Below are 57,450 nucleotides of genomic sequence, written 5' to 3'. Positions count from 1 at the left end.
CGACGAAAACAGATGGGTCAAGACGGGGGTAGAGTTCACCGACGGCGAACGCTTCCTCAGCACCGTTATCACCGATGGGAAATCTGACTGGTCGGTCTCCCAGCCTTTCAGGCAACTCGAGGATTTCTACATCCGTATTACTTTGAGTAATGGCGCGATGCGCATTCAGGCCTCGTCTGACGGAACGGTTTGGCCGTTGTTGCGGCTCGCTCCTTTCCCAGTCGTCTCGCGTTATCTCGTCGGCTTGACTGCCTGTACACCTGAGCGCGCCGGGCTGGAGGTTTGTTTTTCGGAGTTCTCAGTCGGCGAGGCTCTCACCACTGATCTTCACGATCTGTCAGGTTAATGGTGCAGGGACGCGATTGTCACGAATTGAATTCAGCCGATTGCTGCGGGCTGGGTCCATTTTTTGAAACCGGCGCTGTGACAGGCAACCGCGTGTCCCGGTCGCTGATCGGCTCCTCCACCGTCATGCCGGCCACATTACGTACAAAGAGGATCTTCTGACCGCGACGTACAGGTTCGATGCCGCCCTTCGAAAAGCCATAGGAAGCCCGATCATGGGCGTCCGGGCCTTCAATGGCGGAAAGAGCCAGCGCAAGGTCGCCAACCGACCGGGCAAGCGGACCGATGATCTCGAAGTCACCGAGAATGGGAGGCAGGCCGTTGACGCGTGCAACCCGTCCGGTTGATGACTTGAGGCCGACGAGATTGTTATAGGAGGCGGGGCGACGAATGGAACCACCACCATCGGTGCCGATCGCAACCGTTCCGATTCCTGCGGCAGTCGCAGCGGCCCCGCCGCCTGTCGAGGCCCCGGAGGTCAAGGCGGGATCGTATGGGTTGCGTGTCACCCCGAAAGCGAGCGTGTTGACATCGCCCCGTCCGAGCGTGAATTCCGAAACATTTGTCTTTCTGAGGATGACGGCACCCTGGGCGCGCAGGCGCTCCACTGGTGTCTCATCATTTCCGGCGATTTGGCCTTTGTAGAGATTACTGCCCCAGGCAAGCTGCAGGCCCTTGATCGGAATGTTGTCCTTGATGGTAATCGGCACTCCGTCAAAGTCGCCAAGCGGTTTTTTGACGGCAAAGCGCGCATCGCTTGCGAGCACCTTCCGTATCAAGCGCCGCGAAGAGATTGAGAACCGGATTAACATCAGCTGCGCGCTCCAGTACAGCTTCAATAACCTCACTCGGCTTAATTTTACCATCTCGATAGGCATTGCCGATTTCGCCTGCCGTATGCAGCCACAAAGGCTTTTCCGTTTCAAATGTCATGTTTGCTACCCTTGGATGATCAAATTCTGAGCGGATATTGAGTTTTTGCTCATTTTCCGTCCAATAGGATCGCAAGATACGGCTATAGGCGCTGGGCTGTACGCGAGACAGCGAGAGTGCGTTTGCTCAGATCGAATAGTCGAAAAATATGCGCTGCGCACCTGCGGACGTAGCATGCCGAAAGACTTCAGGTCACCGATTTCGGTAAATGGTTCGGAAGTTTCAGCCTTGAATTTTAAATTAGACGACCGATTGATTTAAATTGGTAGGAACGATGCTTTAAATCGGCCTCCAATTGGTCAAATCCGATTGTTTTGAAGGTCTTCGGCAACTCGAGGGGCGGTGGGTGATCGCTTTGTGCGGGGACTGGTTTTACATGATCATGATCGTGTAACGCCGTTGGGGAGAAGCCGCGCGTTGCGCCGCTTTCTATCCTTTGGACAATGTAGCTGCACAGAGCGTCTCACTCTCCGACAACCACTCCCTCGCGTCGTGGATCGGCGCTGCCGGCCAGACCTTTGGCGGTCATCTCGATAGCATGCAAGCCGGAATTCATCTCACCCGGTTTCACCTCGTAACCCAGCGCCTTCAGTGGCCCGACCAGATCTTCAGCGCTGGTGCCGGCCTCGATGTCGTAGGGGCCGAACCGGTTGATGAGATGCGGCTGGGCGACGATCGCCTCCACCGGCATACCCCAGTCGATATAGGCGATCAGCGCCTGTGCCACATAGCCGATGATCTGGCTGCCGCCCGGCGAACCGATGGCGAGCAGCGGCTTGCCATCCTTCATCACGATGGTCGGGGCCATGGAGGAGCGCGGCCGTTTGCCGGGCTCGACGCGGTTGGCGATCGGCAGACCGCCGTCATGGGTCTTGAAGGAAAAGTCCGTCAACTCGTTATTGAGCAGGAAGCCGTTCGTCATCAGACGCGAGCCGAAGCCGCTTTCGATCGTCGTCGTCATCGAGACCACGTTGCGGTCCTTGTCAACGATGACAAAATGGCTTGTAGAGGGCAACTCGAGCGCGGCATCCCGGCCGAAAAGCAGCGCATGATCCCATTCCGGCTCGCCGGCCTTGACGGCATCCCTGGCCAGCGCCTTGTCGCCGTCGAGCAGCTTTGCCCTCTCACCCAGATAGAACTTGTCCAACAGGCCCTTGATCGGCAGCGGCATGAAATCGGCGTCAGCGACGTAACGCTCGCGGTCGGCGAAGGCGAGACGCTGCGCATCACCGATAATGCGCCAACTGTCGACGTTTTTTGGCCCCAGGGCCCTGAGATCAAAATTCTCCGTCAGGCCGAGGATCTGGCTGATGGCGATGCCGCCCGACGATGGAGCTCCCATGCCGCAAACGTCAAGAGCACGATAGGTAAAGCACACCGGCTCGCGCTCGATGACGCGATAGCTGGAGAGATCGGTCAGCGAGAGCACGCCGGGATTGTCGGCCGCCTCGCGCACGGTCTTGACGATCGCCTCGGCAATCCGCCCTTTGTAAAAGGCATCGGCGCCGCCTTTGGCGATTGCCGCAAGCGTCTCGGCATAGGTCGGGTTCTTCAATGAAGCACCGGCCTGCAGGGCGATTCCGGAGGCGTCAAAGAAATAGGACCGGGGCTCCGTATATTTCTTCAACCGGTCACCCTCGGACACGATCAGGGAGGCAAGGCGCGGCGACACCTTAAAACCCTCGGTCGCCAGCGTTTCCGCCGGCTTCAGCAGGCTTGCCCATTCCGCCTTTCCATAGCGTTTGTGGGCTTCCTCCAGAAGTCGTACCGTTCCTGGCGTGCCAACGGAGCGACCGCCAACCACTGCGTCCATGAATTTCAGCGGCTGACCGTTGTCATCCAGGAAGAGCTTTGGGGTGGTTTCCATCGGTGCAGTCTCGCGACCGTCAAATGTTGTCAGCTTGCCGCTTACCGCGTGGTAATAGACCAGGAAGGCGCCGCCGCCGAGCCCGGAACTCTGTGGTTCAACGAGGCCGAGCACGGCCTGCACCGCCACCATCGCGTCGATGGCGTTACCGCCCCTGGCGATCACGTCACGCCCTGCCTCGGCCGCCAGCGGATTGGCCGCCGCCACCATGAAGCTCTTTGACTCGACACGCCTGGCAGTCGCAACATCAGTCGCTTTCTCGGGCGCCACCATGTCGGACACCTGCTGGGCGGAGACGATCGCGGTGGAAAGCATGAAGGCGAAAAAAGCCTCGCTGAGAAATCTCATTTTCATTAGCCTTATCCTCCAGAGAGGCACAACTGGTTAATATAAGCGCGGAGCGGAAGTACGAACCATGTTTTACGAAAGGTTATATTGTAGAGCCATAAATTGGTAGATAAATCCACCGGTACGAAGCGCTTCTGGAGTTGGTGTGGATCAGGGCCGGACCAGCAGCTTAGACCATCATTTCGTTCTGAGCCGGAACACGGCTCGCAGCCCCTTAAGGCAGTTACAGGACGGCGTTCACGACCCTGCGGAGGGCGTTAGCCAGCATTCGCTTTACGAATGGAAGAAGAAGTTTGCGGCGTCGAACTCCAAGGGCAACGACGAGGCCGAGGAGATCAGGCGACTGAAGAAGGAACTGGCTCGCGTCACCGAAGAGCGAGACATTCTAAAAAAGCGGCCACGTATTTCGCCAGGGATGCAAAGTGAAGTACGCGTTCATTGCCCTGCATCGCTTACAGTTTTCGGTGCGGACGATGTGTCGCCTTCTGCGGGTTCATCCCAGTGGATTTTACACGTGGCTGAAGAAGCCGCTGAGCGAGCGGGCCAACGCGGACAAGCGGCAGACCGATCTGCTCCTGAAGGCGTGGGAAGAAAGCGGAAAGGTTTACGGTTATCGCAAGCTGCACGACGACCTTCTCGATCAGGGCGAGATGTGCTGCCCGAACCGGGTTGCGCGTCTGACCCGTCTTGCCGGGATCAAGGCGCAGATTGGTTACAAACGCCGTCCCGGAATCTACGGCGGCAGGCCTGCCGTCTCGATCGACAACACGCTCGACCGGCAATTTAACGTAGCGGCTCCGGACAAAGCCTGGGTCACGGATATCACCTATATCCGGACCTGCGAAGGTTTTGCTTATCTGGCCATCGTCATCGACCTCTATTCCCGCCGGGTCATCGGCTGGGCACCGCAGAGCCGCCAAACCACCGATGTCGTTCTACAAGCTCTGCTTATGGTGGTGTGGCGACGCAAACCGAAGGACAAGGTGCTGATCCACTCGGATCAGGACTCGCAGTTCACCAGCATGGACTGGGCCTCGTTCCTCAGGCACCACAATCTGGTTCACTCGATGAGCCGACGCGACAACTGCCATGACAATGCGGTGGCCGAGAGCTTCTTCAATCTTTTGAAGCGCGAGAGGATACGTCGCAGGGTCTACCGTTGCTCTATCCTCCATTGAAGCAACATGGGTACAAGGTTCGATTTTCGCCAACGATGTCCTCATCGCTCAACTGGCCGGTCCCGATCGGACGATCGACACCGTGGACCTGGAAAACGTGCTTGTCGATATCTGGACCGACTGTAATAATTTCCTTCATGGACGGTTCTCACGATTGTGACCTTTGTTGCCGCCTTTGGCGCTGGACAAAGTTGAGAACGCCTTAAAGCTTTTTACGTCTGCTCCAGCAGGTGCGGTCGTTTGCTGTCGTCAATCACCGGGCTCGCTCCCAAAGCTCGAAATCCGCTGGGCTTTGTTGAAGTCGGACAGCAGTTTGGTGATGAACTCGTTGCGAAAGTGCCGGTTCCGGAGATACGTTTCCAAAATATGCGAAAGACCCGGGCGCGTCTGCTCAAGTGATTGAAGCGCCTTTTTTGCCAGTGATGCATCGTCGCGCTGACCGGCGATGGCCGCCAGAAGGCACCAGTAGAATGCGCTGTCGTTAACCTGCTGATCCCGCAGCACCTTCAATGCGTCATCAAAAGCACCGCGCTGGTAATAACTGGCCGCCAGAAACGTATAGTCGGACGGTTGCGGAACTGCCATCAGTTCGATTGTTGTTTTGATGATCGCTTCTGCCTGCCCATAGTCTCCGACCGCAAAGAGCCGGCTGGCAATCAAGACCCTTTCCCGTGCATTTTCAGGAAGCACCGCGAGTGCTTTTGCGGCCGACGCCTGAAAGCCCTTTTCGTCCTCGGCCTGGAATTCGATCATCGTTCTGGCGCGAAGCGTGAGCCAGGACGCAGGTGCAAGCCTCTGAGCGTTCTGGTATCCACGCCACGCTTCTTCGATCTTAAGCTGGCTGCCCTTGCGATCGCCACGGTCAGCGGCCGCAACGCTGTCCTCAATCCCTACAAGGGCCAGCAAGGCCCATGCCCCGGCATAATCGGGTTGCGTTCCGACGGTGTCAGCCAAACAATCTGACATCCATTGCCGATCAGCGTCGGACATCATCGTCAGCTTGTTGAGACTGTGAGTTACGCAGACATAACCAACTACCGGCTCGACCGGCAGGCTGCGCTGTTCGGCAGCGCGGATTGCGGCATTCTCGCCCACGAGTTCTTGCACGATGGTGTCAACGAACCGTTCCTCGCTCTTTTCCACAATTGTTGACGACCAGAGTACGATGCCGGTTCTGGCATCGACCAACTGCCAATGTACCGCCAGCCCCTGGGCTTCCGCCCCAACTTCGCTCGTAACGACGTAAACGCTGTGCAGGTTTGAAACACTGGCAGCATAACGGCGCGCCTCGGCAAAATCTTTTGTTCGCACAACGCCGTTTACATCATAATATGCCATGGCGCTTGACAGACGAACGGGAAGACCACGCGCGAAGAACACGGCACGCTCATCGTCGGTCAGCGCCGTCGCCTCCGGAATAAGGATGATGGGCGGCTCGCGGACGGCGGGGGTATGTGTATGTCCGGCGAGAAACAACCATCCCGCCAGCAGGATCAAGGCGACGAACAAGACTCCGGCAGTGCGGCGGTAAGCGGCGCGGACGACGTTCGACAACAAGCCGGGCATTTTGTTTCCACCTGGACCGGCAAGACCAACGGCAGGCTCCTCGTCATCAGGTGAAGCGTCGTCGCGCTCAAAGGCGCTGTCCGTGAAGGTCGGGACGTACCGTCCTTTTGGTAATGATATTATAATCGGATCGTTGCATCCTTCGCTCCGGTAGTATTTTTCCAGGGCCGCCCTCAACCTGTTTGCCGTTGTCCGTACGATTCCATCATGCGCGCTATCAAAATCACTGCTGCGGTTGAGCACTTCTATGCCAATCGAGTAAGATTTTATTTTATCCTCGCGCCCTTCGAGCGTCTCTATGACGACGTAGCTCAGGAACTTTCTCAGTCTTTCCGAGTTTTCAAATGTTTTCGACTTTAGAATACGAGCAAGTTGCGCGCGCGTTTGCTTATGGCGTTCCATGACATCCTCGTTATGCAGGATAATAAAGTATAAATTTTCGCGGCGTAATCACCGGAATCTATATGTTTTTGCTGTTGGAGATTTGCTTGCCGTCAAACGGTCGCGCAACACCTAAATCTCTCGCCGTATCTGTTTGTATCGTCTCGTATCCCGTTCTCCGAACCGTTTGTAACCTACTGCGAGCACCCGTTTCCTGATGAACTGAATTTTCAAATCACCCAGTCGTGCTTTTGTCAGCGCATGCACCAACATCAGGACTGGTTTGATTTCTGGCCGACGGCTTTGCTGCGGCCAATCAGCGGGGATATCGGGGGCGCGAATGTTTGAGCAGTTTGTCATGCCCGATGAGGCGTGCGTCGAAATAGTCGCGAGCGCCATTGCCGACCAACGCATTGGTTGTGTCGTTCAGACGGTCTGGTCCCTGAACCCAAGTGAAGACGTTCTATACGGTGAATGCCTCGCACGGATGATTGATCCCGACGGAGAAGTGATTGCGGCAGGCGCGTTCGTTTCCCGCCTTGAGGCTGGTGGCGGCGCGCCTATGCTTGACCGCCATATGCTCAAGCTGGTCCTGGATCGTCTCGAGGCGGACCCGATGGCGGTGCTCGGCTGCAACATGTCTGCAGACAACTTTACAGATGCAACTGTGTGGTGCGGCATTCTGGACCAGATCCAATGTCGCCCCTACCTCGCGCCGCGGCTGATCCTGGAGGTTACCGAGTCGAGCGCCATCACCGACTTATCCTTCAGTGCCCGAAAAATCGCCGACGTTCAGAAACTGGGTTGTCGTGTTGCGCTCGACGATTTTGGTGCAGGGTTTGCCTCGCCGCGGCTTGTCCAGCTTATCGATTTCGACATTGTGAAAATCGACAAGGCGTTCGTCCACGACATTCGTCCTTCGTCGGAAGGCTCCAACAGCTTACGCCACATTGTGGCATTTGCGTCGTGCTTTGCCCCTGCCGTGGTTGTGGAAGGCATTGAGTCCACGGCGCAAGTTGATGTCGCGCGGGCAGCTGGCGCAACGCACGTTCAGGGGCATCTTTTTGCCATGACACCCGCCCGCATCGTTGCCGCGCCTCGCAATGCAGAGGTTTCATGAGCCTTAACGAAAAATCTCCATCAGCATCCGGGATTGGTTCAGGCTGCGCACGGGTTCCCGAGGGCGAGAAAGCTGCGTCGGCGGCTTTGGTTCTTGCCGGTTGTTCAGCCATCTCTGGCGCAATCGTAGGGTTTCTTCTGGCGGGGAATATTTACGTCAGCGCCTTCTTGTTGATTTCGGTTCTGCTGGCCGGCTGGGTCGGCTGGTGGGCAAGGGGGCTCTATGACGAATCGTAATCCCCTGTTTGGTTCTTATGGTGTGCGCTCGGCGCTGCTGCTGTTTGGAAAACGCAACAACGGCGCCCAAACGTCGGTCGGTGGTGTTGCTGAAGCTGTTTTCGGAAGGCGTGCGCAGCAGCCGGATCGAGGCGCGTCCCTCCAGGAGGCGCGGCTTTCCTTTTTGTGTTCGGAGCTACTGGTCCTGTTTGAAGATAAAGCTTTTCCCAAAGATGCCCTGCCGTTTGCGCTGGAATTCGACCGGGAAGTGCCGCGCCTGCTGGTCGGGAACAGCGCTGTCGTCACAATCGACGGGGAAACGGGATACCTCGTGTTCAACGAGTTCGCTACGCATGCCGGCTTGATCGTCGTGACCGCAAGTGAGGAACGGTTGATCGATCATGTCGTGTGTCACCTTGCGGCATCCGGAAATGCTTCGGGGAAAGAGACAGCTAACAAGGCCGCCCAGATGCTGGTCGGGCGGACGCTCGCCGATGTGGAGCGCAGGCTGATTTTTCAGACACTGCGCTATTGCCACGGCAATCGTATACGCACTGCCGCCTTGCTCGGTATTTCGTTGCGGACAATCAGGAGCAAGCTTCGGGGGTACTGGCAGTCCGCCGAAGCGGAAGGAGAGCAGTCATGAACGCTGCTCTCCTTCCAATCATCGTCAGCGATCCGACCGCTTTGCTGTCTCCAAAAACCTCGGGTGCCTGGAGCGCGCTTGAAACGAGATACGCGTCTGAAATTTCATCGGACGAACTGGATTATCTGTTCGCACTGTTCGTGCTCGGACTGACAAGCCCTTTCTACGCAGACACGAGCCCGTTGGCACATCTTGACGCCTGTCGGACTCTGATGTCGCTGAAGCTTGATCGTGATCGGATCGAACGGGCGTTGCATTCCGTGCCAATCATCACTCGGAGCTGGGTCGAAAAGGCTTTTTCCTCGATTGAACAACTGGGCGTCAAAGATGGGCGAGCCCTGTTCGAACAGCAGCTAAGATCCAATCAATCATTCAATATAATCGAATTGTCGCCTGTTAAAAATTCTGGCGACGCAGGGGAGACATCATGACCGAATCTACCGTCGTTGTTGGTGCGATCAGTCCGAATTTTAGCTCGGGATTTGTCAATAGTTGGATGGCGTGCGGCGGCGACACCCGTTCGCTTCGGCGGCGCTTGATGGCTGTTCTACGTCTGTCCTCCATGTCGCTGGGTATGGGTCGCAAACGTATGGGCATCGGGATGCTGGGTGTCGGTGGCGCGCTGGCTGCAAGCCTTGGTTTCGCGGCGCCGGCGCTCGCAGATGTCTCGGTGACGCCGTCGGGTGCGTGTTCCCGACCGGGCTTTGGCGGATTTGGTGCCTGGACCTGCCAGGTACCGACTACCAGCGGCGCCTTCGCGACAGTGAGTGGGATTCCTGCTGACTTCTTCGGCGGCGTGGACCTGACGGCGCTGAACAACTGGACAGCCGCCAATCTCGGCACCGGCGCGATTGCGCTGGGTGACATGACGACAAAAGCGACCGGCGCGAACGCAGTGGCGGTCGGCAACGGTGCCAACGCAACTGCGACGAGAGCAACGGCGCTGGGCGTGAATAGTATGGCCTCTGTTGTTGACGGCGTGGCTCTCGGCTCCGGCTCTGTTGCCAACAGGGCAGCAGGCTTGGCCGGTTACAACCCGACCGGCGCGGCGACGCCTGCCGGGGCTACCTGGAACAGCACCCTGGCTCCAGTCAGTGTGGGCAACGGCACCACGGTCACCCGCCAGATCACCGGTGTGGCCGCGGGTACGCAGGCCACCGATGCGGTCAATGTCGCCCAGTTGCAGGCCGGACAGACGCATTACTTCAGCGTCAATCCGACCGGCATCGGCAGCATCGACCCCGGCAACTACAACAATGATGGCGCCACTGGAGGCTATGCCATTGCCATTGGCAGGGGGACGCAGGCTCAAGGTCAAGGCACCGTGTCCATTGGCTCAGGTACGGGCGCTGGTAGCACGGGTGACGGCAACACGAGCGTGGGTTTTCTCACTGGCTTTAGTGTCACAGGGGACAACAACTCTGCTTTCGGTACTTCGGCCGGAAACGCTGTGAGGGGCAGCCACAACACCGGCGTCGGCTGGGCTGGGGGCAATAGCGTTACCGGCAGCGAAAACACCGGCGTGGGGTATTCCGCCGGTAGCAACTCTACTGGCTCGAGAAACGTCTCCACCGGGTCGAATGCGGGCCGTTATGTGACCGGTGACAGAAATGCTGCCAGCGGCTACTTCGCGGGCCATACCGTCGTGGGCCGCGACAACACCGCCACCGGTGCAGATGCAGGTCGAGACGTGACCGGCGACTATAACGTCGCCAGCGGCGTCGGGGCGGGCCGCGTCGTCAGGGGCTTCAGTAACGCCGCCACGGGCTCAGGGGCCGGACGAGACGTCACAGGTGACGGGAACACGGCCATGGGCGCCGGGGCGGGCAATCTTGTATCTGGCACTTACAACATCGCCACGGGCATGGGCTCGGGTTACTCGGTGGTCGGCAATTACAACAATGCTTCCGGTTACTTCGCCGGCCTTGGCGTGACTGGCGATAACAACGTTGCCCTGGGCACTATGGCGGGCACGAACGGGTTCGGTGGCGCAACTCTGGCCATCAACAATGCCGTGGCCATCGGCACCTCTGCGCTGGCATCGAAGGACAATGCCATCGCCATCGGTAACACCGCACAGGCCACCGGCGTGGATTCCATCGCCATCGGCCGTGAGGCGATTGCCACCGGCTCGGTTGCCATGGGTGCGGTTGCCCGCGCCGGCAATGGCGGCTCGGCCTTCGGCGACGGTGCGATTGCGACCTATCTCGGCGGCGCGACTGTGGCTGGTACGGTCGCCGGCACGGCGGTCGGCAAGAACGCCATCGCCGACATTTCGGGCGGCACGGCTCTTGGCAGCGGTTCCTCTGTCACGGAGGCAAACGGCGTAGCACTCGGCTCCGGCTCGGTTGCCAACACGGTGGCTGGGATCGCGGGCTATGTCCCGACCGGCGCAGATGGCGCCGCGATCGCTGCCACAACCAGCACGCTGGCCGCAGTCTCGGTCGGTTCTGACGGCAACACCCGCCAGATCACCAATGTCGCGGCCGGTACGGCCGCCACAGATGCGGTAAATGTTGCACAGTTGGATTCTCTCTCTGACTATGTCGTGGACAACCAGACGCATTATTTCAGCGTTAACGACACAGGCGCTGTGCGTGGGCAGGTGGACGCCACCAACTACGCCAATGACGGTGCCACCGGCATCGACACGCTGGCGGCGGGACACAACGCCCAGGCGAACGGCGACGCCTCGACCGCACTGGGTACACGCACCAATGCCGTCGCCTGGGGCGCCACGGCGATCGGTACGGATGCTGGCGCATGGGATGTGGCCGCGACTGCTGTCGGCCGAGGTGCGCAGGCGCAGGGATTTGCATCAACCGCGATTGGCGAAGCCTCGGCCGTCTATGGCGAGTTGGGTACGGCTGTGGGTTCAGCAAGCTGGGCCTCCAATCACGCAACGGCGGTGGGCCAGTTCAGCCGGGCCGCTGGCTATCAATCGACTGCGGTAGGCCAGGGTTCTGTGGCCGCAAACACTCAGGACACGGCCCTGGGGCAACAAGCCAACGCCGCAGGCGGGGCATCGACTGCCGTGGGCCAGCTCAGCGAGGCCACGGCGGCGTATACAACTGCCTTAGGGCAGGACAGCCACGCGACAGCCAATTATGCCACCGCACTGGGTCAGTACAGCCAGGCCACCGCGGAATATTCGACTGCCGTAGGTGAGGGCTCGCTCGCCAACAACTACAACACCACTGCCGTGGGCCAGGCCGCCCAGGCCACTGGGGTATACTCCACCGCGGTAGGCCAGTTCAGCCAGTCCATCGGCGAGCGCTCGACCGCGGTCGGCATGGCCTCGCGCTCGGACGGCAACTTCTCCACGGCACTGGGCCAGGAAGCCCAGTCCACCGGAGAACTGTCGGTCGCCGTCGGCATGGGCACGGTGTCCAGCGGCCTCGCCAGCACGGCGGTAGGTCAGGTCGCCGAAGCATCGGGCGACCATTCCACGGCATTGGGCCAGAACAGCAAGGCCACCAACATCTGGACGACCGCCGTGGGTGAAGGCTCCATCGCATCGGGCGAGAACGCCACCGCCGTCGGCCAGCACGCGGAGGCCGCAGGCCTCTACAGTACGGCCATTGGGCAATACGCCATAGCGTCGGGCTCCTACGCGACCGCTTTCGGGCAGGCTGCCGAGGCGACGGGCGATAATTCGAGCGCCCTGGGGCAGTTCAGCAAGGCATTGAACGCCAATACACTGGCCGTCGGTCACTCATCGACCGCCAGTGCGGATGCCGCGACAGCCATCGGCCAGTTGGCGAGCGCGTCGGCACTCGGGGCCACGGCGCTGGGGCAGAACAGCCAGGCGACCGCCGAAGGCGGCGTAGCACTCGGTTCCGGCTCGGTTGCCAACACGGCGGCGGGGGCGGCGGGCTTTGTCCCCACCGGCGGAGACGCGGACGCGATCAACGCCACGCAAAGCACGCTCGGCGCGGTGTCTGTCGGCTCTGAAGGCAATACGCGGCAGATCACCAGCGTCGCGGCGGGTTCGGTCGATACCGACGCGGTCAATGTCAGCCAGCTCAAGGCGCTGGATGCGACCGTGGTCGCCAACAAGACCCATTACTATAGCGTCAACGACGGTGGCACTGCCGGCGGCAATTACAATAATGACGGCGCGACTGGCGTCTATTCGCTGGCCGCAGGCGTTAATGCGGAAGCAAGTGGTCAGCAAGGCGTGGCCCTCGGCTTCAATGCCAATGCCTCTGGTATTGGCTCTATTGCTATAGGCGGAGGCAGTGCATCGGGGCTGAATAGCATATCCCTTGGTGGTGGACTCGCAGATAGCGATTATTCCATTGCTGTTGGCGCGTTCAGCGAATCCAACGGTCCGGCTACCACAGCTTTGGGCTTTCAAGCCGGTCTTGGAAGTACCGGTAGCAGCAACGTCTTCACCGGGCTTGCAGCAGGCCGTCAATCAGACGGTAACAACAATGCTTTCATCGGTAGCTTTGCAGGGGGTGCCGTAACCGGGGATAACAACACTGCGATTGGATTATTCGCAGGCGCGGGCGCAACTGGTTCAAGCAATACCTATGTCGGCCAACTCGCCGGGTGGGGTGCCAACGGCTCACAAAATGTTGCGCTCGGAGTGAACGCCAACGCCTTCGTGACAGCCAATGATACTGTTGCGCTGGGTAGCAATTCCGCGGCGACGATGGATGGCTCGGTGGCGCTCGGCGCCGGCTCGGTGGCAAACACTGCGGCAGGGGCGGCAGGTTATATCCCACCCGGCGCGGATGGTACCGCCATCAATGCCACGACCAGCACGCTGGCGGCGCTTTCTATCGGGGATGCGGCGAATGGCCAGCTTCGCCAGATCACCGGCGTTGCGGCTGGTAGCGTTGATACCGACGCGGTCAACGTCAGCCAGCTGAAGGCGGTTGGCGGCAGCGTGACAGGTCTTCAGGAGCGTGCGGTGAAATACGATTGGACCGATGCGAATGGCAACGGCATCGTTGATCCCGGCGAAGTCGATTATACGAAGTCGACGCTCCAGGGCGCGGGCGGCACCGTCATCGCAAACCTCGCCGACGGCGCGGTCAATGCGTCCTCGACGGAGGCGGTCAACGGCTCGCAGCTCTATGGTGTCTCCAACAGCATCGCCAATCACCTGGGAGGCGGCGCTACGGTGAATGCCGACGGTTCCATCGCGGGCCCAACCTACAGCATGCAGGGCGGCAGCTACACGACGGTGTACGACACCTTCGAGGCGGTCGATCTGAATCTCACAGAGATCAACAATTCGCTGAACACTATCAACAACGGCGGTGGCATCAAATATTTCCACGCTAATTCGTCCGGCGCCGACAGCGTGGCGGGCGGAACAGACAGTGTGGCGATCGGCCCGTCGGCGGTTTCTAAAGGTGCAGGCAGCTTAGCCGCCGGCAATGGTGCCCTCGCTTCGGCCGGCGGTTCCATTGCAGTGGGCCAGGCGTCGGAAGCGTCCGGCCAGGGCAGCGTCGCACTGGGCGAGGGAGCAACAGCCTCCACCGACAACAGCGTTGCTCTGGGCGCTGGTTCGACAACGGCGGCGGCGGCCGGTACGGCCGGAACCACGATCAATGACAAGTACTATACCTTTGCGGGCGCCTCTCCGACAGGAACGGTTTCCGTCGGCTCCGTCGGCGAGGAGCGCACGATCACCAACGTTGCTGCTGGTCGCCTGAACGAGACCTCGACGGATGCGGTCAATGGTTCGCAACTGAATGCGACCAACCAGGCGATTGAGGATCTCGACACCGGTATCGGCGAGCTCGATAAATTCGCGGTCAAATACGACAATGATGGCACGACCAAGTCCAACACCGTTACGCTCCAGGGCGGGGATCCAAATGCGCCGGTCCTGATCTCCAACGTTGCCGCCGGCGTCAAGAATACCGACGCCGTCAACGTTGGGCAACTCAACGACGGTATCAAGACAGTCAACAACTACACGGACAACCGCGTGAACTATGCAATCGAGACGGCAAACACCTATACCGACCAGAAAGCTGCAACGACACTGAACCAGGCCAACAACTATACCGACTATAGATTCGGGCAGCTGAATCAGGAACTCGGTGAAGTCCGGTCGGAGGCGCGTCAGGCGGCGGCAATCGGTTTGGCGGCGGCTTCTCTGCGCTATGATGACCGGCCGGGTAAAGCAAGCGTTGCCCTTGGTGGGGGCTTCTGGCGTGGTCAAGGGGCACTTGCCTTCGGTGCAGGCTACACAAGCGAGGATGGTCGTGTGCGGAGCAACTTGTCGGGCACTGTAGCTGATGGCCATTGGGGCGTCGGCGCCGGCTTAAGCTTTACGCTCAATTGAGGCGGCTATGTTTAGGCAAGCCGTAACCACCGTCCAAATGATAGCGACTTGCCTGCTCCTGTCCGGCAGCCCGCCCGCTGTCGGGCAGGAGATATCGCCTGGGGGTCCCGGTTTCCACGTTAAGCCGTCCGAGGTGAACGTTCCAGAGGGTGTCCCTCTGGGCCAGTACCGCAGGACGACGACGCCTTTTGGAAACTGGACACTCGTCTGTGACGAGAACCGGCAGGCAAAGCAGATGATCTGCAATGTCAGTCAGGTGATTGTGGATCTTGCCGGCAACATGGTTTTCAGCTGGTCATTGGCCGCAACCAAGGATGGCAAGCCATTCATGGTTTTGCGCACGCCTCCTCGTGCCAGGAGTGACGGAAAGATTTCGTTGAAGTTTCCAGGGCGCGTTAGCCCGATAGAAATCGCGATGGACGGCTGCAATGAGGTCGTCTGCGTCGCCAAGGTTCCCGTTGGGCCTGTTCTTCGTGAACACATCGGCAAAGGATCCAGCCCCCAAATCTCTTATTCCGTCGCGTCCGGAAAGAACATCTCATTAACCGCGTCGCTGAAGGGGCTGGCAACCGCCCTGTCTGCGATAAATTAAATCGAGCACAAGATGACACAGCAATCCATCCACGACCGGATCATGTCCCGAAGCCCGGGACTTACTGACGGCCTTAATGCAGGGGCCGCGAATCCAGCGCCGGTTGCCCGAAAAAAATGGATGCGAGTGGCGCTCGCAACGGTCCTGGGAACCGCGGCAATAGTTTTCGGCGGGTTCATAGCGGTACACTTTCCCGTATTTGAAAACGTATTTGCGCAGGGCGCGAAGGCAGATAGGGTGGATACTGCCAAGGCTGAGCCATCTCTGCCTGCAACTCCGTTCCTGGAGCACGCCAAACAGGCTGGTATCAAGACCTGCGGAACGGTATTTCCGGTATTGGGCCAGCTGCTCGCAAACGGCGCGCAATACAATGTGCAAACGCAATGGCATAACAGTGAACCCGACAAGCATACCGTGCAGGCGCTCGTCGGCATGAACTATGCCACCACGGCCTATTCCGGTCCCGCTGCAGGTATCGTTTTCGCCTCGCCTGTTGGAGCGGCATGTGAAGGGGCCATGGTCAGGATCGCTCCCTTCCCGAAAAAATGCGCAGACGTGCCCCCGATCCTGCCAGCGGGAAGCGTGCAGGCCAACGCATTGGGGCAAATTCCTGTCTACAACCTTCCGGATAAGGGAGGGCAGGTGCTTCTGCTTCCTTCCGACCAATCCTGCATAATCGTTTCGGTCAATCAGGCGGCGGGTTGAGACCATGAGTCATTCCATTCTCATGTGCCGAAAAGGCACCGAGCAAGGTTCAATTCCCGACGCAACGACACAGTTCATCCTCAAGATGCGCATGGACGCCATCGGTGCGACAGGCGGTGCAGCGGCACCAGGTCCTCAGGCTGTGGCGTCAGGCAACATTCCAAATACGGGGCCGGATTCCCGATTGCCGTGGGTTTTCCATCGAGACGCTCCGAAAGCACTCTGTTTGTCCGCACAGCCTGTGTCGCAGACCTGGCAGAAGGAGCATCAACAATGATCATACGACGCATCGCCACCGCCGTGGGCCTCTTTACCCTCGCCGGTATCTCGACAGTCTTTGCCGCGGATCCGCCTGTCACCAACTCTGAAATCCCGGTGCCTCCCGTTACGCAATTCGAATCCGGTAGCGGGGACCAGAAGGGCATCTGGGCGGCGATCGCCTATTCGGAAGGCGATGCAAGGCATGGCTTCTTTTGGGGAGCAGACAAGCGACCGGAGGCCGAACAAACGGCACTGGAGCACTGCAAAAAGGCAGGCGGTGCTTCCTGCACGATCGTCGCGGTGTTTCGGAACCACCGGCACTGGAACGATGATGATGGCAGCGGATTTCCGTACAATCATTGTGGCGCTCTGGCTGTAAGCAAGAGGCAGGCTGGTGAGGCACGGGCATGGGGAGCAAAATCCGCCTCCACTCAAAAAGAGGCGGAGGAACTTTCGCTCTCCGCCTGTGAAGTTGGCGGCAGACAGTGCGAAATCCGCGAACGGGTTTGCACCTGACCCAACGCAGAGCCATATACCGCGAGTATTTATTGATGAAGAAGATCCAGGGAATTAATGGTCCTAGCCAGCCGCTCGAAGAGAGCCTGAAGTATCAGGCTGAGTGTCAGTTCGCGCTCGAACCATCCGCGACCAGGCTGATAGAAATGGCAACCGAAGCCGGCTGGGACCATCAACAGGTGGTTTATGCTTTGCTGAATATCGCCTCAACACATATTTTGGACAGGACGGTCCTTAAAGCCAAGTTCACCTATCAATGAGGCGGCGTGCTTCTTACGACTGGACTGGCGAAAGTCTCCGGCGCCGCTATCGCAGAGTTCGTGCCGCCAAGGCTGCTGCGCTTATAGCCTTTATCGGTCTTCTTAGCCTTCTTGCCTCGTCGGCGCGTTGATTACGCTGCAGCGGCAAACCAACCCGTCAAACAATGAAGCCACGGGACGCGATGCGGCGCTCGCCGGCTGGATAAACCAATAACAAACCTATTCATTTGGAGCGATTTTGAATGCGGGACCAACGTTGTAGCGTCGGCGTCGTGATGAGAACTAAAAACAGGGCGGTTCTGTTGCGAAGAGCGCTGGAAAGCGTGCAGCATCAGACACATGAAAACTGGCGGTTGATCGTAGTAAACGACGGCGGCGACACCGAAGACGTTGACTGGCTGGTAAGCGAAATTTTTGAGGGGGATGCCAGAGTTCAGATTATCCATCATCCCATCTCTCTGGGGATGGAGGCTGCCTCCAATGCAGGTATCGCGAAGCTCGACACGCAATATGCCGTCATACACGATGACGACGACAGCTGGTCTCCGGAATTCATGTCCTCCATGGTTGCCGCCATAACCCAGAAAGCCGCGATGTTTCCCTCGATCAAGGGGATCGCATGCCGTGTCAACAACGTTTACGAGACGGTTTACGGGAACGAAATTACAATCGATAGAGTCGAACCTTTCCGATCTTGGCACTCTGATGTCTTGGAAGAGGGTTTTCTGAGCGTACAGAAGATGCTCGTAAGAAATCAATTTCCACCGATCGCATTTATGTTTGGCCTGCCTGAGGCTAGATCTTTGGAACTGTTCGATGAGACCTTGCCGGTGCTTGGCGACTGGGATTTCCATGTGCGATTCATTCACAAGCACGACATTTGGGTTCTCCCGGAATATCTGAGTTTCTACCATCATCGAATGTCGGCCTCCGGCTCGCTCGGCAATACCGTACATGCTGGTCAAAGCCGCCATCGACTTTACAACCAGAAAATTCGTAATGATCTCATCCGCAAAGCGATGGGCGAAGACGGACATTCCAGATTCAGCCTGGCGATTCCAAGCGAGATTCAAGAGCTGTCACAGAACGAATTTAATCACATTCTGTGGAAGCTGGGGCAATTGGAATGGGCAATCAACAACAGGAAGCCTGAACGACCGAAGTGGCGCAGAGCTTTGTCGACCGATTTCAGGCGCGTTCGGAACTTTCTGTTGAGACGGGATAACTGAGTTATGATGAAATACAAGCTGGTAACGTTCGATATATTCGACACGTTGGTCCATCGTCGGTTGCGTGCCCCGGTTGACGTCTTTGAGGCTGTGCGCCTGTCTCTCGTGCAAAAAAAAGTTGCATTGCGCAAACACGACATTCTGGCGTCATTTACGCATGATCGTATTCGGGCTGAGGCCGAGGCCCGTGAAAACTTTGAAAAGGCGACAGGAGGAGAGGGGGAAGTCAATTTCGCGGAGATTTACGATCGCTACGAAGAGATCAGCGGATGCGGAAAAGACTTAAGATTACTACTTGAAGCTGCGGAACTGGGGCTCGAAAAGGCTTTCCTGTTTGCAAGCGCCGAGGGACTCGAAATGTTTCATCAAATGAAACTTTCCGCCGAACAGGTCGCATTCATTTCGGACATGTATCTGCCGAGTGATTGGCTGGGCGCGATGCTGGAAGAAAAAGGATTTGAAGGTGCGTCGCAGTTGCCGATTTTCGTTTCGGGGGAGTACCGGAAAAGCAAGCATCGCGGAACACTTTATCCGGAAGTCGCGCGGGCGCTTGCTGTAGCACCGTCCAGTAAGTGGTTGCATATTGGTGACAATCCGCACGCTGATATAGCAAAAGCGCGCGAATATTCGATAAGTACAAAATTTGCAGACTGGGCCAAGGTTGACAACCGTCGGATTGTCTCTGATGCTCCGCAGAGAGAGTACTTTGTCAGAAGCGTTGTTGATTTCGTTCAAACGCCGCAATCACGTCATTTCCTGCCAGATGATGAGTACGCCAGCCTCGGCTATACGGTGTTCGGCCCCCTGATCTTCGGCTTCATGATGTGGGTTCTTGCACGTACGAAAGAGGCGAACCTTAAACGGCTCGCTTTTATCGCACGTGATGGGTGGCTGCCTCATCAACTCTTCGAACTCCTGAAAGTGCAGGCGGGCTTGGGCAACGTCTCGAGTTCTTACGTCCATTTTTCGAGGCGGGTCGGTCTTCAGATTGGTCTGAAAGAGTGGGATATAGATCAATTATGGGCGGCCTTCGGCGGCAAGGTTGCGCGGCCTATTGAAGAATGTTTGGCCACGCTTGGATACGACGCAAATTCGATGGGGCCTCTCCTGGAGCGATTTGGCTTTGAGGTTGGCTCTCCTGTTGGCGAAGGCAGGCGCTCAGCTGCACACATGCTCGCCACAACCACTTTCAATCGGGGGCTGAGATCTTCCTCAGCGCAACGTGAAAAATTCAAGAAATACTTCGACGAGCATTTTTTTCCCGGCGAAAAAACCGGTTTGGTCGACATCGGCTGGAACGGTAACATTCAGCGGTATCTCATCAGCGCACTCGATAGCCGCTATATGAAGGACCAGTTCATCGGGCTTTATTTGGGGCTGCATTCGTCGGCCTGTCCAAACAGAGATCGAGGACTTGTTCTGGAGGGCTGGATGTCGGACTTCGGACGCGTTCCACACGTGCAGGAATACCTGCTATCCGGCGGCGTCGAGTTGCTGGAATTTGCTCTGACATCCGATCACGGCACCGCGCTTGGTTTCACCGAAAACAATGAAGGAAACGTCGTGCCTGTTCTTGAGGACCTTCTTCCTGATGAGGCGTCTTATCGGGAAAAAGCAATGAAGGTGCAAACGGGTATACGAAAATTTGTTAAAGATAACCGGTATCTTCTCGACTATTACGATCCAGCGCTCCTCAGCCACACGGCTTGGGTGGCTCCCTTTGAACAACTGGTCAACGCTCCTACACAGAACGAATTGCGTTTGTTGGCGGGTTTGACGCATTCGGACACGGCTGGGGTCACGTCTTCACGTTTGGTGCTCGCAGCGAGGCAGAATGACAAGACGCGAAAATCTAAACGCTTGATGGCGCTAGCGCGAGAAGAAGCGTTCTGGAAGGTTGCCTTCGACAGGCTTAATTCCTAGTCGCTGTTGAACGCGGTTCCGTTGCAAGTCGAGCGGCCTGCAATTTCAGTCCGTTTCCCAAATCGTGAAATGAAGGCGGCATGATCCTGTGCCCTGCCGCCACGCTCGCCTAGACGTCAGAGCAACTCCCAATCTGTTGCGGCAGAGCGTCCGCTGCTTTGGCCTTTGATCAAAGATGCAATGTCCGAGGCGGTGATTGCCTCTTTTTTTCGACAAGTGCGATACCACGGTAGAATTTGATCGCTGCGATACTCCGTGCAGCATTAATCGCTATATACTTCTCGCGAGGAGTTCCTACATGAAGAGCGAAATCGTTGTATTCATAGTCCGAAAATATGCTGTTTTGAACGTCGATCAACATCTTGAAGAAATTGACCGAGGTGGTCGGCGCATCGCGGTACTCATCGGTATGGCTCCAATACATGCACTCCAGGTCCTCCACGAAGTACATCCCTCCGTCTTTCAGACCTGTCGGAAATAGTGCATTGAAAGAAGCTATCTGATGAGATGCCATATGGCTCCCATCGTCGATGATCAGATCGAAAGGCCCAAAGTCGGCTGCGACCTTTTGTAAAAAGGCACCGTCATCTTGCGAACCGATCTCGACGAAAATATCGTTTGACGGAGAACTGTATACACGACAGGTTTCGTCGATATCCACGCCAACAATGGTTGCCCCATCCCCGAAATACTCTTTCCAAAGCTTCAGTGAGGCGCCTTTGTAGACACCTATTTCCAAGATTTTAGGTCGCTGACCACGAAAGCGAGAGAACTCACTGTCATAAATGTGAAAATAATCGAGCCACTTGTGCCCGCCGGGGATTTTTTTCCAGATGTTACCAGACACGGTATCTTCCAGCGCATTAATCGTGGGCGCACTTTGAGATGCCCATTCCTCCATCTCGCGCATCTCGGGAGCAAGATAGAGGAACGGTTCTGTGGCCCCTTCGTCCTCGCGGTTTTGATCGCCTAACAACATCAGCCTCCTGAAAAAAGCACTCACTGCGAGCTCTCCCCGTTAACGCGAGAGGCGTCACCTCTATAATCCTTCGTCGCTATTGTCAGCTTTGCGATACCGGCTATTGCTGGCGCCAACCGATGCACGCTTTGCCAATAGTTCATTCTCACTCGTTCCTCGTCTGCAATTGCCCATCGGTCGGCTGGGCGATCAAACGCGGTGATCGAAGCTTTTGGCATTGCTGGCGCTTTAGCGACCATTGGAGCTGCGTGCTGGTCATGTATGCGGTGCTTTCGGTGGTATGGAGAGCGGGCGCTTTTACAGGTCGTTCTTATCCGGTATCGCTATGGAGATGACTTTTCATGGCCCACCGTTTTTTACAGCAGTTGCCTGCGGAACTTTCGGACTGCGCGCCGCTTTTATGCCGGTCACAAACAGGGCGTCCGTTCGAGTTGAGCGATAAAAGTACCCATAACGCGCCCACGCTCTGTTAACAAGACATCCGGTATGCGTTCATGGCACCGAGCCATTTTGTTATCGTCATGTTGAGCGCCCAATCTTGACGGATCGTCGGACTCAATAGTGACAGCTGCAAAACGTCCAGCGCGACGGCGGAACACTTGAACTCGTACGTGTCAAGTTTGAGCTCTTTGCTGGTTGGAGACGCCTAAAGAAAATTTTCTCTCCACTCTGTCGCCGGAAAGGTTGCAGCAACTGGCGATCGCCGAGTTCGACAGGACACGGTCGATCTGGTATCTCTTGGTCCAGGCCATATCGATCACAGTGCCTTGCGACTCACCAGGATGCTCGAAAGTGAATTTGCGCGAATACGGCATTCAGCTGCAAATGAACTCTATGTAGATTCACCGATTACAGTCTTTGCGACCCATCTGTTGCGAAGCTATTCTCCTCTCGACCGACGGAAAATACCGCAAATGCAAGACGGGTTTTCTTCAAAGGCCCTTGCGCGGGTGGCCAGCTTCATTACGGCCACATGGCCAAGAAAATCAACCTGCTCGACATGGCCAAGATCGCTGGGTTTTCATCAAGCCACTTTACTAATGCCTTCCGTCAGAGCACAGGTCAGGCCCCCCGGGAATTATCCTGAGCCTCCGATTGCGCGAAGCTGAATGACTGGTAACAACCAGTAACACGCCGCTCAGCGAAGTGGCGGCAAACGGTCTTTTCTAGCCAGAGTCACCTGACCGCAGCTATGCGCCAGTCCTGGTCGATGACTCCGGGGCGAATTGAGGAAAGGTAGTTTGCAGGAATAAGTCGGCATTCGTGAGGCGTGTTGGAAGCACGCGGCCACGGCGCACCATTCAGGATGAACGTGATTTCCCGGCATTGATCAGTTCGGATCGGTCAGACCGGACCTCACCCGGTTAACGACTGTCCAGATCAGAAGGACGCACATCGTTGGCTGGAGATGCCATGTCCAGTCGGGCAGCGTGCCGAACATTGCCACAAGTGCGCCCAAGGCTCCAAAGAGTGCGGCACGGTCGCTCTTGCCCATTGGCCCCTCGTAGTTGCGGCCGTTGCCATGCGCGACGCCAAGAACGCCAGCAAACTCCGTCAGCGTCGCAAGGAAAATGATGGCCGCGATCCATGGCAGCGAGAACGGGGCAATCAATACGAAGGGTACATAAAGTGCCGCGTCCGACACGACGTCGGTGATTTCATTGAGATAGCCGCCAAGCGCGGATTGCTGACCATGTTCTCGCGCCAGCATACCATCCACGGCATTGAAGGCCATGCGCAGAAACATCCAGATCGGTACGAGTGCAAACAGCCATGGCTGGGGCTCGACGGTCAGCAAGGTGCCAATCGCCACCGAAACGAGTGCGGCAACCAGCGTCACCTGATTGGCGGTCAGCCCCATTGCCGCCAGCCGCCTGACCAGCGGGCGAAGAATGGATTGGAAAGACGATTTCAGTTTGTAGATCGACATGTCAGCTCGAATCCGGTTGATTGCATCCACGACTGCAGACGAAAGTTGAGGAAATCAGCTGCAAATCTGGGAACTCGTCTGTATAGCTTACTAAGCAGTCAATGGGAGTGAAAATGGCATGATCGAATCCGTGTATGCGAGCCATGACGGTGTGGAGCTCTTCTACCGCACCTGGCCCGCCCGCTCCGGCACGGCAAAGGGTGCGATCGTGCTTCTGCATCGCGGCCACGAGCACGGCGGCAGGGTCGCCCATATCGCCGAAGAACTTGGCCTCGACGATTTCACCTCTTATGCTTGGGATGCGCGTGGCCATGGTCGTTCTCCTGGCGAACGGGGCCATTCGCCATCGTTTGCGCACTCGGTGCGCGACCTCGATTACTTCGTCCGCCATATCTGCGAAACCGGCGGATTCGCTATGGATCAGGTCGCCGTGGTCGCCCAAAGCGTCGGCGCAGTTCTTGCCGCAACCTGGGTACATGATTACGCTCCCGGCATCCGCGCTCTTGTGCTGGCGTCTCCGGCGTTCGACGTAAAGCTTTACGTGCCTTTCGCCAGGCAAGGCATTGCCCTGTGGCAAAAGCTGAAAGGTACGTTCTTCGTCAATTCCTACGTCAAGGCACGTTTCTTGACACATGATCCCGAGCGCATCGCGTCTTTCGAGAGTGATCCGCTGATCACCCGGCCTATCGCGTCCAACATTCTTCTGGAGCTTTACCAGGCGGCTGACAGGGTTGTCACCGATGCTCGCGCGATCACCGCGCCGACGCAGCTGTTCATTTCCGGCAGCGATTTCGTCGTACGCCATATCCCGCAGCATCGCTTTTTTGAGAACCTCGGCAGCACGATCAAGGAACGCTATGTGTTGCCCGGTTTCTATCACGACACGTTGGGCGAACGGGATCGGGTTAATGCGTTGGAAAAGATCCGTTCGTTTATCACGGCACGCTTCGATGAAGCGCCCGTCGTTGCCGACCTTCGGCAGGCGCACCGTTCAGGCTACAGCCGCGATGAAGCCGACAGACTGGCGACCCCCTTGTCGATTGCTTCGCCACGCGGGCTCTACTGGGCTTTGACCCGGGCCTCGATCCGGTTCGGCAGTCTCTTTTCCCATGGCATCAGGACTGGTGTGCGCACGGGGTTCGATTCCGGCTCGACGCTCGACTATGTCTATGAGGACGCGGCACGAGGAATTGGTCCCGGTGGGCGTTTGATCGATCGCCAGTTTCTTGATGCGATCGGCTGGCGTGGCATCCGCCAACGCAAGGTGCATCTTGAGGAACTGCTGGGCAAGGCATTTTCGCGGCTGAAGGCCGAGAGCAAGCCGTTGCGTGTGCTCGACATCGCCGCCGGCCACGGACGCTACATTCTCGATGCGGTGGCGAAATCAGACATAAGGCCGCAGAGCATCCGGTTGCAGGATTACTCGCCGATCAATGTCGAGAAGGGCAGCGCACTCATCGCCGAGCGCGGCCTTAAGGACGTCGCGACCTTCCATCGCGCAGATGCCTTCGATACAGCCGGCTTGGCTGCGATCGAGCCGAAACCGACGCTTGCCGTGGTTTCCGGCCTCTACGAACTCTTCCCGGACAACGCCGCTATTGAAGCCTCGCTTCGCGGTCTCTCTTCGGCGCTGGAGCCGGGATCGCTGCTGCTTTATACCGGTCAGCCTTGGCACCCGCAGCTTGAGATGATCGCGCGGGCGCTAACCTCTCATCGCGGGGGTGAGGCCTGGATCATGCGCCGGCGTACCCAGCAGGAAATGGATCAGCTGGTGGCGGCCGCAGGTTTTCGTAAGATCGAACAGCGTATCGACAAGTGGGGTATTTTCACCGTATCGATGGCAGAGCGTATCTGAGGGCGGTATGGGCGAGGGGATAACATCGGTTCCGGCGGGCACGCGCGGCGCTGTCGTGCGAACAGCTGCGCTCTGGCTTCTTTTTCTCGCGCCATTTTTCTACCTTAGCTATGGCGCGGCGAACTGGTTTGCCTCGTTGCGAACAGATGTGCCGAACCTTGCATTCTCCTTCGAAAAGCACATTCCATTCATCGCCGGGACAATCGTTCCCTATTGGTCGATCAATGCACTTTATGCACTGTCCCTCTTTGTTAACGATACCCCCGACGAGGTGGGCCGTTTGGCTCGCCGCTACCTGACGGCCCAGATCGTGGCCATTGCTTGCTTCCTCGCATTTCCCTTGCAGGCGATTTTTGTACGGCCGGAAACCCATGGTCTTCCAGGCTTCATGTTCGATGTTCTCGGCGGCTTTGACAAACCGTTCAATCAGGCGCCTTCGCTGCACATCGCCCTCCTGGTGATCATCTGGGATCATTGGCGCGGCCGCCTGAAGGGCGCCGTGCGCGGGGTCTGGCATGCATGGTGCCTGCTGATCGGGCTTTCCGTGCTGACCACCTGGCAGCATCACGTCATCGACATTCCCAGCGGTGTGCTGCTCGGCCTGTTTGCGCTCTGGCTATTTCCGACCGGTAAAGCATCGCCGCTTTCTGACTTCTACCCTACGCAAGACCGAAAGGCGTGTCGGTTAGCGCTCGTCTACGGGATCGGGGCGGCGGCTTTCCTCTTGATCGCGGTTGTTTCGGTGCGCGGTAACGGGGCAGCCCTTTTGTGGTTATGGCCGAGTTTGGCACTTGCTCTGGTGTCGATTGGTTACGCTGGTGCGGGACCGCAGGTCTTTCAAAAGGAAGCTGACGGAACATCGAGCCTTGCGAGCCGCTGGCTGTTCTGGCCCTACCGGCTTGTCGCGCGGGTGAACCGCTTGTGGTGGACACGCAATCTTCCGGCCGCGGTCGACGTCGGCGGCGGGGTTTTTCTCGGGCGCACTCCGAACCGTGATGAGCTTTCAGCCTATGGGGAAATCGTCGACATGACGGCGGAATTTCCGGGGATTCGCTCTTCGGGCGTGATCTGGCGCGCGATCCCGTCGCTCGACCTGCTACCGCTCTCTCCGGCAAGCATTCGCGTGGGAGTGCTGGCGATTGACGAAGCGCGCAGCCGTGGCCCTGTGCTCGTTTGCTGCGCTCTCGGCTTTCAACGCAGCGCGGCCGTCATTGCATGCTGGCTCGTGCGTTCGGGCCGTGCGGCCAATGCTGCCGCTGCCGCCGAAAAACTCAAGGTACTTGGACGACCGGTTCACCTCAAGCCGGAAGCCCATGCGGCAATCGACGAGGCCGCGCGATGAACGACTGGAAAACAGAAACGGCGGGTATGGCCCGGCGACTGCAACGCCACGGCGTGGGTGGTGGTATGATCGCACTTGTTCTACTGGCCGGCGCACCATTGACGGCCGGTGCGGACGGATTCACCGCAGCACCCGGATGGTGGCTGCTGCTGGCCTTCTGCCTCGTTCCCCTTGCGCTGGCAATTCATCTTCAGTTTGACACTCTTCTCTTTCGCGTCGCTGCATCACATGACAGTGAAGAGGCGGGACTGGCGGCGATTGACGACCTGTTGGCACGCATGGGGCTTCGCGCAAGACCCGCTGTTCCGGCGTCCATATTGCAGCGTTTTTCAGGATGCTGCCGGCTCCTTCTCCTGCAATGGTTGGCTCTTTCCGCCGGCATCGTGCTTTACGGCATTCTCCTGCTGGACGCGTTGAGCGGTGGTCCATCATGAGGGAAAGGGCCTCTCTGCTGCAGATCGTATCCGGTTCTGTTCTTGCCGTGTTTGCCCGGGGTGTGACAGGGGTGCGTCCCATATGGGCCGGGTCGGCGCCGAATGGTCGCCAGCGTATCTACTATGCCAATCACGCAAGCCACGGCGATTTCATTCTTGTCTCAACATGCCTGATTCCAGCCGAGCGCAGCCGGACGGCGGCGGTCGCCGGGGCGGATTACTGGGGTTCGGGTCGCGTCCGCCAGTTCATCTCTTGCCGGCTGCTGCGAACAGTGCTGGTTGAGCGCAACTGGGTGGAGCGGGCCGCCGATCCGATGCAGGTCATGCTCAACGCGCTCGATGCGGGTCAATCGCTCATCTTCTTTCCAGAGGGAACGCGCAACATGACGGAGGAGCCGCTGCTGCGGTTTCGTTCCGGCCTTTACAATCTTGCAATTGCCCGGCCGGACGTCGAACTCGTTCCCTGTTGGATAGAGAACATGTCCCGCGTTTTGCCCAAGGGTGCCCTTTTGCCCGTACCGCTTCTGTGCCGGGTCGTCTTCGGCACGCCGGTGACGCTTAACCAAGGCGAGGACCGCAAGGACTTTCTCGACCGTGCCCGCCAGGCTCTTCTTGCACTTGCCCCCCGAAAGGATGGAAACAACCGATGAGTGACGATACCACGCGGCTTTTCTTCGGTCTGGTCGGCGTGCTCTTAACGGCTAGCGTCGTTGCGGGCGTGTTGTCCTGGCGCAGCCCGAAACCCGTGCCGTCGACGCTGAACAATCTCAATGCGCGCATCAAGGCATGGTGGATCATGGTGGCGGGCATCAGCTTCGCCTTCCTCATCGGTACAGGCGGTGTGCTGCTGCTTTTCGCCTTTGTTTCCTTCGCCGCTTTGCGGGAATACGTAACGTTGACCAATACGCGCCATGCGGATCGCTGGACGTTGCTCGGCATGTTTCTGGTCATCATCCCGGTGCAATATTACCTGATCTGGATTGACTGGTATGGGCTCTATTCAATTTTCATTCCAGTCTATTGCTTCCTGGCCATGCCGGCTCTGACGGCGATGCGCGGCGACACGTCCCGTTTCCTCGAACGTGTCAGTGAACAGCAATGGGGCATCATGCTTTCCGTGTACTGCATCAGTCACGTGCCGGCGCTCGTGACCCTGCCCATTCCCGGAAATGAAGGCCGCGGGCTGCTCCTGATCGCCTTCCTGATCGCTACGGTACAGGGCAGCGATGTGCTGCAATATACTTTCGGCAAGCTGTTCGGCCGTCACAAGGTCGCTCCCGGCGTCTCGCCGTCGAAGACCTGGGAAGGGCTGATCGGCGGTGTCTCCGGCGCGTCGCTGATGGGCGCAGGACTTTATTGGCTGACCCCTTTTTCGCCGTTGGAAGCGGGAGTTTTGTCCGCGCTTTCCTGCATCATGGGCTTTTTCGGCGGTCTTGTTGCCTCTGCTATCAAACGCGATCGGGGCGTCAAGGACTGGGGCCACATGATCGAAGGTCATGGCGGCATGCTGGATCGGGCGGACAGTCTGGTTTTTGCCGCGCCCGTATTTTTTCACATTGTCCGCTACGCGTGGACGTAGTTGGCTCAACGGTCGTCTGCAGATTATCAGCGGATGCGAATCAAAAGGACCGCTCATGAAACGTCGATTGCTCGCTATTGTCTTGGCCCTTTTCCCGTTTGCGGCCAAGGCCAACTGCTTACCGCCGTGGCAGACATTGTTTGCCTGCGATATAGCGGGTTCGAGCGCCCGTGCCGAGTTCTGCGAAATCGCAGATCCTGAAAGTCACAAGAGCCTCAAAAGCCATTATTATACATACGTGGTCGGAACGAAGCCCGCAGAACTCTATTTTGAAGCGGATGGCTACTATTTCTCAACCAAGGACACGGTCGCTGGCCATCCAACGGACCTCGCAATGGGCGTGGGTTTAGCAAACAAGAACTACGTTTATTCGTTCTTCGTAACGGAAGATAAGAAACTCGACGGAAAGATCCGTGAAGCCGAAATCCGCGTCTACGAATCCATAGACGCTTTCAGCAGCGACACGAAGGATAATGAGCAACTGCGGCTGCAATGCGATCCCGGCTCCATCGTTGCAAATCAGGACAACATTCGTCCCTGACAGAAGTGCGTCCGCTTATCCGGCAGATTCCGAATGAAGGCTGCTTGTCTGAAAATAATCCCATACGCCTGGTTTAATAGAATTTAGCCTTTAACCTGCAATTTTCACGGCCTTGTTGAATCCCGCCAGAATTTTGCTGACGAAGTCGCTACGAAAGTGCCGGTTGCGCAGATCAACCTCCAGGATATTTGAAAATCGCGGGCTGGTCTGCTCCAGTGAACGCAGCGCAGTTCTTGCTATCTGTGGATCGTTGATCTGGCCGGCGACCGCGGACAACAAGCACCAGTAGAATGTGCTATCAGGAACCGGTTGATCCCGCAGTAGCTTCAAAGCATCGTCATATGCCCCGCGCCAGTAAAAGCCGGCTGCTAGAAAGGTGTAATCGGACGGCTGTGGAACAGTCATAAGCGCAATTGTTTTCCTGAGTATGGTCTCTGCCTGTTCATAAACCCCAAACGCAAAGAGCTGATTTGCGATTGTCACGCGCTCCCGCCCGTTTTGGGGGAGCACCGCCAAGGCCTTGATTGCTGACGTCTCAAAGCCCGTTGTATCCTCAGCCTGAAATTCCAGCATCATTTTGGCGCGGAGTGTCAGCCAGGACGCAGGAGCCAATCTTTGAGAGTTCTGGTAGGATTTCCGGGCCTCTTCAAGAAGAAGTTGGCTCCTTACGCGATTGTTTTGAGCAGCTTCTGCAATGCTGTCTTCGATACGAACAAGGGCAAGCAACGCCCAGGCCCCAGCATAGTCTGGTTGTGCGCCCACCGTATCGGCCAAGCATTTGGACATCCATAGACGGTCCCTATCCGTCATCGTTGTGAGTTTATTGAGACTGTGTGTTACACAGACGTAGCCCGCCACCGGTTCTGTCGGCAAGTTGCGTTGCTCAGCAGACCGGATCGCTGCATTTTCCCCCACGAGTTCCTGCACCAGAATATCCAGGGACCGTCCATCACTTTGCCTTGCGATTCTAGAAGACCAGAGCACGACGCCGGTTCTGGCATCGACCAACTGCCAATGCAGCGCAAGACCTTCGGCATCTGCTCCAACTTCGCTCGCGACAACATATACACTACGCAGGCTGGTGATATCAGCCGCATAGCTATGGGCTTCAGCAAAGTCGCTGGCCCTGACAACGCTGTTCACGTCATAAAATGCCATGGCGCTCGACAGACGAACGGGGAAGCCGCGTGCGAACGTGATAGTACGCTCGTCGTCGGTCAGTGCTGTTGTCGCCTGAATGAGAATGATGGGAGGCTGGCGGGATGGAGGGGCGTGCCCAAAAAGCAGCAACCATCCCAGAAACAGGGCTAAAACGGCGAGTGAAATGCCTGCGGCGATATGGGCGAGAAAATGGCGAACCATCTTCTCCACGTTGCCGACCTCGACGCCCATTGAAGGTGCCGTTCTGAAAACTGGCTCGGCGTCGTGCGATTTGTTATCCGGGGCAGAAAGCTTGTCGATGAAAACCGGAAGGTATCGTCCTCTTGGCAAGGAGATGACAATCGGATCATCGCGACCTTCCGTTTGATAGTATTTTTCGAGTGCGGCCCTCAACCGGTTTGCCGTCGTGCGTACGATGCCGTCGTGAGTTGTATCAAAGTCACTGTTTCGATTAAGGACTTCTATTCCGATTGAGTAGGATTTTATTTTGTCTTCGCGTCCTTCAATTGTCTCTGTGACAACATAATTTAAGAATTTTCTTAGTCGCTCTGAATTTTCGAAAGTTTTAGATTGTAAAATCCTAGAGAGTTGCTCGCCTTCCTGTTTCCATCGCTTCATGGCGTCCTCGTTTTGCAAGGCAACAAAGCTATTTATGTTTTTGCGTCTGAATGTCGGATTGTTCATTATTCTGATTTCATTCAGTTGCGTACTGGCGTGCAGAGAAGCAGCAGGACCGGCAGGAACCATTGCGAACGGCGCTCTGGTCGATGTGCGGCAGGGGAAGCCAGCGTGGTGACGTCGCGGTCGTTTTTGCTGCGAAAACCGTGAGGTACATACAGAAATGACGTTCATCGAAAACGTGTCAGTCGCCTGGCCAGATATTTCTGAGAGGATCTGTGACGGCCGTAGAGTCCGTCAAGCGTCTGGTTTTCTCCAGTTGTGCTTTGTGCTGCAGCAGAGCCTGCGTCACTGGAGTCCAACAACATCCCAGAGGCCGACACGAACAAGAAACGCCTCATCTAATCCTTTCGCCGGACACGTCCAGTTTCCGGCCCATCAGCCCGGGATTCGGTTCCCAAAGATGGTGCTGCGAATTGATATCCAGCAACATGATGCACGGCTACCATCATCGATGAAACCGACACATGCTCGTCAAATAGCTTATTTCATTGGCCCACCGGCACAAAGCATTTCGAAAGTTTCAATACTGTACTGCGCCGATTGTAGTCGGTTTTCGATAAAGTAAGCAGTTTTGGACAATGTATCCCACTACAAACAATGTGGCGGAGGAGCTGGATTGTCCGAGACTGGATCCCTCCGATAGCAGGCGCCGAGCGATCTGCTCGGGCGACCAGCGTGCTTCCCGTTGATTGATGACCTGCTTACGCAAATTCGGGTGGCGCCGCAGCTTGCGCAGTCGTCGCCGTCACTCGCGATAGATAGTCGACCGGCGACGTCCGAGGGGCCATCTCGTTGATCGTGACTTTCTGCTTGAAAAGCCGATGAAGACGGAGCGGAAACAAGATCTGTCCGAAATCGTACGCTATGATCGACGGAGCGGAACCTTCATCGCGGACCCGCATGATGGTCTGGCAGCTTTTTGCAAATTTCCCGGCGACTGCAGGCGGTCATTGGCAATTCACCAGCAGGTTCCCGAAAGGCGGCGCCTCTCTAGAATAACATCTGTTTTTTTCGCTTGGCTCGCTCGTGCGGATTACGCGAATCCGGCGAGATTTCGAACAATCGGTGAGCGGAATTTGATCATTTTTTGATAAATGCGCGGTAGTTTTTAACGGCATCTGATATAAGGCGAAAATGTGGGGGCAGTTGATTAGTGAGATTTTTCGGCGCTCGATATGTAATCGGTGCGCTGCTTGATCGTTCTCAATAAGTCTCCAGTCGAGATAGAAACGGAACGAAAGGGTATCAACTGTGAACGGTTCTTCCAGTGGACTCCTGAGGGATGTTCCTGACGCCTGGGGTCCAAAAATCGAGACGCAGGCAGGCGCGGTTACGCATACACGAACGGGGCCCAATGAGATCGGGTTCTCTGCACCGTCTCATATGGCCCTTATCTTGCTGACGCCGCAGCCAGACCGCGTCCGTTCGCTTAATTCAGACCGCAAGTCGGTCTTCATGGCTCCAATCGGAACGGTCGAGATTATCCCTGTCAAGGCAGAGATGTTTGCACGCTGGAAAACCACGAAAGAGAACCTGCTGTTTGCGCTTGCGCCTGACAGGCTCTCAACGCTGGCCGGCCTTGAATTCGGGCGGGACGATTTCGAATTCAGGCCGACGACGACCGGATGCGTGGATCAAAAAGCTCTGATGCTGGCCAACCTCATCCGTGACGAGTTTCGAAGCGGCGAGCCGTCTAATCATCTCTATATTGATTCCCTGATCACGGTTTTCTCCACATATCTCTTGCGAAACTATTCGACATTGCAGGACGGTCCGTCCCCGCAGCGCCGGGGCGGTCTGCCGCCTAAAACCTGGCGTGATGTCGAAAACTACATTCGTTCCCATATCGGAGAACCGCTCTCGATTGAGCGGCTTGCCCGGATCGCCGATCTTTCGCCCAGCCATTTTCTTCGTGCATTCCGGCAGACGACCGGATCGCCACCTCACAAGTTCGTTTTGGTGACGCGGATCGAGACAGCGGAGCGGATGTTGTTGACCACCGACATGCCATTGGCGCTTATCGCCAGTCTAACCGGCTTTGCCAATCACAGCCACATGACCGCAGCGATGAAGCGGTACAGGGCTTTGACGCCGAGCGCCCTTCGCCATACCCGAATGGACGACTGAGGGAACCCAGAAAAATGATCCAGCTTCTCTTCCTGCTTCTCGGTCCCGCCGCCCTCAAGCCCGTGTGGCGTATTCTCACTGCGGCGGGTGTCATATGGATGCTGTTCGGTGTGGCTATCCTGTTCGATCTGAGTGATGGCAGGCTCTGGATCCTTCTGGATACGCTCGCCATCTTCCTTGCCATCGAAGGTCTGGTTGAGTTCCTGGCCGCCCTGTCATCCGGTATTCGCCGGCATTGGATCGACGCAGCCCGGGGTGTTGCCTTTCTGCTCGCCGCGTTCCTGGTGCTGAATGTTCCTTGGGACGGCAACATCGGAGCAGCGATCGTGTTCGGAACGGCTTTCCTGATAGACGGTCTTTTTCGGATTGGTTCCGCTTTAACGGTTCACAGTTCTCGCTGGCGGATAGGAATTGTGGCCGGCGGTATCGAAATACTGCTTGCAACGGCCATCCTTGCGTCCTGGCCTGTACCACATCTGCTGACTGTACCGTTCTGCTTCGCGCTTTTGCTGCTGACCTCCGGTTATGCGCTCGTCAGATTGGCCCTGCCGCTCCGGGATCTGCCGGAAGGGGGGTCGGTTATGGCGCTGCCCCTTTATGCCGCGCGCAACTGGCAGGGGGGAATGATACCTTCAGTGATCTCTCCGGTGGAGGACAGATGGAACTCGGAAGGGGAGGAGCTGAATGTCCTGGTCTGGACGGCGACGGGCTCCATCGCCGATCCGGACCGGCGGATCCTGATCGATCGCTATATTGCCGCCGTTGACAAGAACGGTGTCATTTCCACGGGGCATGCTGCCCTTGAACTGCGGCCGGATATCTATGTCAGCCATTATCCGGCAAATGATATCGACCACAACCCGGATGATTTTCGCGCGCTCCTGTCCGCGGGACCTGAAAACGACGTGGAGGGCCGCTTCAACGAGTCTCTGGAAAAAGAAGCATCAGCCTGGTGCATGCCTGACCAGAAGGTGACGTTCCACCGATTCAGGCCCGAGGCGGTGCGCCGCTTCTGGACACTTTATTCGCGTGACAAGACCTACAATCTGACGGCACGCAATTGTTCGACAACTGTCATCCAGGTTCTGGATACGGCCATAGAGGGTGCATCGTCCAAAGGAAGGCTCCTGCACGATCTGTTCGTACTGTTGTCCAATCCGCAATTCTGGCTGTTGAGGGTGGTGCGTGGTCGGGCGGAAGCGATGACGTGGACCCCGGGCCTGGTGCTCGACTATGCCCGTCTGTTGCATGAGATTGTCGAGAATGGCGAGCAGCGCTGGCGCAGGAAAATCCGAAACGCGCGGCATATGCGCAAGGTCTTTGAGTACAGGGAAGAACGGGCGGAACGCCAGGAGAAAGCGAGATGACGGAATTACTGCGGACATCCGCCGTCATCGTCGCGACGGCCACCATTTTCGGCCTGACCTATGGTCTGAGCGGACCTCTGATCGCGCTTGAACTGGAGGAAGCCGGATATTCTGAAGGCCTCATTGGCCTGAATGGCGCCATGTATGCCCTTGGGGTACTGGCTGCAGCTCCTTTCCTGCCACGTCTTTTCCGGCAGCTTGGATTCGGAAGGCTTGCAAAATTGGCCCTTGCGGCTGCTGGGGCTTTGCTGATGTGCTTTCCGTTCGCCCCGGTCTTGTGGCTCTGGTTTCCGCTCCGCGCCGCCCTCGGATCGGCCTCCGAAACCTTATTCGTGGTTTCGGAAAGCTGGCTGAATCAACTTGCCGACGAGGCGTCCAGGGGCCGTATGCTTGCGATCTATGTCACCGCGCTCTCATGTGGCACCGCTCTCGGACCGGCAATCCTTACACTGGTGGGACGAGACGAATCCCTTGCGTTCCTGATAGGGGGAGCCTGTGCCTTTCTTGCCCTGCTTCTTCTGGTATTCGGCCGTCCGAAGGAGGCCGTGGCGTCAGGAGAGGCTGAGAAAAACCTGTTTCGTTTTCTCCGGCTAGTGCCGGTCGCGGTCGCTTCGGCAGCGCTGAATGCGGCCATTGAAGCAGCGGGTCTGAGCCTTCTGCCGATCTACGCCGTTCGGCTTGGCTGGCCGGAGCAATCGGCAACTGTCTTGCTGACCATCCTGCTCATTGGCTCTATCGTCTCTCAATTGCCGATCGGGTGGCTCGGAGACCGCATGGACCGGCACAAGCTCCTTGTGTGCCTTGCAGGCTTTTCTGCGGCAGGGGCCATCATGTGGCCGTTCGCCCTGGCGCATGCTTGGCTCGCATATCCATTGCTGTTCATCTGGGGTGGCACCTTCGTGGGTATCTATACCACGACAATCGCAATACTCGGCGACTGCTACGAAGGTGGCGAGCTCATCAGCATCTACGCGCTCCTGTCCGTTGCCTGGGGCGTCGGGGCATTTGCCGGACCGCTTCTAAGCGGCCTTGCGATGGAAATGACCGTGCACGGCCTGGCATTGTTTGCGGCGGTTGCGTGCGCTGGTTTTGCGCTCTTTGCATGGGTGAAGCCACAGGAGCGGCGTGTCAACTTCGCTCGGTAAGAGGGGCGGACCCGTATAGATGACGGGTTGAACAGCATCTTCGAAAAAGGAAAAGACAGGGACAGGAAATACGTCGTGCCAATAGCGTTTATCGGTTTTGTGCTTGCCTTGCCGGTTGCAAGAGGTTGGACGGTCTGGACCGAAAAACCCATCAGAGCGCCTGCGATAACTTCGGCATTGAGCGGGAACACCGACTTACGACGAGTGCATGCTGCAGCAGCGGTTGAAAACGAAAACGTGCAGCGTGCACCCGACCGGACCAACGCGCGCGAAATCGTCGGGAATCTCTGGAAATGGTGGCGCACAGGCATGCCTTTGAAACGGCATGCTCACGGAAAAGAGGGATCTGCATGAGAGTATTCTGTCGCAAACGAGAGCATTGATTGACCCAGTGTTGATTCTCTGTCGATGGGCTGAGCGTCGATGAGGCAGCCGAAAATGTCAGAAAGTGATCATCTGTCAAAATCGCGCTGAATTGTGCTCCCTCTTCCCAACCCTCGTTGTATTGTGGGGTGAGGCAGGTAATTCTTTCGAGGTGCTCGTTCGTTTCCCTGGAGGTCCAAAAGTGACGCCGAAACTCGCTATCGCCCTTGCTGTCGCAACTTTCTTCTCTCCGATCGCCGTCACGTCCGGCATGGCTCAGACAGTGGCCGAGGTGGACAAGTCGCTTGATCAGCTTTTTGGCGAGCACGTCCGGTATCGGCAATTTTTCGACGATCTGAAAAAGGCAGTGGCTGCAGGAGACAAAGAAAAGATTGCCGGGATGGTTTATTACCCTTTCGGCGCCAGGATCAACGGTAAGGTTGTCAAAATCCGCGACGCAGCTCACTTCGCCGCCGACTACGACAGGATTTTCACCGAGAAAGTTAAAAAGGCCGTCACCAATCAAACGTACGAGACGGTGTTTGCCAACTGGCAAGGCGTGATGTTCGGGGACGGGGAAGTTTGGTTCTCGGGGGTTGGGAACAAGAATCTGATCAAGATTACAGCGGTCAACGATTGAAGGATGCGTTGACCTTCCCGTCAGAGCACCTCACGCTTCAGGAGCTGCTCCAGCCAATCTGCAAACACCTGGAGCCTGCGAGAGAGATGCTGGCGGTGCGGATAGAGCAGCGTCATCGGCATGGACTCCGCCCGATGGCCTGGCATCACCTCGACAAGTTCATCGGCTTCGAGGTGGTGCTTGATGTCGTAAGCCGGGATCTGGATGAGGCCGAGGCTGGCAATGCAGCAGGCAATGTAAGCTTCGGCGCTGTTGACGGTAACGCGGCCGCGCATCGGCAATTTGCGAACCTCACCGTCCTCGATCCACTCCCATTCCTCGACACGACCTGTCGATGGCGAGGCATAATTGATAGCGAGATGGTTCCCGAGATCGTGCGGAGTAGCGGGCGTGCCGTATTGAGCAAGGTAACCAGGGCTGGCGACATTGATCAGCGGCAGATCGCCGATCCTGCGTGCGATCAGGCCGGAATCGCTAAGTGGTCCGACACGCAGCACGCAGTCGATGCTGTCCTCCACGAGGTTGACGGCCCGGTCGGTAACGCGAAGTTCGATGTCGAGTTGAGGATGACGATCCAGGAACTCCGGCAAGGCAGGCGCGATGATCAACCGACCAATCCGGCCCGGCACGTCGATCCGCAGTTTGCCCGTTGGACCGACCGACGTCTGCCGGAACAACCCCTCCGTCTCATCGACATCGTCGATCAACCGCAGGCAGCGTTCATAAAAGGCGGCGCCGTCCTGCGTGGGAGAGACCTTTCGGGTTGTTCGGTGCAGCAGGCGGGCGCCAACGCGCGCTTCGAGTTCGATCACAGCTGCCGAGACGGACGAACGTGGCAGCCCGAGCGTATCGGCAGCGCGGGTGAAGCTGGCGCATTCGACGACGCGAGTGAAGGTGCGGAAGAGATCGATACGGTCCAAGGCGCTAACTCTCTTGATTGTCCGTCATCTCTGACAGGTGATGTCAGAATGACAGTCTTTATGACGAATCCATAGACGATATTGTGCATTTCAGGAAGCGGGCACGCAGGTGACCGCCAAGCAAGCCCCAAGGAGGCAACACGAATGACCGATCACAGCATCAAGGGAAAAACCGTTCTCATCGCCGGTGGCGCGAAGAACCTCGGCGGGCTGATTGCGCGCGATCTTGCCGCGCAGGGCGCGAAGGCGGTGGCTGTCCATTACAACACTAGTGCTACGAAGCCAGCGGCCGACGAAACGGTGGCTGCGATCAAGGCGGCCGGCGCGGAAGCATTTGCCTTCCAGGCCGACCTCACCACAGCCGGCGCGAACGAAAAGCTGTTCGCAGACGCCAAGGCGGTGATGGGTGGCATCGACATCGCCATCAACACGGTTGGCAAGGTGCTGAAGAAGCCGATGGTAGATATCTCGGAAGCCGAATATGACGAGATGTCAGCCGTCAACTCGAAATCAGCTTTCTTCTTCATCAAGGAGGCCGGCAAGCACCTCAACGATAACGGCAAGGTCTGCAACGTCGTGACGTCGCTGCTTGGTGCCTTTACGCCTTTCTATGCAGCGTATGCCGGCACCAAGGCGCCGGTCGAGCACTTTACGCGCGCGGCGTCAAAGGAGTTCGGCGCGCGTGGCATCTCGGTGACGGCGATCGGTCCAGGTCCGATGGACACGCCCTTCTTCTATCCGGCCGAGGGAGCCGACGCCGTCGCCTATCACAAGACGGCGGCTGCGCTGTCCGGTTTTTCCAAGACCGGCCTGACCGACATCGAGGACATCGTTCCCTATATCCGTTTCATGGTCTCGGACGGCTGGTGGATGACCGGCCAGACGATCTTGGTCAATGGTGGCTATACCACGAAGTGATATGAAGAGCGGCCGGGTCAACCCGGTCGCTTCCGCTTTTCTGCTTGTCACTGCTCCGGGAGCATCTCATGACTAACCGATACCAGCTGCTCTTTGACACGCAGCGCGAGCATTTCCTGAGCGACGCGACCAAAAGCCATGACTGGCGCATCGACCAGCTCGACCGCATGGAACGGATGCTCGCCGACAACAAGGAGGCCTGGTGCGCCGCGCTCTATCAGGATTTCGGCAAGCCGCCTTTCGAGCAGTTGTTCGAGATCACCGTGCCGAACGGGGTCATCAAATATTATCGCGAGAACCTGCGCGACCTGATGGCGCCGCAGCCGCAGCCGATCCCGGCAGGACTGGAGGCGACCGGCAATCGCGGCATCATCTACAAGGAGCCCTATGGCGTGACGCTGGTGATCGGCCCGTTCAACGCGCCGATCCTGCTGCTGCTCGATCCAGCTCTTGCCGCGCTCGCCGCCGGCAACCCGGTGATCCTCAAGCCCGCCAATACGACGCCGGCTACGGCGGCACTGTTCGCCAGGCTGATGCCGCAATATTTTGAACCGGAGAATGTCGCGGTCGTCACCGGCGGCCGCGAAGAGATCGGCGAGCTGCTGCAGCTGCCGTTCGACTTCATCTTCTTCACCGGCTCCTCGGCGGTGGGCAAGGTGGTGATGCGCGCCGCAGCCGAGAACCTGACGCCGGTCATCCTTGAACTCGGCGGTCAGAACCCGACCATCGTCGACGCCACTGCCAATCTCGACATCGCCGCCGACCGCATCGCCTGGGGCCACAACGCCATCTCCGGCCAATGGTGCATCGCGCCGGGCTATGTCTATGTGCACGAGAGCGTGGCCGAGCCCTTCATCGCCAGGCTCAAGGCGTCGATCGTCAAAATGTATGGCGAGGATCCGAGTCAGAGCCCGGACTTTGCGCGGATGATCAGCGAGCACGATGCGCAGCGCGTTGCCTCGTACATCCTGCCCGAAAAGGTCGTACATGGCGGGCGCTACGACGTCGCGGCGCGCTATGTCGAGCCGACCATTCTCTATCCCTCGACCTGGGACGATCCGGCGTTGCAGCAGGAGGTGTTCGGCCCGGTGCTGCCGGTCATGTCCTACAGCGACCTGAAGCAGATCGTCGGGATCATGAAGCGTAAGCCAAAGCCGCTCGCCGCCTACATTTTCAGTAAAGATCAGCCGACGATTGATTATGTGCTCGCATCGCTCTCGTTTGGCGGCGGTTGCATCAACCAGACCAACCTGCATTGCTGGATCGACAGCCTGCCGTTCGGCGGCGTCGGCAATAGCGGCATGGGCAAATATTACGGTAAGGCCGGGTTCGACGCGCTCAGCAACACCAAGGCGATGCTGATCGGCAATCCAGATCTCGAGCTCGATGTCTTTCCGCCCTATGCCGGCAAGGATATCGCCAAAAATCTTAGCGTGTTTTCATGAGGGAGGAAATCGCACACACTGTTGCAGCGGGCGGGTGTTTACCCGGGGAACGTCAATGGATGTTTTGCTCGCAACGGCGAAATCGGTGCTGGAAGGCTGTATTTGTAGCCTGCGCCGTCGTGATCGCGCTTCTGTTTACTATGGCGGGTGCGTCCGCGCAGGAACAGCCGATCACGGTTATTCTGCGGCAGAGCCAGAGCGATGCAGAGATCGGCCGGTTGCTCGGCGCTGCCGCGCAGACCGGGCGAACCGTCTCTGTCCAATGGCAGGACGCAAAGGAAGCCACTGCTCCGCAGGCCGCTGCTCCGGTTTCGACGGCGGATATGGAACCGGAGCCCGGGCCACTGGGCGGGGTTTCGAGAGCTTTTGTCCGGGGAGCGAAGCTGGCGCTCAATGGTTTGTCAGGGATCGCAGGTGTTTTTTCAGATACTGAAAGGGCGCTCACCGGGGGCGAAGGACGAGGTGGCTTTACCGTCCTGGGCATTTCTGTCCTTTCGATCGTTTTGGGGGCGCTCGGCGCGTCTCTGTTCCGACGTATCGTTCCTGGCAAATTGCGTCCACGCGAGGGCCGGCTGGCGCTTCCCGACCGGATGAAGGTCGCCATCACACGTTTTGCATTGGATCTGGTGTCCGTGGGGATATTGGTCGCAGTCGCCAATGTTGGTCTCCGCATTTTGCTGGAAGGGGGAACATTGTCCTTTCAGATCGCGGCGGGTCTGGTGACAATCGCCACCGTGACGGCGCTTTACGCCGCGTTCGGAAGAGTTTTCCTCGCACCGCTTTCCGGCGGCGAGCCGCTTATCAGAATTGCGCGGCCGCGTTGGCATCTTGCTATGTTGATTGCCTACGGCGGCATCGGCTCGCTCGTCGGTGAAACTGTCAGGCTCGCCGATGCACGCGACCTCGACAAGGGTGCCATCGAAGGCTGGTTTCTGATCGGGACGACCGTTCTGACCTTGCTGAAACTCTGGTGGTTCATCACCGGGCGGCGCGATATCAGAAATGCGTTTATCGGCACCAGTGCGGGGGCTGTCCGGCGGATTGCCGGATATATCCTGCCGGATTTCTATGCGGTTTCGGCGTTGCTGATCTGGCTCGCGGGCTTTCTGGTTGCCGGAACGCCGAACAGTGCCGCGTGGAGCCTTGCGGCGGGAACAACACAGATTGTTCTGATCGCAGTCCCTCTTATCGCGCTGGGTTCATGGTCGCTTCTCGGGCATTTTGCCCGTAACCGTGAAGCCGGATTACATTCCACCCTGTTGTGGGGACTTCGCACCGCTGTTTCCGGCGCGGTCTGGCTGATCGGGTTGCACCTGATCGTCGCTCTCTGGCAACCGCTCATGTCTGGCGAAACGGCAGTCGTGACCGGCTGGTTCGTGTGGCTCGAGCGCCTCGGCCTCGCCGTCGTTGCAAGCTGGACGCTGTGCAGTGGTCTGTGGCGGTATTTCGATACGATTGCACCGCCGCCGGCCATCGCTCTTCCGGGACAGGAAGAGGACGAAGCGCACAAGCAGCAGGCCAGCCGCATGTCAACGGTCATGCCCGTGATCCGGAATCTGACGCTGGGCGCGGTCCTCGCCATCGCCGCCCTTCTGGTGCTGTCGTCCACCGGCATCAACGTTGCGCCGTTGCTTGCCGGGTTTGGTGTTCTCGGGCTCGCCTTGTCTTTCGGTTCGCAGACCCTGGTAAAGGATGTGGTCTCCGGTATCTTTTTTATTGCTGACGATGCGTTTCGAATTGGCGAGTATATCGATACCGGTGGGCTGATGGGTACCGTGGAGCACATTTCGCTCCGGTCCATCCGACTGCGCCATCACAACGGTCCTGTCCACACCATCCCGTTCGGCCAGATCGGTTCAGTGACAAATTACAGTCGTGACTGGGGCACGATCAAATTCGAGCTGCGCTTCGAGCGGGACGCAGACGCCGAGCTGATCCGCAAGACTGCCAAGAAGGTCGGGATCGCCATGCTGGACGATCCGGAGTTTGGGCCTGAGTTCCTGGTCCCCCTCAAAATGCAGGGGATCCAGACTGTCACGGAAACATCGATGGTCGTTCGTTTCAAGTTCACGTCCCGTCCCGGCAATCCGAGCATTCTGAAGCGTGAGGGCATGAAGCGACTGCTTTCAGCGTTCAAGGCAGCAGGGCTCTCACTTGCTTCCAATGCCGTCACCGTGCGTTCGGGTACCGGCACGGCGGCAGATGCTGCAGCGGCGGGGATGTCAGCACAGTCACCGGATAAGGGGACGGCCAGTGCACCCGCCTGATTGGGGGGAATTGTAGATGTCTGCTGAGACTGCGCGACGCGCATCTGATGGCGACGACAACGGAGAGGGAAACAAAATGCACATGCTCATGGTTATTGTGGGAGGCGTCATTCAGCTCGGCGTGTTCCTGCTGTTCGGAAAACTCTGGGGTGGTGATGCCACCGGTCCTGCAATGGCAGCGAAATTCTTTATTCCTGCCTGGCTTGTCGTATCGATCGCCAATCTCTGGGTTGGTGTCAGCTATGCCGGTTACTCTGCACGCGACGAGCTGCCGATCCTCCTTGTCGTCTTTGCCGTACCCGCGGTCCTGTCGGCCCTTGTGATCTGGCAGATCTCACGCTCCTGAGGATACAGATATGACCAACACGTCCGGCAACGCCAGTGCTTCACACAGTCATCCGCTTCTGAGACGCCGCGACGGCCATCATGCGCGGGTGACCTTCGAAGAGCTGTTCTTCGATCTCGTCTACGTCTTCGCTGTGACGCAGCTCAGCCACGAGCTGTTGACCAATCTGAACCCCGCAGGCGTCATCGGAACGCTGATCCTCTGGTTCGCCGTCTGGCTCGGCTGGCAATATACCTGCTGGGTCACCAACTGGTTCGATCCGGAAACGCCGCGAATTCGGGGGCTGATCTTCGCCATCATGCTGGCAGGGCTTTTAATGGCCGCGGCGATCCCCGGGGCCTTTGGCGAACGTGGCTGGATCTTCGCGCTCGCCTATGTCGCGATCCAGGTCGGGCGCACGGCTTATATCGTCTGGGAGCTGGGCCCGGATCATCCACTCGCGGCCAACTATCGGCGCATGTTGGGCTGGGTGTCGATCTCAGCCGTGTTCTGGATCGCCGGCGCCTTCGTCGGGCATGAGGCGCGCATGACGCTCTGGGCGGTCGCGGTCCTCTGCGAGTATGTTTCACCGATGTTTGGCTTCCCTTTGCCGGGTCTGGGCCGATCAAAGACGAGCGACTGGACCATCGAGGGCGGGCATCTCGCGGAGCGTTGCCAGCTTTTCTGTATTGTGGCGCTCGGCGAGACGCTTCTGGCAACCGGCGCCACCATGGCACGCGCAGAAAGCTGGGACGTGTCCATCCTCTCGGCGTTGCTCGCAACGTTCTTTGGCACGCTCGCCATGTGGTGGCTCTACTTTGGCACATCGAGCAAGGACGCAACCGACTCGATCACGCATTCCGATGATCCCGGCCGGATCGGGGCGTATTTCCACTATGTTCACGCCATCCTGGTCGGCGGAATCATCGCCACGGCCGTCGGCAACGATCTTGTGCTTGCCCATCCGCATGACGGGCTGAAACTCGCCTACGCGCTGACGCTGTCCGGTGGACCGGCGATCTATCTGCTGGGCAGCGCCGTTTACAAGAAGGTGGTCTACCGCGTTCTGCCGGCCTCGCACATGGCGGGCGTCGCCGCACTGCTGGCGCTCATTCCCGTCGCGCCGTTCGTCGATCTGCTGGCCATGGGCTGGCTGACGACAATCGTCATGCTGGCAGTGGGGTTCTGGGAAGGACGGCTGGTCCACAAGCGGCGCGAGGTGCGCAGGTCGCCGCAGGCGGGGGCACATTGATGGGCGCTGCGGGCAAGGCGTTTCGTAACTGGCGGTCCAATGCGGATCGGCATGGCACGCCCGACGATGTCGTGGCGTTCTGGCGAGCCTCCTCCGACCGCTGGTTCGAGAAGGACGCCGCCTTCGACGTGGCCTTCCGAGACCGATTCCTCGATCTGCATATGGCTGTGGCGACCCGCCGACATGACGGTTGGATCGAGACGCCCAGCCGTGCGCTGGCGCTGCTGATCCTGACAGACCAGTTTCCGCGCAACGCCTTTCGCGGCACGGCACATATGTTTGCAACTGATGCACTGGCCTGCCATTATGCCCGGCTGTCGCTGGAGGCAGGGCACCTGGCGCGCGTCGAGTCGGATCTGCGGCTGTTCTTCTGCCTGCCCTTCGCGCATTCGGAGGAGATGGCCGATCAGGAGATGTCGGTCCGGCTCAACACAGGATTGGGCCAGCCCTGGCTGGAGCATGCCTCGGGTCATCGTGACATTATCCGCCGCTTCGGCCGCTTTCCGCATCGCAATTCCATGCTCGGACGGACCACCACCCCGGAGGAAGCTGCCTATCTCAAGGGAGGCGGTTTCCAGGGTTAGGCCCCAACGATTCTTAATTTATGGAGCTCATGCTGCTCCTTTTTCGACATCATCCGTCCCACAAGGAGCAATCTGCACATGTCAGCATCGGACCTGAAAATCGAAACCCGCATCGGCGTGAAGCGCAAGCCACGACGCATCCTGTCGATCGTCTCCAACACCGCTGAGCTGAAAGGTTTCCCGGTCGGCTTCTTCGCCGAGGAAATGACGCGCGCCTTCCTGATGTTCACCGAGGCCGGGCACCAGGTCGATCTCGCCTCACCCAAAGGCGGTGAGGTGATGTTCGACACCCATAGCGACCCACGCACGCCCGGCGGTGCCTATGCCGACGATCTCATCAGCCTCGGCTTCGTGAACCACGCCAAGTTCGGGGCGATGCTGAAGAACACTCTGCCGATCAGCGCCGTGTCGGTGGACGACTATGACGCGGTCTGGGTCGCCGGCGGCGGCGGTCCGCTGCTGACCTTCAGGGACGACACCGTGCTGCACGCGCTGATCGCGTCCTTCTATGAGAAAGGCAAGATCGTCACGCTGATCTGCCATGGCTCCTCGTTGCTGCTCTGGACCCGCCTGTCCAATGGCAGGCTACTGGCTGACGGAAAAAAATGGACGGGCTTCACCGACGAGGAGGAAGAGGAGGTGAACACCGCCTTCGGCATGACACTGAACGACTACACCATCCAGAGCGAGGCGGCACGCATCGAAGGCACGAGCTTCCTCTGCCGCAGCCCCAATGAGCCGTTCGCCATCCGCGACGGACGGCTCATCACCGGGCAGCAGCAATATAGCAGCGGGCTAACGGCGGAGCTCGTGCTGGAGGCTCTCGATGAATATCAGGCGCGGGCACAGCCCAACGAGATGGGTTAAGCGTCGCGCGGCGAATAGTTGGTTGTCGTTGCGCTTGGGCAGGTAGCGCTTGCTCGGTTCAAAAAAAGCTTGGAACAGTGTGTGATGCCCTTACAGCGGAAATCAGGCGAGACACTCACAAGGTGACGTTTTTTGATCTCGCAGGCACAGCGAGCGCGGCAAAAAGCGAGAGTATAAATGTCTCGCGCTACTGAACATTCTGGATCAAGCCGTCGCGCAAAAGCCGCGCGAACCTGAGAGCAGCAACTATACCACCGTAGGGATTGACGTTGGCGATATTGACGACCCTGCCTGCTCGAACTGGCTCAAGCGAATTCCAGATCATACTTCCCCGAAGGCCACTGCGAGCTTCAACGGGAATATCGGATACGATCACGATCCGCGCCTCAGGCCGATCAGCAAGTTGCTCCAGGGGTACAGGCGCGGCAAACGTGAACCGCGATCGGTTGCTCCATGCATTTTCAAGGCCAACGCGGTTCAGGATATCGCCGAACAAGCTGTCCGCTCCAAATACCCGAAAATGTCGAGCGTCGCCAATGTTGATGAGATAAGTGGGCCGATCGGAGAAACGCTGCAGTTCTACACGCAACTTAGCAAGGATATGCTCTTGTTCTGATAGTGTCCAGGCCGCCTCATCCGGCCTGTTGACCACCGCGCCGAGTTGCAAAACCGCAGACAGGGCTTTCGCATAGGGTGGCTCGCCTTTCACGTAAAACGGCAACGAAAGGACAGGTGCAATCTCCTCCAGTAGTGTTTTGTGGCGGGCGTAGAACGGAGAACTGAGGATCAGTTCAGGCTTCAGGACGTGGAGCAACTCAAAATTTGGCGATCCCCGCAGCCCCAGGTCGACGACAGTTTCCGGCACGGAGGGTTCCACAGCGATTTCGCGAAACCGGATGAGTTCTGTCGCGGCGACTGGGTTCTGGCCAACAGCCATCAATGTCTCGAGCATAGCCCAGTCTATAGCCGCAACGCGCTTTTCTGTCGTTGCTTTGCCCAGCCGGGGAAAGGCGAAAGCAAAACCCGCCACCAGGCCAAAGGCTTGACGGCGGGAAAAACCTCGCGGCAGACTCGTCGCGGTCAAATTCACCATGAGAAGGCCAGCTTGCCCATGACCGAACGACCATCACCATAGTTGCACCCGAACGAGCTGCAGCTCGCGAGATATTCTTCGTCGGTGAGGTTTTTGATATTGAGGGACGCCGTAATGCCATCTTTTTTGTAATGAATGGACGCGTCCAGAAGTGCGACAGGATCGAGGTCGTAGGTGTTCTTCGTGTCGCCGTATCGTTGGCCAACGTAGCGCACACCGCCGCCGAAGCCAAAGCCTTCGAGCGAACTGCCTTCGCCAAAGGTGTAGTCCAGCCACAGGCTTGCTGCGTTCTCCGGCACGTTGTCGGGCCTGTTACCATTGTCGGTCCTGCCAGAGATTTTCGCGTCCATATATGTGTAGGCGGCCCGTAAATCCAGACCGTCCGTCAGGCTCATAACGCCTTCCAGTTCAACTCCTCGTACGCGAACCTGTCCAATCTGCTCAATGACAGAGCCCGCGGGCGTCGAAACTGTGTTGGAGACATTGTTCTGTCGCAGATCATATATCGCCGCTGTGAAGAAGCCGTTCCAGTCTTCGGGCTGATATTTTACACCGATCTCGACCTGTTTTCCTGTGGTCGGCTCCAGCAGCTGTCCCGACGATGGCACCGGAAGTGGCTCGAACGAGGTTGCATAGCTGATGTAAGGCGCAATTCCGTTGTCGAAGACATATCCTAAGCCGGCTCGGCCGGTGAGTTTATGATCGTCCTTGTCGAGCGGGCGGCCAAGATTTGAAATGCCGTTGAATGAAGTGCCCTCTGTGCTTGCCCAATCCTGGCGCAACCCAACCGCAGCCCTCCAGTTCTCATACTCGATCTCGTCCTGAGCATAGATCCCGATCTGGCTTAACTCCGAATCAACCGAGGTGTCAGTGCTTCTTGAAATGAGCGAAATCTGTCCGCCATAGACTGGATCGTAGGCATCTAACGGAGTTGCCCTCCAGAACTGGGTGCGCACATTGTTGCTGAAATGGCGGTAGTCCAGGCCTACGAGGAGTTTATGATCGATTCCGCCGGTGCTGAACTCGCCGATCAGGTTGTTGTCGATATTGAACGTGTTGAGCAGTTCATCCTGGACCGTCGCTGTCCGACTGATCGAATTTCCGATAAGGCCGGCTGCAGCCAGACCAAGGGCCTGATAGTTCCAGTCGAAATGTGTGAACCGGGCATTTTGCTTGAACACCCACGTGTCGTCCAGACGCTGCTCCAGTTCATAGCCGACATTGGTCAGCGTCCTGCTGGATCTGTCGAAGCCCGGGTCTCCAAGAGAAAAGTCCCGTGGAAGCCAATAGTTGGTCGCGTTCAATGTCAGCTGTGGTGGAAGGCCGGACGGTGAACTGGGATTATCGTGCTGGACACCTGTCAGAATCGTCAACTTCGTGTCTTCGTCGGGCTGCCAGGTTACGGACGGCGCTATGAAGTAGCGGTCATTGTTCAGAAAATCTGTCTGGGTATTCGCCTTGCGAGCAAGACCGGTCAGGCGGTATGCAAAATCGGACCCATCCGCAATCGGGCCGCCAACATCGAAAATAGTACCATAGGTATCAAAGCTGCCAACCTGCAGGCCGACTTCACCGAAGCGGTCAAACGTCGGCCTCTTGCTGATAAGGTTGATCAATCCGCCGGGATTGCCCTGGCCATACATTACTGATGCCGGCCCCCGAAGCACTTCGATCCTTTCCAACTGATAAGGATCTACCGCAGGTGCCCCCGCGGTCCGCATCAAGCGAAGACCATTCAGGAACTGAGCCTGACGTCCATCGAAGCCTCGAACACGCGGTGAATCAAAGCGCGGGTCCGTGCCGTAGGGCTCACCCACCATCCCTGGCGTATAATCGAGGGCCTGACCAACCGTTTCAGCATTTTGTGCCTTGATCTCGTCAGCTGTGACAACTGAAACCGATTGAGGGGTTTCAAGGAGCAAAGTGCCGGTTTTTGTCGCGGTGGCACTCGTGGTGGCGACGTACCCTTTAATCGGGGCGGTCGGGTTCTCTGTTTTACCGTCGACGACGATGGGCGCGAGCTCAGTCGCAGTCTCCTGCGCGATTGCATGATCGAGCGAAACCATAGCTGTAGTGCAGGCAAGAATGACAGATGCAATATTCATTGGGGTGGTCACGACGGTTCCGCCTAGGCTGTTGGATCGGTTATAACATGATATTCTAAATCAGGTTTTCAGGGGGATTTCCAATAAGGATGAGATTTTCTTTCATCGTTTCTGCTTATGAAATACAATTGCGTTCATAGGTTCTGTGGAAAGCGGTAATCGGTTTGGCAATCAAAAGCGCGTTGGAAAAACTCGAGTTACGACACCTTCGGTATTTTATCGCATTGGTCGAAGAACGAAACTTTGAGCGGGCAGCGGCGAGGCTCGGAATTGCGCAACCCGCGCTGAGCCAGCAAGTCCAGAGCCTCGAATCCATCGTGGGGCTTTCGCTTGTCGATCGAACGCGAAGGGGCGTACATCTCAGCGTCTCTGGAGAATTGTTGTATCAAGAGGCTCGAATTATACTTGGCCAGGCACAAGGCGCGCTGGCGTCACTGAACCGCGTCGGGCGCGGCGAGACTGGCAGAGTCTACTTGAGCTACGTGGCCTCGGCCGCCTTTTCAGGAGTAGCTTTGGCGGCCATTTCCACCTTCAGAAAAAATTATCCGGGAGTAGAGTTTAACCTCATCGAGATGGAAGCTCGTAGACAGGTGGACCGTATACTGTCGGGCGATCTTGATCTCGGCATCGCCCGTGCCCCTGTCGTGGTTCCCGAAGGCGTTTGCGTGCATGTTGTGCGACGGGAGCCTTTGGTTGCCGTCGTTTGCGAGGGTCATGTTCTCAGCCGACGCAAACACGTCCAGGTGAAAGAACTCGCAGACGAACCCATTCTTACGATCCGCCAACCCGCCGAGATTGGCCTGCACCAGGTTACCATTGCTGCCTGCAATGAAGCCGGCATTAATGCAACGATCAAGCCGGTTGGAACAGATTTTACAGAACTGGGAACGCTGGTCGGGATCGGTATGGGCGTATGTATAGTTGCAAAGTCCTTTGAGCGTATGCAAATACCTGGGGTACGGTTTATTCCTCTCACCGAGTGCGAAACGACCTCCGATCTTGCTATAGTTTACCGCAAGGTGGAGCGATCACCGGCAGTCTCCAACTTTATCGCGCACTTCCAGGCACTCGCCCGCTCTGGCGATTTTAATAATCTGTAAGCTTACTCCCCGGCCTTTCTTGGTCGGCGTCAAGATGCTGCGAAAGGCCGTGTTAAAAGAATGCCGTTAGCCATCAACTGCCGACGAACGCTTCATCGTTCGGCATGAAATCGACTTTGAGCGGACCGAGCCGCATTCGGCAGATGACATCGTCATCCGGGGACTCCTCCGCTCTCGGGGCTGCTCCAACAGCTGGCCCCATTCGGCAAGCCCTGCAAGATCGACAAGAAGGTCGATATCGTCGGTGGCTCTGACGTCTTCGAGGGTCACCGGATCCGTGATGAAAAGTGCGGTCGTACATCCACCGCCGAACACAAGATGATCGCGCAGATCCTGCTCCAGCACCGTTGCGACAACCTTCAAATTTCGAGCGGTTGACCGCAGACGGTGGTCATTTACCAAGTGTCCTTGTCGAAAGGCGATCGCTTACCAAGTCCAGTATAGGAGCAGCGAACGCAGTTGGCATGCTGGCAATGCCAGAGAATACGCTTCTCTTGATTGCCTGATTGACCTCGGTCTTGCTTATGCCGAGAGTCTCCTCCAAATTCCAGCGTGAGTACGGGCCATCGCCTGCGCCTCCAGGCGTAAGCGTTCAACGCCTTGCTCCTGCTCCCGCAGGCCGATGAGCATGCGCAATGTAACAATGTCCTCACTTTTCATCACTGGTACCGATCAGTGTCATGTCCTAGGACAAAGGACGCCGACGCACCGTATGCCGTCGAAAAGGCCGCGCGTTTCCAAGTCCTTTCTGTTCATGAATATCACCTCGCGACGACCGAAGACGCCACGGTAACGGTTGTCGAGGCCGTAGCGGCGGGCGATGTCATGGCGTTGGTCAACAGCCTGTCTGGCGGGAATGACATACTGGCAGCTCTGCGCCGCTATGAGGCCGATCGCATAGTCACCGGTAAGGAAATCGCCGCACACGGCAGGAATCTCGGTGCGTCGGCGCTCTAAGCGCCGGCAGTCTTCACGCGAAGACGGATGCCCCTGAAAAACGGCAAATGACCCGTTGGCGCCCCTGACGGATCATTTGTATTCTGCCGACGACACGCCCTTACCGCGTGTTTGTCTGGCTCAGCGCGGCATGAATCTGAGAGACGACAGCAGCACCTTCGCCGACTGCGGCCGCGACCCGTTTGGTCGATCCGGCGCGGACATCGCCAATGGCAAAGACGTTTGGGAGGTTGGTTTCCAGCGGCAACGGCTTGCGGGTAGATTTGTCAGGCGCATCGAAGCACTGGCCGGTAACGATGAAGCCCTTGCTGTCGGTCGTCACGCGGTCGGTGATCCAACTTGAATTGGGGTCGGCGCCAATGAAGAGGAACAGGTGGTGGAGCGGCAGTTTCTTTTCGCTTCCATCCAACCGGTCGCGGAGCGTGGCGGAGGAAAGACCGCTCGCGCGATCGCCATGGATGGCATCCACTTCACAATGCATGTGCAGTTCGACATTGGCCAACGCCTTGATGCGGTCGATCAGATATTGCGACATCGTCTCTTCCAGCGCGCGTCGTACGACGAGATGCAGCTTTCTGACCTGTGGCGCGAGAAAGACGATGGCCTGGCCAGCCGAATTGCCGCCGCCGACAAGGGCGACCACTTCTCCGGCGCAGAGCTTTGCCTCGATGGGTGAGGCCCAGTAGGAAATGCCGTTGCCCTCGTAAGCGGTGATATCAGCAACGGCGGGCCGCCGGTAGCGGGCGCCGGATGCGATTACGACGCTTCGGGCCTGCACAGACCTGTTGCCGGCAAGCTCGAGTGTCAGCACACCGGTATCGTCCTCCGGCGGGACGAGACGCTCGACTGTGACGGGCAAAACCATTTCAGCACCGAATTTCAGGGCCTGATTATAGGCCCGGCCAGCCAATGCCTGGCCAGAAATGCCGGTGGGAAAGCCGAGATAGTTCTCGATCCGCGAGGAAGCGCCTGCTTGTCCGCCGACCGAGCGTTCATCAATGACGATGACGTTCAATCCTTCGGATGCCGCATAGACTGCGGTGGCAAGCCCCGCCGGACCCGCACCGACGACAGCGACGTCGTAGAGCTTGCCTGCCACAAGCTCTGGCGTCATGCCGAGGCAAGCGGCTGCCTCTATATCGGTCGGGTGCTTCAGGACGGTGCCATTCGGACAAACCATCAGCGGAAGCTCGGTGGCCAGTATGCCGAGGCGTTCGATGAGGGCACGGCCTTCACCTTCGCTTGCAGAATCCAGTACGATATAGGGAAAGGCGTTGCGAGCCAGAAACCCCTGCAGGCGCGACAACGCCGCGCTGCCGGTGACGCCAATCAGAACGGAGCCGGCTCCGGCGTCGATCAGGTCGACCCGGCGCAGGATGAAGGCCCGCATGACAATCTCGCCGACATCTGCTGAGCCGATCACCAGGGCGCGCAGATGCGCCGCGTCGAACGGGATTGCCGTGCAACCGTCAGCGCCTGCGCGCGCACCGGCGAGCGTCGGGCGGCCGGAAAGCTGATTGACCTCGCCGGAAAGCTGGCCGACCCCATGGGTGGTGATTGGTGCTTCATGAGAGAGGCCTTCATGGCGAAAGACATCCATCGATCCTTCAAGTACCAGCCAGGCAGGTGTGGCATGGTCACCCACCCTGTAGATGAAGTCACCCGCTTCGAAGCGCTGCGGCTCGCCGCTGGCAAAGCGTTTAGCCGTTTCCACCTGATGGGGGTCAAGCACGGGAAACATCTGGCCCTGTCGAGTAGTGAGGTCCACCATCGATTTTTCTCCTGCTTGAAACGTCTCGAAAAGGCCGTCGACGATTTGCCGCAGGCTCAGTAATACCTGGGTATTGGACCACGCTGCGGTGTCTGGTCCGGCAGGTCGACCGTGATCTCGTCGACAAAGCACCAGCCCCATCCTTCGGGCGGATCGTAGCCTTCGATGATCGGGTGACGCGTGGCATGGTAATGCGCGGTGGCGTGGCGACCGGGAGATTGGTCGCAGCAGCCGACGTGCCCGCACTCGCGGCAGAGTCTGAGATGAAACCATGCCTGGCCTGTTTCCAGACACTCCTCGCAACCGAGTGTCATGGGTCGAATCGTGCGGATCGTCGATGTATGAGAGCATCCGTGCGACATGTCTTCCTTGCTCCTGGTGGGGATAAACAGACCTTTAGTGCTTCAATGCCTTGTCGAGACACCGGACGAGCTCGCCGAAATTGACGGGCTTACCGAGGAAGGCGAAGGCGCCGCCATGCATCGCCGCCGCCCTGGTCCGCTCGTCTCGATAGGACGTCATGAAAATCATCGGCGGTTTCGGGGTGCCCTCGTGATTGAGCACGTCCTGCAATTCAATACCCGTCAGGCCAGGCATTTTGACATCCACTAGCATGCAGTCGATCGAGAGCCGATCCGGTTCTGCAAGAAACTCCTCGGCAGACGCGAACAACCGGCTCTGATAGCCGCAGGACAGGACGAGGTCGTCAAGGGCTTCGCGGATCGACTGATCGTCGTCGACGATGGCTATGACTGGTTTTCTGGACAATTTATCGGGCCTTGCCACGTTTCATCTTCGGCCTCTGTATGCGCTTTTGAGGGCCCGTCTTGTACCATACAAGGGTCTAGGTTCCGGCTTACAGCCCAAGCAGCTCCGCTTTGCGGACCAGTTCCGCCACCGAGCGTACCTCCATCTTGCGCATGACATTGCCACGATGCAGCTTGACCGTGATCTCGCTGATGCCAAGATTGAAGGCGATCTGTTTGTTCATCAGACCCAGCACCACGGCAGCCATAACCTCGCGCTCGCGCCGCGTCAGTGTCTTTGCCAGCTCGGCAACGACATCGTTGGTTGCGGATTGCTGGCGGACTTCGCGATCTTTCTGAAACGCGACGGAGACGGCATCGAGAATATCCTGATCCCGAAACGGTTTTGCGAGAAAATCGACCGCGCCGGCTTTCATCGCGCGCACAGTCATCGGTATGTCGCCGTGACCGGTCATGAAGATGATCGGCATCCGGTTGCCGATTTTTTCCAGATGAAGCTGAAAATCGAGGCCATTGGCGCCGGGCAGTCTCACGTCAAGCAGAATACAGCCTGGTCGCTTGAGATCGGCCTTGTCGAGCAGGTCCCGTGCATCCTCGAACGCGTGCGCTTCGGTACGGATCGAGAGGAACAGGTCGACCAATGCCTCGCGGATTGAAGGATCATCGTCGACGATATAGACGACGGGCGCATCCACGGGTGCGATTTTCACCAACTTTCTGGCATCATTCATGGATAGCCCCAACAGGTATGATCATTTCGAACACGGCGCCGCCGCCCGCGTGATTGCCGGCGGTCAGCGTGCCGCCCCGCGTCTCCAGCATGCTGCGGCAAATGGCAAGTCCCATGCCGAGGCCGGTTTCTTTCGTGGTGCAAAACGGCTTGAACAGGTTTTTGAGCATTTCGGCGCTAAGCCCGGGGCCACTGTCATGGACCAGGACACCGACGCTCTGGTTGCCTGCCGGTCCTATCGCTACCGCGATCCGCCGATGCCCCTCCGGCGTCGATGCCATAGCCTGAATAGAATTGGTGATCAGATTGATCAGCACCTGCTGCAGCTCTATGCGAACCGCGTACACGGTGTGTGACCCACTGTCAGCATTGGCTTCGAAGGCAACCTGATTTCTGAGCAGGTCGCTCTCCATCAGTGCACGGGTTTCGCTGACGAGGTCGATTAACGACACCGGCTCGGCCACCGGCCTGTGCTTGCCAAGCATCGCGCGGGTGTTCTGGATGATGTCGCTCGCCCGCTGGCTGTCGCGCACGATGCGCTCGGCCGACCGGGAGACCGCGGCCAGATCAGGCGGATCCCGATCGAGCCAGCGCTGCAACGTCTGTGCATTGACGACAAGCGCGCCGAGCGGCTGGTTGAGTTCGTGCGCGAGCGACGCAGAAAGCGCGCCGACTGTCGCTGCCCGCGACGCAAGTGCCAGTTCCGTCTGGGCTTCGAACAACGCCTTTTGCGCCATCTCGCGCTCTGTAATGTCGAACATGCCGACGATGACGCGGCTGAAGTTCGCTGTGTCTTCCGGAAATCCAACCGTCAGCAGAACCATTCTGGTATTGCCGTCGTGGGTGATGATGGTGCCTTTTCCTTCGAAAGAGCTCTTGCTGTCCAATATTGCCATTAGCAAATCCAGGAACGTCTCGTCGTTCTGGCCGATAAAGCGGCGTATCGTGCTGGCATTCGGGGTGTTGACGTGGCCGAGGAGTTCAAGCGCGGCAGCGTTGGCAGCGACCGTAGGGATGCGCTCGATGCAATCCGGGATGAAGTGCGGATTGTTCCGGGCGTAAGCACGCAGATCGGAGACACCCTGGGTCCGGAGTGTCATTAACAGCGCTCGCACATGCGAGTAGTCACGCTCCCACAAAGCGACGCGGCTTTGCTCGAAAATCGTTCGATAGCGTTCCTCGCTACTTCGCAAGTCGGCGTTCAGTTGCAACAACGCGAGCCGTGCACGTTGATTGCGGATGATCAGCAGGCAGGTGATGATCATGGCTGCAATGGCGACAGTCAGACGCAACGCGGCGGCAAGATCTCCATCCAATCCATGGGCTGCGGCGTAAGAGAGTGCCGAAAGGCCGATGCACAGGCCCGCCACAAGCAACGTTCCCTTTTCCGTCAGCGTTTCCGCCGACAGAAGCAGCGTGATGACATAAAGGGTGGCAAGCGCGCTTTGAATGTCGGTGAACGTGTCGAGATAGAAAATCGTGGCTGCAAGCATAAAAGCCGAAGAGACCATCCTGATCTCATAGGCGGTCAGCCGTTGTTCTGGATTCACAAGACCAAACGAACGCAACATTGATTTTCCACACAGGTGCCGATCGCACCATCAAGCCATCCGGATTGAAAAAACGCAATTACAAAAATCCGCTATTTCGCTGGGATCTCAATCTGATAGGCGGCAAATGAAAAGGCCACCCCGAGGGCAACGGGATGGCCTTGATCGGATCGCGACTCCGCAGGTTCGGGGAGGGGAATACCCGACCTTTCAGGCCGAAGCCAGCGCGTCTTCCTGGGAGGACCGAAGACGCAACCAATGCTATCGCCAATCGCAACGACGCGAACCTATACCAAGGTGTGGGTTCGACTAGCCGAGGATTGGATATTGCAGCCTCGCTGGCTCGTCTAAAAATTCTCCATCCACCCGAACAATTCCGATGGAGACCATCATGGACCGCACGCTCGCCGAGAAACACCGAAAGTCGCCGCTCGCAACGCCTACAGGCCTGGGCACAAACGCAGTCGCCGATATTTCCGGCGCTTTGACAGCCCTTCTGGCCGATGTCTTCGTGCTCTATCTCAAGACCAAAAATTTTCACTGGCACATGAGCGGACCACATTTCCGCGATTATCACCTGATGCTCGATGATCAGGGCGAGCAGATCATCGCCATGAAGGACGACATTGCCGAGCGGGCCCGCAAGATCGGTGGCACCACACTCCGTTCGATCGGCCATGTTGCGAAGCTGCAGCGTCTGCTCGACAACGATGCCGATTTCGTCACACCAGCCGACATGCTGGCCGAACTGCGCGACGACAACCTGACGCTGGTGTCGCTGATGAAGGAAACCCACAGTCTTTGCGACGAACATGGTGACATCGCGACCGCAAGCCTGATCGAGAACTGGGTGGACGAGGCAGAGCGTCGCGCCTGGTTTCTGTTCGAAAGCACCCGCGGCGCCCAGTAAGCCCGGGCCGGTAGAATAGCGATCTGACTCCTATCTACCTGAGGCGGTCGCCATGACCGGAGAGACCAATGATCAATGATTTTTCCATGTCGCGCCGGCAGGTTCTTTTGAACGGCACCACGATTTCCCTAGCTCTGGCCATGCCGGCCCTGACCACTGAGGCGAAGAACTCCCGCAACCCAAAAGGAATTGAACCAATGACCACCAGTTTCGTGACGACCAAGGACGGCGTTGAAATCTTCTTCAAGGACTGGGGTCCGAAGGATGCCCAGCCGATCGTCTTCCACCACGGCTGGCCGCTGTCATCCGACGACTGGGACACCCAGATGCTGTTCTTCGTCGAGAACGGTTACCGCGTTGTTGCGCATGACCGCCGCGGTCATGGTCGCTCCTCGCAGGTGGGCGACGGACACGACATGGATCATTACGCTGCCGATGCGGCCGCCGTTACCGAACATCTCGACCTGCGGAACGCCGTTCATATCGGCCACTCGACGGGCGGCGGCGAGGTTGCACGTTATGTCGCAAAGTATGGTCAGCCGCAGGGGCGTGTCGCCAAGGCTGTTCTGGTTTCCGCCGTTCCGCCGCTCATGCTGAAGACCGCGACAAATCCGGGCGGCGTTCCAATGGAGGTCTTCGATGGCATTCGCAAGGGTGTTGCCGAAAACCGCGCGCAGCTGTTCATCGATTTTCCCACCGGTCCGTTCTACGGATTCAACCGCCCCGACGCCAGGGTCTATCCGGGCATCATCCAGAATTGGTGGCGCCAGGGCATGATGGGCAGCGCCAAGGCGCATTACGACGGCATCAAGGCCTTTTCGGAAACCGACCAGACCGAAGACCTCAAGGCGATCAGCGTTCCGACACTGGTGCTGCACGGCGATGACGATCAGGTGGTGCCGATCGATAACGCCGGACGACTGTCGGCCAAGCTGGTGCAGAACGGCACTTTGAAAGTCTACAAGGGTTACCCGCACGGCATGCTGACGACCCATGCCGATGTAATCAATCTGGATCTCCTGGCCTTCATCAAGGCATGAACGTCCTGAGCTGAGCGATAGACATGGCGGCAGATCAGGCCGCCATTTCTGGAAGATTCAGACAACCACTAAACCACCGCAGTGTGTCGCAAAAGCATGCGGTGGCTTAAGGGACGGAGAGCACTTGTTCTCTAGTTCACTCTAACACCGCAACCAACGAGCGAATTGTATCTATGCGCAGGAGCTCCCCTGCCTTGCAGAATTTGCATGGCCGGGGAGCTTGTGACCCCGGACCAGCGGGAATAGGAGTCAGACGCGTCGGCAAGGCCTACGATATCCCCGTCCACAGAATAACCAAAGGAATACGCTA

Annotated in this window: 51 protein-coding genes and 3 pseudogenes (1 of these 54 only partly in view); 36 read left to right on the top strand and 18 right to left on the bottom strand. The window is 57.8% G+C overall.

The window, feature by feature from the left end; genetic code table 11:
- A protein-coding gene (locus QSK43_RS19320) for a DUF1349 domain-containing protein (protein ID WP_332304804.1) crosses the window boundary here: on the top strand, positions 1–346 show its 3' portion. It extends 242 nt beyond the left edge of the window; the window shows 346 of its 588 coding nt (coding positions 243–588); its start codon lies beyond the left edge, outside the window; it ends in the stop codon at positions 344–346.
- 19 nt (positions 347–365) lie between these two features.
- On the opposite strand, the gene QSK43_RS19315 is transcribed toward QSK43_RS19320, so the two are convergent.
- The 3 genes from QSK43_RS19315 to ggt all read right to left on the bottom strand — a co-directional run bounded on the left by QSK43_RS19315 (position 366) and on the right by ggt (position 3,499).
- Complete coding sequence (locus tag QSK43_RS19315; protein ID WP_442967860.1) at positions 366–1,157, bottom strand: amidase family protein; 792 nt, start codon at positions 1,155–1,157, stop codon at positions 366–368.
- Entirely contained in the window at positions 1,060–1,278 is a 219-nt protein-coding gene (locus QSK43_RS19310; RefSeq protein WP_332304802.1) for a hypothetical protein, read from the bottom strand. Before QSK43_RS19310 ends, QSK43_RS19315 begins: the two co-directional genes overlap by 98 nt.
- A gap of 463 nt (positions 1,279–1,741) precedes the next feature.
- Positions 1,742–3,499 (bottom strand): gamma-glutamyltransferase, encoded by a 1,758-nt coding sequence (gene ggt / locus QSK43_RS19305; RefSeq protein WP_332304801.1) that lies wholly within the window; start codon positions 3,497–3,499, stop codon positions 1,742–1,744.
- A gap of 247 nt (positions 3,500–3,746) precedes the next feature.
- On the opposite strand from ggt, the pseudogene QSK43_RS19300 reads away from it, so the two are divergent.
- Positions 3,747–4,653 (top strand): annotated as a pseudogene (locus QSK43_RS19300) (IS3 family transposase); the annotation flags it as partial.
- Positions 4,654–4,920: 267 nt separating this feature from the next.
- Here the strand turns inward: QSK43_RS19300 and QSK43_RS19295 are convergent.
- Positions 4,921–6,639, bottom strand: a complete 1,719-nt coding sequence (locus tag QSK43_RS19295) for a tetratricopeptide repeat protein (RefSeq protein WP_332304800.1) — start codon at positions 6,637–6,639, stop codon at positions 4,921–4,923.
- Positions 6,640–6,958: 319 nt separating this feature from the next.
- On the opposite strand from QSK43_RS19295, the gene QSK43_RS19290 reads away from it, so the two are divergent.
- The 12 genes from QSK43_RS19290 to QSK43_RS19235 all read left to right on the top strand — a co-directional run bounded on the left by QSK43_RS19290 (position 6,959) and on the right by QSK43_RS19235 (position 20,395).
- The gene (locus QSK43_RS19290) at positions 6,959–7,738 is read left to right on the top strand and encodes an EAL domain-containing protein (RefSeq protein ID WP_332304799.1); all 780 of its coding nucleotides are present in this window, start codon (positions 6,959–6,961) and stop codon (positions 7,736–7,738) included.
- Positions 7,735–7,974: a hypothetical protein gene (locus QSK43_RS19285; RefSeq protein ID WP_332304798.1), complete on the top strand. Its 240-nt coding sequence runs from the start codon at positions 7,735–7,737 to the stop codon at positions 7,972–7,974. The genes QSK43_RS19290 and QSK43_RS19285 overlap by 4 nt, the downstream gene beginning before the upstream one ends.
- Positions 7,961–8,599, top strand: a complete 639-nt coding sequence (locus QSK43_RS27200) for a helix-turn-helix domain-containing protein (protein ID WP_442967859.1) — start codon at positions 7,961–7,963, stop codon at positions 8,597–8,599. The genes QSK43_RS19285 and QSK43_RS27200 overlap by 14 nt, the downstream gene beginning before the upstream one ends.
- The gene (locus tag QSK43_RS19275; protein WP_332304797.1) at positions 8,596–9,030 is read left to right on the top strand and encodes a hypothetical protein; all 435 of its coding nucleotides are present in this window, start codon (positions 8,596–8,598) and stop codon (positions 9,028–9,030) included. The genes QSK43_RS27200 and QSK43_RS19275 overlap by 4 nt, the downstream gene beginning before the upstream one ends.
- The gene (locus QSK43_RS19270) at positions 9,027–14,909 is read left to right on the top strand and encodes a hypothetical protein (protein ID WP_332304796.1); all 5,883 of its coding nucleotides are present in this window, start codon (positions 9,027–9,029) and stop codon (positions 14,907–14,909) included. The genes QSK43_RS19275 and QSK43_RS19270 overlap by 4 nt, the downstream gene beginning before the upstream one ends.
- Before the next feature lie 7 nt (positions 14,910–14,916).
- Positions 14,917–15,501 carry an invasion associated locus B family protein gene (locus QSK43_RS19265; protein ID WP_332304795.1) on the top strand — a complete coding sequence of 195 codons (585 nt, stop codon included), beginning with the start codon at positions 14,917–14,919 and terminating at the stop codon, positions 15,499–15,501.
- 12 nt (positions 15,502–15,513) lie between these two features.
- Entirely contained in the window at positions 15,514–16,206 is a 693-nt protein-coding gene (locus tag QSK43_RS19260; protein WP_332304794.1) for a hypothetical protein, read from the top strand.
- 4 nt (positions 16,207–16,210) lie between these two features.
- Entirely contained in the window at positions 16,211–16,483 is a 273-nt protein-coding gene (locus QSK43_RS19255) for a hypothetical protein (protein WP_332304793.1), read from the top strand.
- Entirely contained in the window at positions 16,480–16,983 is a 504-nt protein-coding gene (locus QSK43_RS19250) for a DUF4189 domain-containing protein (protein ID WP_332304792.1), read from the top strand. Before QSK43_RS19255 ends, QSK43_RS19250 begins: the two co-directional genes overlap by 4 nt.
- Before the next feature lie 35 nt (positions 16,984–17,018).
- Positions 17,019–17,243, top strand: coding sequence for a hypothetical protein (locus QSK43_RS19245; RefSeq protein WP_332304791.1), 225 nt, complete (start codon positions 17,019–17,021; stop codon positions 17,241–17,243).
- 242 nt (positions 17,244–17,485) lie between these two features.
- Positions 17,486–18,472: a glycosyltransferase gene (locus QSK43_RS19240; RefSeq protein ID WP_332304790.1), complete on the top strand. Its 987-nt coding sequence runs from the start codon at positions 17,486–17,488 to the stop codon at positions 18,470–18,472.
- Between the two features lie 3 nt (positions 18,473–18,475).
- Positions 18,476–20,395: an HAD family hydrolase gene (locus tag QSK43_RS19235; RefSeq protein ID WP_332304789.1), complete on the top strand. Its 1,920-nt coding sequence runs from the start codon at positions 18,476–18,478 to the stop codon at positions 20,393–20,395.
- Between the two features lie 169 nt (positions 20,396–20,564).
- Here the strand turns inward: QSK43_RS19235 and QSK43_RS19230 are convergent, their stop codons facing one another.
- Positions 20,565–21,398, bottom strand: coding sequence for a class I SAM-dependent methyltransferase (locus QSK43_RS19230; RefSeq protein WP_332304788.1), 834 nt, complete (start codon positions 21,396–21,398; stop codon positions 20,565–20,567).
- A 949-nt stretch (positions 21,399–22,347) separates the two neighbouring features.
- Between QSK43_RS19230 and QSK43_RS27195 the strand changes: the two genes are divergently transcribed.
- A complete protein-coding gene (locus QSK43_RS27195) occupies positions 22,348–22,461 on the top strand; it encodes a helix-turn-helix transcriptional regulator (protein WP_442967858.1) in 114 nt (37 codons plus the stop codon).
- Positions 22,462–22,704: 243 nt separating this feature from the next.
- Here the strand turns inward: QSK43_RS27195 and QSK43_RS19225 are convergent, their stop codons facing one another.
- On the bottom strand, positions 22,705–23,304 hold the full coding sequence (locus QSK43_RS19225; protein ID WP_332304787.1) for a CDP-alcohol phosphatidyltransferase family protein: 600 nt from the start codon (positions 23,302–23,304) through the stop codon (positions 22,705–22,707).
- Between the two features lie 118 nt (positions 23,305–23,422).
- Here QSK43_RS19225 and QSK43_RS19220 point away from each other — a divergent pair, with 118 nt between their 5' ends.
- From QSK43_RS19220 to QSK43_RS19195, 6 genes are read left to right on the top strand one after another with little or no spacing between them, the layout of a single operon-like run.
- Complete coding sequence (locus tag QSK43_RS19220) at positions 23,423–25,159, top strand: bifunctional alpha/beta hydrolase/class I SAM-dependent methyltransferase (RefSeq protein ID WP_332304786.1); 1,737 nt, start codon at positions 23,423–23,425, stop codon at positions 25,157–25,159.
- A 55-nt stretch (positions 25,160–25,214) separates the two neighbouring features.
- Complete coding sequence (locus tag QSK43_RS19215; RefSeq protein ID WP_332304785.1) at positions 25,215–26,501, top strand: phosphatase PAP2/dual specificity phosphatase family protein; 1,287 nt, start codon at positions 25,215–25,217, stop codon at positions 26,499–26,501.
- The gene (locus QSK43_RS19210; RefSeq protein WP_332304784.1) at positions 26,498–26,935 is read left to right on the top strand and encodes a hypothetical protein; all 438 of its coding nucleotides are present in this window, start codon (positions 26,498–26,500) and stop codon (positions 26,933–26,935) included. The genes QSK43_RS19215 and QSK43_RS19210 overlap by 4 nt, the downstream gene beginning before the upstream one ends.
- Positions 26,932–27,585: a lysophospholipid acyltransferase family protein gene (locus tag QSK43_RS19205; RefSeq protein ID WP_332304783.1), complete on the top strand. Its 654-nt coding sequence runs from the start codon at positions 26,932–26,934 to the stop codon at positions 27,583–27,585. Before QSK43_RS19210 ends, QSK43_RS19205 begins: the two co-directional genes overlap by 4 nt.
- On the top strand, positions 27,582–28,514 hold the full coding sequence (locus tag QSK43_RS19200) for a phosphatidate cytidylyltransferase (RefSeq protein WP_332304782.1): 933 nt from the start codon (positions 27,582–27,584) through the stop codon (positions 28,512–28,514). Before QSK43_RS19205 ends, QSK43_RS19200 begins: the two co-directional genes overlap by 4 nt.
- Before the next feature lie 55 nt (positions 28,515–28,569).
- Positions 28,570–29,055 (top strand): hypothetical protein, encoded by a 486-nt coding sequence (locus QSK43_RS19195; protein WP_332304781.1) that lies wholly within the window; start codon positions 28,570–28,572, stop codon positions 29,053–29,055.
- Positions 29,056–29,145: 90 nt separating this feature from the next.
- Here QSK43_RS19195 and QSK43_RS19190 read toward each other — a convergent pair whose 3' ends face one another.
- Together QSK43_RS19190 and QSK43_RS19185 are read right to left on the bottom strand one after the other, a co-directional pair.
- Positions 29,146–30,900, bottom strand: a complete 1,755-nt coding sequence (locus QSK43_RS19190; RefSeq protein WP_332304780.1) for a hypothetical protein — start codon at positions 30,898–30,900, stop codon at positions 29,146–29,148.
- Between the two features lie 622 nt (positions 30,901–31,522).
- Positions 31,523–31,766: pseudogene (locus QSK43_RS19185) on the bottom strand (IS30 family transposase); the annotation flags it as partial.
- A 514-nt stretch (positions 31,767–32,280) separates the two neighbouring features.
- Here QSK43_RS19185 and QSK43_RS19180 point away from each other — a divergent pair.
- The 5 genes from QSK43_RS19180 (at position 32,281) to QSK43_RS19160 (ending at position 36,539) form a co-directional block, all read left to right on the top strand.
- On the top strand, positions 32,281–33,024 hold the full coding sequence (locus QSK43_RS19180) for a helix-turn-helix domain-containing protein (protein WP_332304779.1): 744 nt from the start codon (positions 32,281–32,283) through the stop codon (positions 33,022–33,024).
- Positions 33,025–33,038: 14 nt separating this feature from the next.
- The gene (locus QSK43_RS19175) at positions 33,039–34,391 is read left to right on the top strand and encodes an HdeD family acid-resistance protein (protein ID WP_332304778.1); all 1,353 of its coding nucleotides are present in this window, start codon (positions 33,039–33,041) and stop codon (positions 34,389–34,391) included.
- On the top strand, positions 34,388–35,536 hold the full coding sequence (locus tag QSK43_RS19170; RefSeq protein ID WP_332304777.1) for an MFS transporter: 1,149 nt from the start codon (positions 34,388–34,390) through the stop codon (positions 35,534–35,536). The genes QSK43_RS19175 and QSK43_RS19170 overlap by 4 nt, the downstream gene beginning before the upstream one ends.
- Before the next feature lie 27 nt (positions 35,537–35,563).
- A complete protein-coding gene (locus QSK43_RS19165) occupies positions 35,564–35,890 on the top strand; it encodes a hypothetical protein (RefSeq protein WP_332304776.1) in 327 nt (108 codons plus the stop codon).
- Positions 35,891–36,101: 211 nt separating this feature from the next.
- The gene (locus QSK43_RS19160; protein WP_332304775.1) at positions 36,102–36,539 is read left to right on the top strand and encodes a hypothetical protein; all 438 of its coding nucleotides are present in this window, start codon (positions 36,102–36,104) and stop codon (positions 36,537–36,539) included.
- 20 nt (positions 36,540–36,559) lie between these two features.
- On the opposite strand, the gene QSK43_RS19155 is transcribed toward QSK43_RS19160, so the two are convergent.
- Positions 36,560–37,459, bottom strand: a complete 900-nt coding sequence (locus QSK43_RS19155; RefSeq protein WP_332304774.1) for a LysR family transcriptional regulator — start codon at positions 37,457–37,459, stop codon at positions 36,560–36,562.
- Positions 37,460–37,603: 144 nt separating this feature from the next.
- On the opposite strand from QSK43_RS19155, the gene QSK43_RS19150 reads away from it, so the two are divergent.
- From QSK43_RS19150 to QSK43_RS19120, 7 genes are all read left to right on the top strand, one after another.
- Positions 37,604–38,377: an SDR family oxidoreductase gene (locus tag QSK43_RS19150; RefSeq protein WP_332304773.1), complete on the top strand. Its 774-nt coding sequence runs from the start codon at positions 37,604–37,606 to the stop codon at positions 38,375–38,377.
- Positions 38,378–38,445: 68 nt separating this feature from the next.
- Positions 38,446–39,822 carry an aldehyde dehydrogenase family protein gene (locus tag QSK43_RS19145; protein ID WP_332304772.1) on the top strand — a complete coding sequence of 459 codons (1,377 nt, stop codon included), beginning with the start codon at positions 38,446–38,448 and terminating at the stop codon, positions 39,820–39,822.
- A 119-nt stretch (positions 39,823–39,941) separates the two neighbouring features.
- Positions 39,942–42,089 (top strand): mechanosensitive ion channel family protein, encoded by a 2,148-nt coding sequence (locus QSK43_RS19140; RefSeq protein WP_332304771.1) that lies wholly within the window; start codon positions 39,942–39,944, stop codon positions 42,087–42,089.
- Between the two features lie 16 nt (positions 42,090–42,105).
- The gene (locus tag QSK43_RS19135; protein WP_332304770.1) at positions 42,106–42,435 is read left to right on the top strand and encodes a hypothetical protein; all 330 of its coding nucleotides are present in this window, start codon (positions 42,106–42,108) and stop codon (positions 42,433–42,435) included.
- 10 nt (positions 42,436–42,445) lie between these two features.
- Positions 42,446–43,666 carry a low temperature requirement protein A gene (locus QSK43_RS19130; protein ID WP_332304769.1) on the top strand — a complete coding sequence of 407 codons (1,221 nt, stop codon included), beginning with the start codon at positions 42,446–42,448 and terminating at the stop codon, positions 43,664–43,666.
- On the top strand, positions 43,666–44,250 hold the full coding sequence (locus QSK43_RS19125; RefSeq protein ID WP_332304768.1) for a DUF924 family protein: 585 nt from the start codon (positions 43,666–43,668) through the stop codon (positions 44,248–44,250). Before QSK43_RS19130 ends, QSK43_RS19125 begins: the two co-directional genes overlap by 1 nt.
- Before the next feature lie 78 nt (positions 44,251–44,328).
- Positions 44,329–45,117, top strand: a complete 789-nt coding sequence (locus QSK43_RS19120; protein ID WP_332304767.1) for a type 1 glutamine amidotransferase domain-containing protein — start codon at positions 44,329–44,331, stop codon at positions 45,115–45,117.
- Between the two features lie 187 nt (positions 45,118–45,304).
- Here the strand turns inward: QSK43_RS19120 and QSK43_RS19115 are convergent, their stop codons facing one another.
- Positions 45,305–46,210, bottom strand: coding sequence for an iron-siderophore ABC transporter substrate-binding protein (locus QSK43_RS19115; RefSeq protein WP_332304766.1), 906 nt, complete (start codon positions 46,208–46,210; stop codon positions 45,305–45,307).
- Positions 46,204–48,315 carry a TonB-dependent siderophore receptor gene (locus tag QSK43_RS19110; RefSeq protein ID WP_332304941.1) on the bottom strand — a complete coding sequence of 704 codons (2,112 nt, stop codon included), beginning with the start codon at positions 48,313–48,315 and terminating at the stop codon, positions 46,204–46,206. Before QSK43_RS19110 ends, QSK43_RS19115 begins: the two co-directional genes overlap by 7 nt.
- Before the next feature lie 158 nt (positions 48,316–48,473).
- On the opposite strand from QSK43_RS19110, the gene QSK43_RS19105 reads away from it, so the two are divergent.
- On the top strand, positions 48,474–49,415 hold the full coding sequence (locus QSK43_RS19105) for a LysR substrate-binding domain-containing protein (protein ID WP_442967864.1): 942 nt from the start codon (positions 48,474–48,476) through the stop codon (positions 49,413–49,415).
- Between the two features lie 66 nt (positions 49,416–49,481).
- On the opposite strand, the gene QSK43_RS19100 is transcribed toward QSK43_RS19105, so the two are convergent.
- From QSK43_RS19100 to QSK43_RS19070, 7 genes and pseudogenes are all read right to left on the bottom strand, one after another.
- Positions 49,482–49,760, bottom strand: coding sequence for a hypothetical protein (locus tag QSK43_RS19100; RefSeq protein ID WP_332304764.1), 279 nt, complete (start codon positions 49,758–49,760; stop codon positions 49,482–49,484).
- A gap of 363 nt (positions 49,761–50,123) precedes the next feature.
- Positions 50,124–50,225: pseudogene (locus tag QSK43_RS27190) on the bottom strand (molybdopterin dinucleotide binding domain-containing protein); the annotation flags it as partial.
- A gap of 247 nt (positions 50,226–50,472) precedes the next feature.
- Entirely contained in the window at positions 50,473–52,143 is a 1,671-nt protein-coding gene (locus QSK43_RS19090; protein WP_332304762.1) for an FAD-dependent oxidoreductase, read from the bottom strand.
- A 56-nt stretch (positions 52,144–52,199) separates the two neighbouring features.
- Positions 52,200–52,505, bottom strand: a complete 306-nt coding sequence (locus tag QSK43_RS19085) for a UBP-type zinc finger domain-containing protein (RefSeq protein ID WP_332304761.1) — start codon at positions 52,503–52,505, stop codon at positions 52,200–52,202.
- A gap of 34 nt (positions 52,506–52,539) precedes the next feature.
- Positions 52,540–52,911 carry a response regulator transcription factor gene (locus QSK43_RS19080; RefSeq protein WP_332304760.1) on the bottom strand — a complete coding sequence of 124 codons (372 nt, stop codon included), beginning with the start codon at positions 52,909–52,911 and terminating at the stop codon, positions 52,540–52,542.
- A gap of 88 nt (positions 52,912–52,999) precedes the next feature.
- Positions 53,000–53,641, bottom strand: a complete 642-nt coding sequence (locus tag QSK43_RS19075; protein WP_332304759.1) for a response regulator transcription factor — start codon at positions 53,639–53,641, stop codon at positions 53,000–53,002.
- Positions 53,634–55,208, bottom strand: a complete 1,575-nt coding sequence (locus QSK43_RS19070) for a sensor histidine kinase (RefSeq protein WP_332304940.1) — start codon at positions 55,206–55,208, stop codon at positions 53,634–53,636. Before QSK43_RS19070 ends, QSK43_RS19075 begins: the two co-directional genes overlap by 8 nt.
- Before the next feature lie 373 nt (positions 55,209–55,581).
- Between QSK43_RS19070 and QSK43_RS19065 the strand changes: the two genes are divergently transcribed.
- Entirely contained in the window at positions 55,582–56,100 is a 519-nt protein-coding gene (locus QSK43_RS19065; protein WP_332304758.1) for a Dps family protein, read from the top strand.
- Between the two features lie 68 nt (positions 56,101–56,168).
- Positions 56,169–57,140, top strand: coding sequence for an alpha/beta fold hydrolase (locus QSK43_RS19060; protein WP_332304757.1), 972 nt, complete (start codon positions 56,169–56,171; stop codon positions 57,138–57,140).
- The last annotated feature ends 310 nt before the right edge of the window (positions 57,141–57,450 follow it).

This window comes from Rhizobium sp. GR12 (assembly GCF_036596185.1).
Lineage (GTDB): Bacteria > Pseudomonadota > Alphaproteobacteria > Rhizobiales > Rhizobiaceae > Agrobacterium > Agrobacterium nepotum.
The sequence above is the reverse complement of the archived record's forward strand: the minus strand, read 5'-3'. Positions and strand labels throughout refer to the sequence as shown.

What these genes read in the sequence shown, in the direction of transcription:
- QSK43_RS19315 (WP_442967860.1), bottom strand. Translation starts at nt 1,157, where the DNA reads ATGTTAATCCGGTTCTCAATCTCTTCGCGGCGCTTGATACGGAAGGTG.
- QSK43_RS19310 (WP_332304802.1), bottom strand. Translation starts at nt 1,278, where the DNA reads ATGACATTTGAAACGGAAAAGCCTTTGTGGCTGCATACGGCAGGCGAA.
- ggt (WP_332304801.1), bottom strand. Translation starts at nt 3,499, where the DNA reads ATGAAAATGAGATTTCTCAGCGAGGCTTTTTTCGCCTTCATGCTTTCC.
- QSK43_RS19295 (WP_332304800.1), bottom strand. Translation starts at nt 6,639, where the DNA reads ATGGAACGCCATAAGCAAACGCGCGCGCAACTTGCTCGTATTCTAAAG.
- QSK43_RS19290 (WP_332304799.1), top strand. Translation starts at nt 6,959, where the DNA reads ATGTTTGAGCAGTTTGTCATGCCCGATGAGGCGTGCGTCGAAATAGTC.
- QSK43_RS19285 (WP_332304798.1), top strand. Translation starts at nt 7,735, where the DNA reads ATGAGCCTTAACGAAAAATCTCCATCAGCATCCGGGATTGGTTCAGGC.
- QSK43_RS27200 (WP_442967859.1), top strand. Translation starts at nt 7,961, where the DNA reads ATGACGAATCGTAATCCCCTGTTTGGTTCTTATGGTGTGCGCTCGGCG.
- QSK43_RS19275 (WP_332304797.1), top strand. Translation starts at nt 8,596, where the DNA reads ATGAACGCTGCTCTCCTTCCAATCATCGTCAGCGATCCGACCGCTTTG.
- QSK43_RS19270 (WP_332304796.1), top strand. Translation starts at nt 9,027, where the DNA reads ATGACCGAATCTACCGTCGTTGTTGGTGCGATCAGTCCGAATTTTAGC.
- QSK43_RS19265 (WP_332304795.1), top strand. Translation starts at nt 14,917, where the DNA reads ATGTTTAGGCAAGCCGTAACCACCGTCCAAATGATAGCGACTTGCCTG.
- QSK43_RS19260 (WP_332304794.1), top strand. Translation starts at nt 15,514, where the DNA reads ATGACACAGCAATCCATCCACGACCGGATCATGTCCCGAAGCCCGGGA.
- QSK43_RS19255 (WP_332304793.1), top strand. Translation starts at nt 16,211, where the DNA reads ATGAGTCATTCCATTCTCATGTGCCGAAAAGGCACCGAGCAAGGTTCA.
- QSK43_RS19250 (WP_332304792.1), top strand. Translation starts at nt 16,480, where the DNA reads ATGATCATACGACGCATCGCCACCGCCGTGGGCCTCTTTACCCTCGCC.
- QSK43_RS19245 (WP_332304791.1), top strand. Translation starts at nt 17,019, where the DNA reads ATGAAGAAGATCCAGGGAATTAATGGTCCTAGCCAGCCGCTCGAAGAG.
- QSK43_RS19240 (WP_332304790.1), top strand. Translation starts at nt 17,486, where the DNA reads ATGCGGGACCAACGTTGTAGCGTCGGCGTCGTGATGAGAACTAAAAAC.
- QSK43_RS19235 (WP_332304789.1), top strand. Translation starts at nt 18,476, where the DNA reads ATGATGAAATACAAGCTGGTAACGTTCGATATATTCGACACGTTGGTC.
- QSK43_RS27195 (WP_442967858.1), top strand. Translation starts at nt 22,348, where the DNA reads ATGGCCAAGAAAATCAACCTGCTCGACATGGCCAAGATCGCTGGGTTT.
- QSK43_RS19225 (WP_332304787.1), bottom strand. Translation starts at nt 23,304, where the DNA reads ATGTCGATCTACAAACTGAAATCGTCTTTCCAATCCATTCTTCGCCCG.
- QSK43_RS19220 (WP_332304786.1), top strand. Translation starts at nt 23,423, where the DNA reads ATGATCGAATCCGTGTATGCGAGCCATGACGGTGTGGAGCTCTTCTAC.
- QSK43_RS19210 (WP_332304784.1), top strand. Translation starts at nt 26,498, where the DNA reads ATGAACGACTGGAAAACAGAAACGGCGGGTATGGCCCGGCGACTGCAA.
- QSK43_RS19205 (WP_332304783.1), top strand. Translation starts at nt 26,932, where the DNA reads ATGAGGGAAAGGGCCTCTCTGCTGCAGATCGTATCCGGTTCTGTTCTT.
- QSK43_RS19200 (WP_332304782.1), top strand. Translation starts at nt 27,582, where the DNA reads ATGAGTGACGATACCACGCGGCTTTTCTTCGGTCTGGTCGGCGTGCTC.
- QSK43_RS19195 (WP_332304781.1), top strand. Translation starts at nt 28,570, where the DNA reads ATGAAACGTCGATTGCTCGCTATTGTCTTGGCCCTTTTCCCGTTTGCG.
- QSK43_RS19190 (WP_332304780.1), bottom strand. Translation starts at nt 30,900, where the DNA reads ATGAACAATCCGACATTCAGACGCAAAAACATAAATAGCTTTGTTGCC.
- QSK43_RS19180 (WP_332304779.1), top strand. Translation starts at nt 32,281, where the DNA reads ATGGCCCTTATCTTGCTGACGCCGCAGCCAGACCGCGTCCGTTCGCTT.
- QSK43_RS19175 (WP_332304778.1), top strand. Translation starts at nt 33,039, where the DNA reads ATGATCCAGCTTCTCTTCCTGCTTCTCGGTCCCGCCGCCCTCAAGCCC.
- QSK43_RS19170 (WP_332304777.1), top strand. Translation starts at nt 34,388, where the DNA reads ATGACGGAATTACTGCGGACATCCGCCGTCATCGTCGCGACGGCCACC.
- QSK43_RS19150 (WP_332304773.1), top strand. Translation starts at nt 37,604, where the DNA reads ATGACCGATCACAGCATCAAGGGAAAAACCGTTCTCATCGCCGGTGGC.
- QSK43_RS19145 (WP_332304772.1), top strand. Translation starts at nt 38,446, where the DNA reads ATGACTAACCGATACCAGCTGCTCTTTGACACGCAGCGCGAGCATTTC.
- QSK43_RS19135 (WP_332304770.1), top strand. Translation starts at nt 42,106, where the DNA reads ATGTCTGCTGAGACTGCGCGACGCGCATCTGATGGCGACGACAACGGA.
- QSK43_RS19130 (WP_332304769.1), top strand. Translation starts at nt 42,446, where the DNA reads ATGACCAACACGTCCGGCAACGCCAGTGCTTCACACAGTCATCCGCTT.
- QSK43_RS19125 (WP_332304768.1), top strand. Translation starts at nt 43,666, where the DNA reads ATGGGCGCTGCGGGCAAGGCGTTTCGTAACTGGCGGTCCAATGCGGAT.
- QSK43_RS19120 (WP_332304767.1), top strand. Translation starts at nt 44,329, where the DNA reads ATGTCAGCATCGGACCTGAAAATCGAAACCCGCATCGGCGTGAAGCGC.
- QSK43_RS19115 (WP_332304766.1), bottom strand. Translation starts at nt 46,210, where the DNA reads ATGGTGAATTTGACCGCGACGAGTCTGCCGCGAGGTTTTTCCCGCCGT.
- QSK43_RS19110 (WP_332304941.1), bottom strand. Translation starts at nt 48,315, where the DNA reads ATGAATATTGCATCTGTCATTCTTGCCTGCACTACAGCTATGGTTTCG.
- QSK43_RS19090 (WP_332304762.1), bottom strand. Translation starts at nt 52,143, where the DNA reads ATGGTGGACCTCACTACTCGACAGGGCCAGATGTTTCCCGTGCTTGAC.
- QSK43_RS19085 (WP_332304761.1), bottom strand. Translation starts at nt 52,505, where the DNA reads ATGTCGCACGGATGCTCTCATACATCGACGATCCGCACGATTCGACCC.
- QSK43_RS19075 (WP_332304759.1), bottom strand. Translation starts at nt 53,641, where the DNA reads ATGAATGATGCCAGAAAGTTGGTGAAAATCGCACCCGTGGATGCGCCC.
- QSK43_RS19065 (WP_332304758.1), top strand. Translation starts at nt 55,582, where the DNA reads ATGGACCGCACGCTCGCCGAGAAACACCGAAAGTCGCCGCTCGCAACG.
- QSK43_RS19060 (WP_332304757.1), top strand. Translation starts at nt 56,169, where the DNA reads ATGATCAATGATTTTTCCATGTCGCGCCGGCAGGTTCTTTTGAACGGC.